We start from the raw sequence: 44615 nt of genomic DNA, 5'->3' as shown, positions 1-44615 counted from the left end.
ATGAACAGGTGAATCAGTGGAATACTATCTTATTTTATTTGCTCGGTGTTAATAGTATAGCTTTTGTGTTGATGGGAATGGATAAGCGTAAAGCAGAACAGAAACAATATCGAATTCCAGAAAGGACGCTATGGATGTTGGCGATTTTAGGAGGTGCGTTGGGAATTTGGTTAGGAATGAAATTATATCGCCACAAAACGAGACATAGGCGATTCGTTTTTGGTATCCCGGTAATATTCTTTGGTCATTGCGTATTTTTGATATACTACTTGTTTAATGGCTTGGTGTAACGTACTATTTCTTCTGGAACCTGTGTTTATTATTTTCTTGTCATAAAGGCTCGTCTCCTGTCATATACATGTACTAGTAAGTACTTTTGTGTCTGTAATAGTTCAACAAGGAGGAGGCTTAAGATGGAAGTATTGGGGAATTATTTACTTGCTTTCATTGAAGGAGGAGGCTTATTCGCCCCTATATTATTTATCAGTTTTCATTTATTAAGGCCTTTGCTCTTTTTACCGGTCATATTTATTTGTATATCAGGAGGTATATTATTTGGAGCTATTGCAGGGACAGTATATTCCCTTATAGGTATTACATTATCAAGTATTATATTTTACTTTTTTGTATATAAGATGCCGAAGTCTATGCAACGATTTCAAAAGGTAAAAGGAAAGATAATTGGTAAGCAAACAGCTTTAACAACATCGCAAATAGCGTTGCTTCGACTGATACCATTTATCCATTTCCACTTACTTTCGTTATGTTTGTTAGAGATATCATCGAGCTTAAAAGATTATACAAAATCATCTTTTTTGACTAACATTCCGATAGCATTTATTTATACATCTATTGGTCAATGGATTTCAAATTTGACACCACTTTACATTGGTTTAAGCTTACTCATACTTTTGCCATTTGTTTATTTGTTGCGCCGAAAAGAAATTTATATTAAATGGCAAGAATTTTTTCATGTTCAAACAAGGGAAAGTACATAGGGGAGGAGATAGGAAACGATGCAGAAAATGAAATGAGAGTGGAGAGGTAGCACATATACGAACAAAAGCATTTATTCATACCTGGAATTATTTTTCATACCCTTAAAAAACTTGGCTAATCCGCAATTCTTAAGGGCAATAAACCAAGTTTTTACATAAGGATGACTTAAAATCTTCTGTCAATAGATCTGTTATCTCCCGCTTCGTATTTTTCAATGCTTTTAAAGGGTTGCTTTATAGTACCTTACATCTATCCTGATTAAGCTTGCACTCTCATCAATGAACCAAACGCGTGCTATAGCACTGCAAATAACAGTAGAGGTTCTCTTAAATACGTTGCTCCACATTAGATTACCATAACATGATGGACAAGCTATAGCAGATGAAAACTTTACTATAAAAGGGATGGTCAGAAAGTGCGTTCAAAAGTAACACATCGATCATTCATCTCTTGTTGAAAGGCCAAAATTTTCTACTAATCGTAGTACCCCATCTCTCGATAATAATTTAATCCAAAGAGCCTATTAGCAATTGATTAATCGGATGTTTCCATTCAATTTTTGAATGGGGATAACGAATGAGGATTTCTTCCTCAAGAAAATATAAGTCGTCCCTTCGCAAACCACTAAGTTCAAGAGGATCTTTGGCTGTAACGTGTATATTAACTACTTCAAAAGAATCTTCTGTAGCTCCAACATATTTTTCACCTTCAAACAAGCATCCTTTATAAACAAATTGAAGATTTTTTTTACTATTTCCAGGTTCGTCTAAAAAATAATATGTTCCTTCTGCTTTAGCTATTTGCAATTTTCGTTGGGGATTACGATAATATTGAATCCAAGTATATATAAGCAATGCCAAAGCCAGCACAATCAGTACGCGAAATAAAATGACTATCATACTATCGTCTCCCTGATCATTATTCCTTTGTAATACGGAATGACATATATAAAGGTTTCACTATTTTTTATTTTTATATGTTACAATCATAGAAAAAGATGTAGTGAGGAAGGTCTTATCATGAATTGGGATAAATTATATCAATTACAGAACGAATTAGATACATATATTGAAACGAACCAAGGTATAAAGAAACAAGATGTATTCGAAAAGAAGTATTTGGCATTACTTGTGGAGTTGGGAGAATTAGCCAATGAGACAAGGTGCTTTAAATTTTGGAGTAATAAGCCGAGAAGTGAAAGAGAGACAATATTAGAAGAATATGTTGATGGCGTTCACTTTTTACTCTCATTAGGAATTACAAAGGGTCATTATTTTAGCGGGAACGTTTCTAGAAATAAAATGGAGGATGAAACAAAGTTATTTCTAAACGTGTACACAGCCTGTCATCAATTTTTTCAACATCCAACGTCGGTTAATTATGATCATTTATGGGAAACATACTTGCATCTAGGTCAAGCTTTAGGATTTTCGGAAGAAGATGTTCATAGAGCTTATCTAGAAAAGAATGAAGTGAATTTCGTACGTCAAGACGAAGGATATTAGAAGAACGTAAAAAAATAGCTTATTGCCAAATTGTTATGGCAAAAAAAGTTGTTTCGCTTATATAAACCCAAAAGTTTTATACATTTCTATACTGAAATAACAATTTTTTTATAAATCATGTGCATGCTTTAAAAAATTTTAAAATTTGATTAAAAGAGGTATAATAGATAATAGTTTAATGAAGAGGTGAATACATATGACGAAGATGGATGAAACATTAACCATGTTTAAAGATTTGACAGATGCAAAAGGGATACCAGGCAATGAAAAAGAAGCCCGTGACGTCATGAACAATTACATTACTCCATATGCAGATGAAGTCATGTATGATAATTTAGGTAGTTTAATCGCTAAAAAAACTGGCGACGAGGATGGTCCTAAAATAATGGTTGCTGGACATTTGGATGAAATTGGTTTTATGGTTACAAGAATTGATGATAAAGGTTTTCTTTACTTTCAAACGGCTGGTGGTTGGTGGAGCCAAGTAATGCTTGCCCAGCGTGTTACGATTATGGGAAGTCATGGAGAGGTAACAGGTGTTATTGGATCGAAACCCCCTCATATTCTTTCTGCTGAAGCAAGGAAAAAGCCAGTAGAAATTAAAAATATGTTCATCGATATTGGTGCTTCTAGCAAAGAAGAAGCGGAAGAATTTGGTGTAAAACCTGGAGATTCCGTTGTTCCATATTTTGAGTTTACACCTTTAAAAAATGAAAAACTATTGTTGGCTAAGGCTTGGGACAACCGTATCGGCTGTGCAATTGCTATTGAGGTTTTAAAACAACTAAAAGGACAAAAGCATCCTAACACCGTTTATGGTGTTGGAACTGTACAAGAAGAAGTCGGACTTCGCGGTGCTAAAACTGCTGCCAACACGATAAAACCAGATATTGGTTTTGGTGTTGATGTAGGAATAGCTGGTGACATGCCAGGAGTTTCAGATCATGAAGCAGATAGCAAAATTGGTAAAGGGCCACAAATCGTGTTATACGATGCCTCTATGATATCTCATAAAGGAGTACGTGACCTTGTTGTTAAAACGGCTGAAGAAAATGACATTCCGTATCAATTTGCGACGATGGCTGGCGGGGGTACCGATTCTGGTTCTATTCATTTAACAGCAAACGGTGTGCCGTCTTTATCTATTACAATTGCCACACGCTATATCCATACGCATGCTGGTATTTTACATCGAGATGATTTTGAGCATGCAGTAAAATTAATTGTGGAGACGATTAAAAAGCTGGATCGTGATACTGTAAATGAACTAATTCTTGCTTAAGAAAGACTTACTTGTATACAAGTTTATTGGTGAAAAAATCCGAACTCATATTTAAAATTCTATTAAGAATTTAAATAAGTTCGGATTTTAGTCTTATTTTTAAAAGAAAACCATGAAGTATGAAGGCTACAAACGGGCGTTCAAGTAAATTTAATTTTTAAGCTAAATATTGATGCATTACTTTTTGTACATAGTTTTGAGTTTCTTTAAATGGTGGAACTCCTTGATGTTTATCTACATTTCCAGGCCCGGCATTATAAGCAGCCAAAGCTAATTCTGTATGACCGTTATATCTGTCCATCATTTGCTTTAAATATTTGACACCGCCTTGAATGTTTTGCTGCGGGTCATATGGATTTGTTACACCTAAGCCTCTTGCGGTGGCAGGCATTAATTGCATTAAACCTTGAGCCCCGGCGCTACTTTTAGCTAGCGGATTAAAATTGGATTCTGTCTGGATAACAGAGCGAATGAGACGCTCGTCTACTTGGTACTTCCTTGCGGCATCCTGAATGAGCGTATCTATCTCTTTAGTAGTTGTATCACTTGTCTGTGTCATCTTTGAATACGTAGTTGCTAACGTATTATTTAATGGATATGTATGGTTCTTAGGTGGTAAAGAATGAGTAGCTTGTAGTGTGTTTGCTTTGTTTAACTGTTCCTGTAACAATTGCTTAAAGGCAAGTTCCATCATTGGTGAATGACTGGAAAACCCATTTGAGCCAGATGTAAGGATAGACATCGCTTCATACTGCATCATTTTTTGCAACTCTCTTATTTCCATACTGTGTTCTCCTTCCTAACGGTCATATACTATTTTACTATAAGTTTATAATTTAGGGAATGAGTTATTAAAGTGAGACAACTTTTTTGCCAGCATGTTGTAATAAATTTTTATAAAAAGGATCTTCACCAATACAAATAACTTTGGAGCATAAAGCTTTGATTTCATCCATATCATGAGAAGTGTAAAGGACCATTTTTCGTTGATTACGCGCTAACTTTTGCAAGTAAGTAGCAATTTCCTTTTTTGATTTTAAATCTATTCCGACTGTCGGTTCGTCTAATAAAATCAGAGCTGGGTCGTGAATAAGGCTAATGGCTAGATTGAGTTTTCGTTTCATGCCACCAGACAGCGTATGAACTTTATCGTGCCAACGATCTAAATTCATATCAAGACATAATTCTTTCAACTCTTTTTCTGATTTGTTTTTCCATGCTAGTTTTTCAAAAAAAACCATATTTTCACGAACGGTAAAATTATCCCATATAGCGATATCTTGCGGTACAAATCCGATATGGCGTCGTACATGCTTACGATGTTTTTGGTAGTACCAGTTGTATAATTGAATGGACCCTGTTGTAGGCATCTGTAAAGTTGCTAATACATGTAATAAAGTCGATTTCCCTGCCCCATTTTCACCGACCAAACCGATAATTTCACCAGGATGTATGGAAAAGGATAAGTCAGTGAAAATAGGCTGTTTATTGTACGTTTTAGATATACGTTCTACGTTAAGCATATGTATCTTCCCTTCTTGCATACCAAATAATAATCAGTAAGCCTACAATATAAAGCCAAATATTATGTAATGCCCCTTCGAGAAATGGAATAAACGGGTGAATTACAGATATAGTTGGCAGGTTATTAACTAGATGATCAATAGGGACAATTGCTCCGCTAGTTAAAGCAAGTAATAATGTAATAATGAAAGATAGGCTATAATACGTAACTAAACGTTTCATTTTAAGAGCGAATAAAAAAGAAAAACCATTCAATATCATTCTTATGGTGACGATGGCAATAATTTGTGAGAAATGGGTTGGTATCTCAAGAATATAGTGAAAAACAAAAATTGTAATAACATCTATGAAAAGTAATAAACATGTATATAATGTAAGATTGAGTAACGCATATTTCTTAAAAGAAAACCGAATAAATACAAATCGTGGTTTAACGGTTGCATTGTTTTCTTTAATCACCCAATCAAAAAGAAAGAAAGTGGCCAAACTTGCAAATAAGATCCATATCCCCCAGGGGTTCCATAATGATACTTGTTTTTCCCTTTTGTTTACTTGGTCTCGATATTGAAATTGAGTTGATAATAAATTCTGATTTGTCTCGATCTCTTTACTTGTAGTAATAATTTCATCTTTTGTCCAATCCTGCCTGTTGGTCAACTGCTTCTCCAATTGTAATACAGTATGAGCGGTTTTAATCCGTCCTGTATTTTTTTGCACAAAAGAGGCTACCATTTCCGAAACAGAAGTATAAGCGAACGATAAATCTGATTGATAACTAGTAATTAGCCGATTTCGACTACCTCTATGCATCTTTTCTTCATACCCATCTTTAATAATAAAAACACTATCCAACTCATGTTTTTTCAATTGTTGAAGCGCTTTGTCTTCATCTAACTCGTAGATACGAAGAAGAGAGGATTGTTTCAATTCTTTTACCAATTCAAAAGCGGTGTTTGTTTGATCTTCTATAACAAGACCCACCGGGACTTTGCTTTCTGTCTGAACGTCTATTAGCAGATAATGAAGAAAAATCACACTAGCAAGAGGGAAAAACAGCCAAAAAACAAAGGAATAGAAATGATGTTTCCAATGCAAGAAGCGGGTTTGGATAATGGATTTCATCGATGTAGGCGCTCCTTTCCAATGGTAATACTAGAAAGAACAAAAAAACCAATGGCAGTCATTAGTAACAATGGAATGTAGTCTACATACAAGCGTTTATGTAGTAATAATTCTTGCAGCCAGTAGAATGCTTCCGAAGAAAAAGTAAAGGGAAGCATTTGCTGAAATAAAAGCGGCAAATAAATCGTTGGAACGATAGAGCCACTTAATAAAAGAATTGCCAAAGTAAGGCTAATTTGTACGACGAGTCGCATCCGATGAGAACGAATGAAAGCTTCTACGATAGAAATGGCTAATAAGAAGCAAAAGCTATATAAAATAGTAACAAGCATAATCCTCACTGCGTCTACGAGTTGAATATCCCAACCTAATAATATATGAAGTACAAATAACAGACCTAAACCAAGTATACAAACGAAGCCCAATGTTACAGCTAGTTTAGCAAATATCGGTTGAATTGGTCGTACATTGTAGAGCATCATTCTTTGTTCCATTTTTGCTGTTACATCACGGTGTAATCCTGTGTATATAAGTAGTAACCATGTTGTGAATATGATAAACCAGCCACCAAGACTATAGTAAGAAGCGGGATTGGCGGTAGCCTGATTAATTAATTGCTCCTCTTGAATAAGCTGCTTTCTTCCTAAAGTGTAAAATACAAACTCCTTAAATTGTTCAAAGACAAACTCATTGCGTTCTTGATCATCTAAGGGGAGTTTTTTGGCGTATTGATTTAACGTGAGCACATTTGCTTGAGACGCCCTTATATGTGTTGTCACACTCTCCATTATTGTATAAACTATTTGGCTTTGAATAGGTTGATTTGGGTTGCCTATCATTGATAAAGTAACTGGATTTCCTTGATATAAATTATACGTGAATTTCTCTGGGAATAGTATGTAGGAGCTGACCTCATCATTCTCCATTTTTTGTTTCGCTACTGTTTCACTCATTTTATGTACATGTATAAAGCTGCCAAGTTCAGATGTTTCATCCAACATATCAATGAATAGCTTCGTTTCCTTTGATTGATCTAAATCAACTAGTCCAACTTGTATAGGATTTTGTTCATCTGGAGTAACAAATGTTATGGTAATATACGCTAGTAAGCCGACGATAAAAATGGGGAGAAGCAAAACAAGAGGAAGTGCATACCACTTCCTCTTTAATTGCAGTGCATTATATCTTATAAACAATAATGTTATTTTCATGAAATGCATAATGGGCACTTCCGTTCGTTCTTGTATTTATCGTTAGAATTCCATGTTTCCGGTAGCTGATAGCATTTCTACCATCCAGCCTTGGAATTTAGGTTTAACTTCCGTTTCGAAATATTCCATAAGCTCTTGTTCATTCATTGTTCCAATTTCTGTAGTTTTATCTTTACTCGGAATTTCTACACTGTCTACTGTTTTTCCTTCAACATTAGCATGAAGTGAGAATAAATTTTGATCAACATTTGGATCAGTAAAAGCAAAGCTGTGTTCCTCGTTCATTTGGTCTTTTTTATAATTAGATGTACCGTTCCAAATGAGTTGTGTGTCACCTGTATATGGATCTTGAAAACTAATCGTACGTTTAAAATCGCGTTTTCCATCTTTTAACGTTTCTTTACCGTCATAAGTAAATGCTTGTTCGTCAAACGCTAGTTTCAGAGAATCCTCCGCCTTTTTATCTTTCCATGACAAATCACCGGAGAGGCTTACTTTACCACCTTCTATAGTGTCATCAACGTTTAAAGCGAGATTAAATTGCTGCCTTTCTTCTTGGAGAAGTTGTGTACCTTTAAACTCGATTGTAGTAAGTCGTTCTTTGTTTTGACCGAGTTGAATATTAAAATCTCGTTGGGCAATTAAATCATCGTGCACCCAAATGGTAGATGTTAAACCTTCTGGAATTTGAAATCCATCTATATTTTCTTTTGCTTTTTCTAAAGAAGTATCATAATCTTCCATTGTTTGGTCCATCTCTTTTTTTATTTCAGGCATGGCTGCCAATCCCATTAATTGTTCTTCTAACAATTGACGGAAAAGCTCTTTCATTTTATCATCTTTTCGTAATTTTTCTATATTTTTACTTAAAATTTCTTTTACTTTTTCTTCACTTAATTGCATCGTAATTTTGTCAGTTTCTAATGATTTATCATGGACTTTAATCGTCTCGCTTTCTGTTTTGAAAGCTTCGTCTGGTAATTGGTCATAAATAAACTTGCCGTATTCTTCTTGGATATACTCTTTATCATCTTCAGATAGTGTTTCTTCAAATAATATATTAAAATCAATCTTTTCTTCGCCTGTAAAAGTAGCTGAATCGATTTCTTGCAATAAATTGCCAACATTTTCACCTTTTAACGAGATGAACTGTTCCAGAAACGGTAAACCTACCATAAATTGTTTGGAATTTAAATGAAAAGTAATGTTATCCACTTTAATTTCTCCAATATTCGCTGATAGATTTCCAGATATTTTTTTATTTTTCATATCAGCAGCATGTGTGTAAGAAATAGTAGAATTATTGATTAGTTGAGCAGGATCTATCCCCATACCACCTTGAATAATAGGAGTATCGGATTCCGCTGACAATTCATAATTTGTTTCCGTCGGCTTTTCTCTAGTAGTTTCTAACCAATCAAATTCTGATTCATATCGTTGTTCAATTTGTTCATTCATAAACTCTATTGATTCTTTTTCTGCTAAAAAGTACTTCTGCTTATCTGATAAATTTGCGAAAATATAAGCCGCAACAGTTCCGCCAATTAGTATTACTGCCCCTATAGTAATACCAATCAATGTTTTGGGTGACAGCTTACGTTTCTTTGTTTCCTCCATTACTTTTCCCCTCTCTGTAAATACTTCCGATTTAATTGTATTACATAATCCTGTAATAATGACAATGAAGTATCTGTTTATGTTTATATCACTTTGTAAATATATAGTCAAATTGTGCCAATTCTTGTCCAAGTAGGGAAAAATTAAAAATAAGGTGTGTGATTGAAAAAACATAGTAAAAAAGGTAATAATACCTCTTCATTTAGAGGGACAAATTGTCTGTTTGCTATACTAATCATACCATTTGGCTCTTGATGTATATGGTTTTAGGTAGATTCGACTAATTTTTAATAGTCATTGTTTTAGTTTTGTTAGAGTATACCGAGATAGTTTGTCCAATGGCACAAGAAGCTCAATTAGAAAAAATTCTAATACAGAGCCGCCATAAGAGCCGTATAAATTTTTTTGGTTTATAGTACAAAACAGACTTGTCAATAAACAAATTTTTCTTATTATCGTGCAAAAGAGCAGCACTTGACTAATTTTTCAAGTGCTACTCTTTAAAGGTTTAGGACTGTGTTGTAGCTTGCTTTACACCTTGTTCTAAAGCTTCTAACATATGGTCTTTATCTTGTTCTTCCGCATTCTCCCAGATTAATTCGAATAATACACCTAGTCCAGGAAGCATTTTTTCTTCTCCACTCTGGACAGCATCAACAATAGTTGCTTCCAATTGGGATTGGTCATTGGAAGCAATATTGCTAAGTATTGCTTCGCGTAAATTTAAATCCAAGACAATTCCTCCTTTGCAAATTTAAAGCCTAAGAAATTACGTTGCACGGCTAAAGTTTTCTGTAGAATAGGGCAGATTATATAATAAAGAATGAAGGACTACAGGATGTGCTAATGGATTTCCTACTATATAGGTGAAATTATCGGCAACATAATTTTAACCTTTGCACGCTAAAATTAGTTTGACCGAATAAGGATAAAATATGTATACTATGTAAGATGAATGAGGGTGATACGTATGGAGTCAATAATTACATCTGTTAAAAATACAAAAGTGAAAAATTGGAAAAAGTTACACACTCGAAAAGAGCGAGAAAACACAAATACGTTTCTCGTTGAAGGTTTTCACATAGTTGAAGAAGCCTTTCTAAGTGGATGGACGATGAAAGAGTTAATTATTCAAGAAGGTATATCTGTACCTACGTGGGTAAAAGACATTCCCGTAACTGTGGTGAAAGAACCTATTTTTTCAACCATATCTCAAACGGATGCACCACAAGGAATTGCAGCTGTAGTGGCTATGAGAGAATTATATGACATAAAGCAAAGTCCTGTACTTATCGTCGATGCAGTGCAAGATCCTGGTAATCTTGGAACAATGATTAGGACGGCAGATGCAGCAGGTTTTTCAGAAGTAATTTTAGGAGAAGGAACGGTAGATGCTTTTAACCATAAAGTCATTCGGGCTACGCAAGGTTCTTTGTTCCATATTCCTATTAGGAAAGCCAGGTTAAAAGAGGAAATTGCTTCGCTTAAAAAAGCAGGTTTTGAAATATGGGTAACGGCTTTAGAGGATGCGTTCAATTATACAGAAGTAAGACCAACGCTGAAGACAGGACTTATTGTAGGAAATGAAGGAAGCGGTGTAAGAACACAAATAATGGAGTTAGCAGATAAATGGGTCACTATCCCAATTTATGGAAAAGCTGAATCACTAAATGTCAGTGTAGCTTCTGGAATATTAATGTACTATTTACGCTCATAATGTTGCAAACCTTGTTGTAATTATCTATAATATATATAACATAATAGCAAAAGCGTTGAAGGAGCGGAGAATTTGCCTCTATTACGTATACAGGGAGAAATGTCATAGACTGAAAACATTTCATCGTAGCAAAGTTCATCCTTTCACTCTGGAGCAGATACTTGGACCTCATTCTTAATGAGTAAAGGTATTCCGGGTTATTCCCGTTATCGGAATGAAGTGGATACTTTGGAAACATTGTATGAACTAGGGTGGTACCGCGAAAATATGCCTCGTCCCTTGCTGGGAGGAGGCTTTTTATATTGCTTTTTAAGCTATGTAAGAATGAATAAAGGAGGAAATAAGAAGATGAAAGAGCAGTTGAAAATGATTGAACAAGAAGCTTTGGAAAAGATCTTACAAGCTAAGACTACGAAAGAACTGCAAGATATTAAAGTAACCTACTTAGGTAAGAAAGGTTCACTTACAAGTGTGTTGCGAGGGATGGGGAAACTTTCTAAAGAAGAGCGCCCGGTTATTGGAGAACTTGCTAACAAAGTGCGTGAACGTTTAACCTTAAGCCTTGAGAAGCAACTGGAGAAATTGGAAGAAATTGCTTTAGAAGAACAATTAGAAAAAGAAACGATTGATGTAACACTTCCTGGCAGACCAGTGAGATTCGGAGGTCCGCATTTATTAACTAAAGTAATTGAAGAAATTGAAGATTTATTTATTGGAATGGGTTTTGAAATCAGAGAAGGACCTGAGGTAGAGACGGATTATTTTAATTTTGAAGCATTAAACTTACCGAAAAATCATCCAGCAAGGGAAATGCAGGACACCTTTTTTATTACGAAAGAGTTATTAATGCGTACACAAACGTCTCCTGTACAGGCACGTACGATGCTTGAATATGGTGGTAACAAGCCAGTAAAAATGATATCTCCTGGAAAAGTTTATCGTCGTGATACAGATGATGCCACTCATTCCCATCAGTTTACACAAATTGAAGGTCTATATGTAGATAAAGATGTGAAAATGAGTGATTTAAAAGGTGTGCTAGATGTCTTTACCAAAAAAATGTATGGCAATGATCGAGAAATTCGTTTTCGCCCAAGTTTTTTCCCGTTTACAGAGCCATCTGTAGAAATTGATATTTCTTGTAAAGCATGTGCAGGAAAAGGTTGCTCTATTTGTAAAGGCTCCGGATGGATTGAAATCTTAGGCGCGGGTATGGTACATCCAAATGTATTATCAATGGCTGGTTATGATCCAAAGGTTTACAGTGGATTTGCCTTCGGTATGGGACCTGAACGAATTGCGATGTTGAAATATGGAATTAAGGATATAAGGCAGTTTTACACGAATGACATTCGGTTTTTAACGCAATACCATAATGCTTAGGGAGGAAAGTTTGCATGTTAGTATCATTAAATTGGTTAAAAAATTACGTAGATATAACAGATATAAGTCCAGAAGAGTTAGCTAGTAAAATTACAAAATCAGGAATCGAAGTCGATGGCATTGAATATGTAGCAGAGAAAAGCGAACATGTCGTCGTAGGCTACGTTGTATCCTGTGAGAAACACCCAAACGCTGATAAGCTTAACTTATGCCAAGTAGATGTTGGGGAGGAAGAACCGTTACAAATTATTTGTGGAGCTCCTAATGTAGCACAAGGGCAAAAAGTGGCTGTTGCCAAACCAGGAGCTGTCCTACCAAATAATTTCAAAATTAAACGGGTTAAGCTACGTGGGATTGAATCAAATGGAATGATTTGTTCTCTACAAGAACTCGGTATAGAAGAAAAATATGTACCAAAAGATGTGGCTGATGGCATCTATGTGTTTCCTGATGATGTGACAATTGGTGAGTCAGTGGAGCCACTATTAAACTTAAATGATGCTGTTTTAGAATTTGATTTAACTCCAAATCGTGCTGACTGCCTATCTATGTTAGGAGTTGCGTATGAAGTAGGGGCTATTTTAAACAGAAAGGTAAAACTGCCGAGTTCAAACCCAAAAGAGGGGGCGGAAGAGGCAAAAGACTATATTGCTGTTGAAGTAGAAGCGAAGGAAGCTAATCCGTATTATGGTGCTTTTGTTATTCGTGATGTAGAGATCCAACAATCACCATTATGGATGCGAAATTATTTAATAGCAGCTGGGATTCGTCCAATTAATAACGTGGTGGATATAACGAATTATGTATTGCTGGAATACGGCCAGCCCCTACATGCGTTTGATTATGATAAATTAGGGGCGAAGAAAATCGTTGTTCGCCACGCTAAAACCAATGAAAAACTCGTTACATTGGATGAGCAAGAACGCGTATTATCACAAGATCATTTAGTTATCACGGATGGGAAAGATCCGATTGCTCTAGCAGGAGTAATGGGAGGTTTATCGACTGAAGTCACAGATACAACGAAAAATGTTTTACTTGAAGCAGCATATTTTGATTCTAGTACGGTAATGAAAGCAGTGAAGGCAACGGGTCTCTATAGTGATTCAAGTACACGATTTACGAAAGGCGTTGATCCAAATCGAGTAAAAGAAGCGGGACTTCGAGCGTGCGAGTTAATGGAAAAATACGCCAATGCGACAATTACAAAAGGAGTAGTAGCGTATGATGCATTAAACCGTGAGCAAAAACAGGTTAAAGTGAATGTAACTGAAATCAACAAGCGTCTGGGTACATTATTACAGCCTGCTGATGTAGAAGATGCTTTGCAACGCTTGCAATTTAAATTTGAAAAAAGAAGTCAAGAATATCTTGTATACATTCCAACGCGTAGAGGGGACATTAGCATTTTTGAAGATATGTTGGAAGAAGTAGCGCGTATTTACGGCTACGATAAATTGCCATACACATTGCCAGTTGGAGCTGGGCAAGCTGGGGGCCTTACAGTAAGACAAATATTAATTCGCAAAATAAAAAGCCTTATGGAAGCATCAGGGTTGATGGAGAGTCGCACATATACTTTAATTAGTGAAAATGCAGCTAATACGTTAATTAGCCCTGAGTTAACAGAAGCAAATTATGTTCCAATTGAATTAACTTTACCGATGAGTGAAGAACATAAATATTTGCGCCTAAGTTTTTTACCTGAGATTTTGCGTATCCTAACTCATAACAGAGCACGTAATGAATTTGATTTAGGTTATTATGAGATTGGCAAAACATTTTTGACAGCAGAAAGCACTTTAACAAAACAACCAGAAGAAAGACTTCGATTAGCTGGCGCTGTAACAGGAAATTGGGTTCATCATCCGTGGCAACAAGAAAATAAACTAGTTGATTTTTATGTTGTAAAAGGAATTTTAGAGAAACTTTTTAATTACTTAAATGTAGCAGTCGTTTTCAAGCCTTGTAAGCATAAAGACATGCACCCTGGAAGAACAGCATCTCTTCATTTGGAAGGCGAGACAATTGGGTTTATCGGTCAACTACACCCACGCCTACAAAAGCAATTTGATCTAAAAGAAACATATGTATTTGATGTCGATGTCGAAGGGTTATTAGAGGCGTATAAAAACGAACCTACTTATGAGGAAATACCTAAATATCCATCTATTGGACGCGATATTGCTTTTGTTCTTGATCATACTGTGCTTGCAGCTGAAGTAAAACAAGTCATTATGGATGTCGGAGCACCGCTTGTGAAACATGTATCTGTATTTGATGTTTATGAAGGAGAGCATTTAGAAGCAGGCAAGAAGTCTGTAGCGTTTCATTTAGTATATCAGCATGCTGAGAAAACATTAACAGATGATGAGGTTCAAGCGTCTTACGAACAAATAATAGAAGCAGTCAAGCAGAAGTTTAACGCATATATTCGATCTTAAGCAATAGGGAAAGCTTATCTGAAAAGTGAGTAAAAATCTTCAGTTGAAATATACTTTTGTTAATAACTTGAATTCCCACTTGTTCAAGCATGAATTGCTAAACAGGTGGGAGCTTTTTTACACTCAAGGCAGCCCTAATAGCTTCAAAAGAGCAAGCAAAATGTATGAAGAAAAAATTTCTTGCAAAGTTATGCAAGATTATGAAACCTTAAGCTTTATCATATAAGATAAGCGGCTAACTCTTAGCATCATGTTGGTAATGCGTTAAGTTTGCTTACAGAGAAAAAGGGGGATGTTCTAATTTAGGTAAGCGTGTGCTTTTTTTGTGTTTGCAAAATGAACCTTTGCGATTTCAGTTAAGCAATGTTCTCCGTACTTTTTCATAATAACAGCTGCAGTTTGATCCACTTTTCGAGAAGCTCCCTTTGGCAATTCAATGCCTGTTTGCTCTGATAATATATCCATCTGTTTTAGAAAACTAGTTCTTGCAAGGATAGAAGCTGCGGCAACGGAGGTAGAGTAACTCTCTGCTTTTGTCATGAAAAAAGTGGATGGTGATAGCACTTCTTTTTCAGAGGCTAAATGTTTTTTATACACAACAGGTTCACAAAATTGGTCAATAAGAATTCCATCTAATGGGCTTTGATCAATTTTTTTGATTAAGCGTTGAATGGCATGATGATGGAGCATCGTCTTCATTTTACCTTGTGTCCACCCTTTTTTCTGTAATTGATTGTATTTTTCATTACGTAAAGCAATCAGGGAATATGGGATGTTTAATTGGATGATATCCCTTGCCAGATGACGGATCTTTAAATCTGTCAATGCTTTGGAGTCTGTTACGCCCATGCTTTTTAATTCACTAATTTGGGCTTTCGTCAAATAGACTGCAGCCACAGTAATAGGGCCGAAATAGTCCCCTGTCCCTGCTTCATCACTACCGATATGATTACTAGAGAACAGTTGGGAACTCGGCGTATAGGAATTTGTTTTCGCTTTGTTGGAATAAGTAGCTTGGGCGGAGGCAGTTTTAGCATCTTTTGTCCACAGACTAGCTGCTTTTTCTGGAGAAGCGCCCTGGAATAATACTTTTCCTGATTTATATGCCGTAATAACGGCTTCGTTTGTTTTTGCTCGAAACAGAGCACCTTGGGGTGGCGTAATTAAAAAACTTGCATAATAAGCTTTCATTTTGTCTATGACTGTGTTAGAAAATTGGTATACTTGTTGTGACATTTGCTTCTCTCCAGTTCATCCTGATTTATTTCGCATATATGATGTTGTAGGCTCTCACTTCAAGGGTTTGGTGTATACAAAATATGCCGAAGTATAAGATAAGTACCTACGATTGTATAGAAGTTTTCTTTTTATACTAAAGGAAAATTTATATTTCCGCAAACCATTGACAAAATCAGTTGTGAAGGAGTGGATCGTTTCCTTAATCACCTACTTCATGTTAAGATAAAATGGACAATTTTCTTTATCAGGGAGGATTTAAACGTGGCCAATGAGGAAAAAACTCGAACAACTGTAGAGATACATAATCGTACCTATACAATTATAGGAACAGAGCCACAAAATCATATTAAATTGGTTGCCAGTTTAGTGGATCAAAAAATGAATGAAATCCAAGAAGCAAATAGGCAGCTTGATACGACAAGATTAGCTGTACTAACTGCTGTAAATACGATGAATGATTATTTGAAATTAAAAGAAGAGTATGCTTCTTTATTAGGTTCGATGAAGAAAAAGGAAGACTAACTAGAAAGAGGAACATGAACATATGGTTACTATTTTATTATTGTTGTTATTAGTGATGGGTTTTTTTATTGGGTTAAAAAGAGGATTCATATTACAGCTATTCCATCTCATTGGGTTTATAGCATCTTTTGTTGTAGCAGCTTTGTATTACGATGAGTTAGGGCCTAAGTTGGAATTATGGATTCCTTATCCTAATTTAGAGGAAGATGGTAAATGGGCGACGTTTTTACAAGACTTGCCTCTTGAAGCGGGTTTTTATAATGCTATTGCATTTTTGGTTATTTTTTTAGCGGTAAAAATCATTCTACAAATTATAGCTTCTATGCTTGATTTTGTTGCTTCTTTACCGATTTTAAATTCTGTAAACAAATTATTAGGAGCCATTCTGGGCTTTGTAGAAACATATTTGTTACTTTTTATTTTCCTATATATTGCAGCTTTAATACCGATTGCTCAAATACAAACATGGATAAACGATTCTTCAGTTGCGTTATTTATTATTGAACGTACTCCTTATTTCTCAGATGAAATTAGAGAGCTTTGGTTCACATATGTAGCCAATAAATAATGATTTTCATTGTGGGGGGAGATTGGTGAATAGTATGAAGATTAATAAAAAAGATGTTATAAAATTAATGGAAACGATAGCGACGTATTTAGAATTACAAGCAGAGAACCCTTTTAAAATTAGTGCCTATCGTAAAGCAGCTCAAGCGTTGGAAAGAGATGATCGATCTTTAGAAGAAATCGATGATTTTTCTAAAATCAAGGGGATTGGCAAAGGAACAAGTGCTGTTATTCAAGCGTACATACAAACAGGACAATCTAAGACCTTGCAAGATTTAGAAGAGCAAGTTCCAAAAGGTTTGCTCTCATTACTACAGCTTCCAGGGCTTGGTGGTAAGAAAATTGCTAAACTTTATCATGAATTAGGTGTTACAGATGCTGAAGGATTAAGGGAAGCATGCGAAGCTGGGCGAGTAGAAAGGTTAGCGGGATTTGGTAAAAAAACAGTTGAAAAAATAGTAGCAGCACTAGAGGAAGCAAATAAACGCCCAGAACGTTTACCAATTGCGATGATGCTACCTTTAGCTGAAAAATTGGAAGACTACTTGAACCAAATAAAAGAAGTTGATCGTTTTTCAAGAGCAGGAAGCTTGCGGCGGATGAGAGAAACTGTCAAAGATATCGACTTTATCATTGCAACAGAACAACCAGCTATCGTAAGAGACCATTTATTAGCAATGGATGGGGTAAAAAACGTAATTGCTAAAGGGGAAACGAAAGTATCTATTGTCATGGAAGATGTATATGATGTAAATGTGGATTTTCGTATGGTTCAGAAGGATGCATTTGCTTCTACGCTACACCATTTTACTGGCTCAAAGGAACATAATGTTGCTATGCGTCAAATAGCAAAGTCTCGTGGTGAAAAGATTAACGAGTATGGTGTAGAAGTTGAAGAAACGGGAGAAAATCTTACCTTTCATTCAGAAAAAGCTTTTTTTAATCATTTTGATCTGCACTATATTCCTCCTGAATTAAGGGAAAATACTGGAGAAACAGAGGTATTTCAATCCCCTTATCCACTTTTAGAGCTGTCGGATATAAATGGGGATTTACACATGCATACGACGTGGAGTGATGGAGCACAATCATTAGAAGAAATGGTCTTACGAGCGATAGAAAAGTCGTATCAATTTATCGCCATTACAGATCACTCCAAATTCTTAAAAGTTGCTAACGGACTAACTGAACAGCGATTACGTAAACAGCATGAAGAAATAGTACGTTTAAATGAAAAATATCCTGATATTCATATTTTTTCAGGTGTAGAAATGGATATACTACCTGATGGAAATCTTGATTTTTCGAATGAATTTCTGCGTGAACTCGACTTTGTTATTGCGTCCATACACTCAAGTTTTAACCAACCCGAAGATAAAATTATGTATCGATTAGAAGCAGCATTAGAAAATCCTTACGTTTCACTTATTGCTCATCCTACAGGTAGATTAATTGGTAAGCGAGATGGTTATCAAGTTAATGTTAGTGCTTTAATTGACAGAGCGAAAGAAACAAATACAGCATTAGAAATGAATGCAAACCCCAACCGTCTAGATTTATCTTACCAGTGGGCTCGAGAAGCTCAAGAGAAAGGCGTTATATTAGCGATCAATACGGATGCTCATAATTATCAAATGTTAGAGCATATGACATACGGAGTTGGCGTCGCTAGAAAAGGATGGATTAAACCAGAAACGGTTATGAACACGTGGTCTACGCAAGAGCTGATTGCCTATTTTAAACGAAATAAATAATGATCCTATAGATATACTCCGATAACTGGTGTATGTTGTACAACACGAAGATCGAAAAAGCAAAATAGGAGGTTATGAAGAAGCTCCTATTTATCTTGAACAATCTGTAAAAGGAGTTATTGACATGAACGAGCGCATGTTACGCGTACTCGAGTTTGATAAGATTATTGAACAAGTAACCAATTATGCAGCAACATCTATTGGGAAACAAGCATTGCAGCAAACGCACCCTTCTACAGATATGGACACAGTGGTTCGCTTGCAAGATGAAACGGATGAGGCAACGCATATAGAGAGGTTAAACAAAACGCTACCTTTGGGAGGGATTTTTGATATACGCCCAAGTTTAAAACGCGTTTCCATTGGAGGAGTGCTATCCGCAGGCGAGTGTATTGAGGTTTCTAGCACTATATATGGCGCAAGGATGGCAAAAGACTTTGTCGATCGATTAGAGGAAGATTTTCCTATTCTTAGTGCAATGGCAAAGGAGATTACTCCGTTAAGACAATTAGAACAAGCAATCAATCGTTGTATTAATGATGACGGTCATATGCTAGATAGCGCTTCTGAAAAGTTACGAGGAATACGCTCTTCCATTCGTACGTTAGAAAGTAGGGTCAGAGAGAAATTAAGCAACTTTACGAAAACACATAGCAACAAATTGTCAGATGTTATCATCACAATACGAAATGATCGCTATGTTCTCCCGGTAAAGCAGGAATATCGCAGTGCTATCGGAGGAATTGTTCACGATCAATCCGCTTCAGGTCAAACGCTATTTATGGAGCCAAAAGCTGTTGTTGATATAAATAATCAATTACAAGAAGCGTTTGTTAATGAAAAGAGAGAAATGGACAGGATATTAGTTTCACTTAGCAACTTGATTGCAGAAGAAGTAAATGCTTTAGAGCATAATGTTCATTTACTTGGAAAAATGGATGTTATATTTGCCCGTGCAAAATACGGTCAGGCAATGAAAGGTACGAAACCAATAATGAATGACCGCGGTTTTATTAAAATGAACCAAGCTAGACATCCATTAATTGATCCACAAGACGTTGTTGCGAATGATATTAAGTTAGGCAAGGATTATACAGCAATTGTAATTACAGGACCGAATACAGGGGGGAAAACGGTCACCTTAAAAATGGTCGGACTCTGTTGTTTAATGGCTCAATCTGGTTTGCAAATTCCGGCATTGGATGGATGCGAGCTTGCTGTGTTCTCTCATGTTTTTGCAGATATTGGTGACGAGCAGTCAATAGAGCAAAATTTAAGTACGTTTTCATCACATATGACTACAATTGTAGACATTTTAAAGTATATTGATGAAAAAACACTTGTATTGTTTGACGAGCTTGGTGCTGGTACTGATCCTCAAGAAGGAGCAGCTTTAGCAATGGCAATCCTCGATGAAGTGATTGAAAGACAAGCTAGAGTAATAGCAACGACTCACTATCCAGAATTAAAAGCTTACGGATTTAATCGACGACAAGTTTTAAATGCTTCTGTAGAATTTGATGTTGAAACGTTACGTCCTACGTATCGTTTGTTATTAGGCATACCTGGACGAAGTAATGCCTTTGATATATCTCGGCGCTTAGGGCTTTCCACAGTAATTATTGATCATGCAAAGTCCTACGTCGGCATGGATTCCAAAAATGTTGAAAATATGATTGCTTCTTTAGAGCAATCGCAATTGAAGGCAGAAAAGGATTACGAGCAAGCTCATGACTTGCTACAACAAGCAGAAAACTTCTATGAAGATGTAAAGAATATTTGGCATGAATGGCAAGAGAAGAAAGAAAAACTGTACCGAAAAGCTGAAGAGAAAGCTGATAAAGCCATTCAAAAAGCACGGGAAGAAGCAGAGCTTATCGTTCAAGAAATTCGCAACATGCGTAGTGAAGCGGAGTGGAAAGAGCATGAATGGATTGAAGCTAAGAAAATGCTTGATGATGCTAAACCGGAGTTATCGGCAAAACAAGACACCTCTACTCCCTCCAAAAAACGAGAAGAAAAAGTACTAGAACCTGGTGATGATATTAAATTACTTACGATTAATCAGAAGGGGACAGTGTTAGAAAGAATAAGCGATTATGAGTATTTGGTTCAAGTTGGCATTATGAAAGTGAAAGTGAATCGAAAAGATTTACACTACATGGGTAAAACAAAAGAGAAATATGAGCAGCCAATTACAACCATTAAAGGAAGCAACTACCATGTGAAAACAGAATTGGATATTCGAGGGGAAAGGTTAGAAGATGCGCTGTTAAAATTAGAAAAGTATGTGGATGATGCGCTACTTGCTGGTTATCCAAGGGTTTCCATTATACATGGAAAGGGAACTGGAGCACTTCGAAAAGGTGTTCAGCAGTTTGTACAACAACATCCGAGAATAGCTAACTTCAGGGCAGGTGAAGCTGGAGAAGGCGGTAGTGGAGTAACGGTCATTAATTTGAAATAAGAGTGAGTATTCGAGGTGAATAGGATGGAAATGGGAGTAGCCTTTTGGGAAAATGTAGTCGTACAAACTGCAGCCAGATACAGTGTGGTGATTTTATGCACGTTAGTGTTCTTAGCAATTTTAGAAATAGTCACGTCATATAAAAATTGGGAAGAAATTAAAAAAGGAAATTTTGCAGTTGCCATGGCAACAGGTGGGAAAATATTTGGTATTGCGATTATTTTTCGTTACTCTATTGAACATAATGATACATTGGTTCAAAGTATTGGGTGGGGTGTATATGGTTTTATCTTGTTATTACTAAGTTATTTTGTATTTGAGTTTTTGACACCAGTACTGAAAGTCGATGAAGAGATAGGGAATGGTAACAAAGCAGTAGGATTTATTTCAATGATTATTTCAGTAGGTTTGGCTTTTGTTATTGGTGCTAGCATAGGGTAAGAGGGGGAGAAACCTATGGTGTTAGATCGTTTAGCAAAGATATTAATTGTTGTAGCTATCTTATTTATTGGTGTAGGGATCGTATGGTTAATGGTCTAACGTTAAGTTGTATGCTATTAGGAGGTATTATTAAACTTGGCAATGATTGCCAAGTTTTTTTATAGGAAAAGGTTTTATCGTATTAGTCAAACTAGGGTTTTCACCATAAAGATTTAGAGGTAATCAAGTTTTTCTGAAAAATAATTAAATAATATTTCAAAAAATAACGATTAATCGGTATAATGTAAATAAGCATAAAGCAAAGGGAGGAAAAAACATGGGAGAAACGAAAAGTTGGTTTCAGCACTATCCACCTGAAATAAAAACATCACTCCACTATGACGAAAAGCCGCTCCATCGATTTTTACTCGAAAGTGCTGAAACATTCCCCAAAAAGAAAGCGCTTCATTTTATGGGGAAGGATTTGACGTATGAAGAACTTTATAATCAAGCAACCCAAATGGCAAACTATTTACAACAACTAGGTATGGAAAAAGGAGATCGAATTGCTATCATGCTGCCAAACTGTCCACAATCTGTTGTCACGTATTACGGGGCTTTAATGGCAGGTGGTATCGTTGTACAAACAAATCCACTGTATAAAGAAAGGGAGTTGGAATACCAGCTGAAGGATTCTGGCGCGACTTTTATTGTATGTCTAGATATTTTACTACCCCGTGTTACAAATGTAAAAAATAATACAGATATCCAACATACTATTGTTGCAAGCATCAAAGATTATTTGCCATTTCCTAAAAACTTAATTTACCCTTATATACAAAAGAAACAGTACAATATGGTTGTAAAAGTAGAACAATCCGACAATATACATGTATGGGATTATATGATGGATGTAGCTCAGTCTGCTTATGAAAAGGTTGCTGTTAATCCAAAAGAAGATTTGGCTTTATTGCAGTATACCGGTGGAACAACTGGAAATCCAAAAGGAGTGATGCTTACCCACCATAATTTAGTTTCTAATGTCCAAATGTGTCAAGCTTGGATTTATAAAACGAATCCTGGTGAGGAAATCGTATTAGGAGTATTACCGTTTTTTCATGTTTATGGAATGACAGCAGTTATGAATAATGCGATTATGATGGGTGCTAAAATGATCTTGTTACCTAAATTTGATGCAACAGAAGTATTGAAAACGATTGATAAGCATAAACCAACGCTTTTCCCAGGAGCACCTACAATTTATGTGGCTTTATTAAATCATCCTAAATTAGAGCAGTATGATTTATCATCGATTAAAGCTTGTATAAGTGGTTCTGCACCATTACCTACAGAGGTTCAAGAACAATTTGAAAAGGTGACAGGAGGTAAACTTGTAGAAGGTTATGGCTTAACAGAAACATCACCTGTTACTCATGCAAATTTTGTTTGGCATGAGCGGAGAAATGGTAGTATTGGGGTGCCGTGGCCAGATACAGATGCTAAAATAATTGATGAAGAAACGATGGAAGAAGCGCCTATCGGAGAGATTGGAGAGATTGCTGTTAAAGGTCCCCAAATCATGAAAGGATATTGGAACAATCCTGAAGAAACAGCCCAAGTACTAAAAGACGGATGGTTATTTACAGGTGATTTAGGATACCAAACAGAAGATGGTTACTTTTATGTCGTAGATCGAAAAAAAGATATGATTATTGCTGGTGGATACAATATATATCCTCGTGAAGTAGAGGAAGTGTTATATGAACATGAAGCGATTCAAGAAGCTGTTGTGGCTGGTATTCCCGATCCGTATCGAGGGGAAACAGTAAAAGCTTATGTAGTTTTAAAGCCAGGTTATGCAATAACAGAAGACGATCTTAATACGTATTGCCGAAAACACTTAGCAGCATTTAAAGTACCTCGCATTTATGAATTTCGTGAAGAACTTCCTAAAACAGCGGTTGGTAAAATTCTAAGGAGACAACTTATTGATGAAGAAAAAGAAAATTTACAAGTAAATTGAGCTTTCCGGCTCTTTTTTATCTAGCATTGTACAAGCAATGGCATTGACAGTTCTCTTAGAAAGAGATACAATAATGAATGAACAATCATTCATTATTGTATGGAATTTAGGAGAGAATCATGAAGAAAAATAAACCGAAATACAATCAAATTATTGAGGCGGCAGTAAAGGTTATCGCAGAGAATGGTTACCATGCCTCTCAAGTATCAAAAATTGCCAAACAGGCAGGAGTAGCAGATGGAACAATTTATCTGTACTTTAAAAACAAAGAAGATATATTAATCTCTGTTTTTGAAGAAAAAATGGGGCAATTCATTACGCATATTACAGATGCCATTCAGAAGAAGGAAAATGCAAATGAAAAGCTTTACGAACTAATTAAACTACATTTTCGCCAGTTAAGTGAAGATCACCATTTAGCTATTGTTACGCAGTTGGAGTTGAGGCAATCGAACCCTTCCTTGCGTTTACAAATCAATAATGTGTTAAAACCTTATTTAAATGTCATCGATACCATCATTACAGAAGGGATGGAAGAAAAAGTTTTTCGGAAAAATTTGAATTTACGACTTGTTCGTCAGATGATTTTTGGTACACTAGATGAAACGGTTACAAATTGGGTGATGAAAGATAGAAAGTACAATCTTGTTGATTTAGCAACGGAAGTTCATACATTATTAACAGAAGGACTTCAATCAAAGTAGTAGAACAATAAAACAAAGGGGGATGAAGTTTGACGAACACACTATTTTTGGAAGCGAATCATTCTATTGCTTATGTAACGATCCAAAGTCCGCCAGCAAACGCTTTATCTAGTATTCTATTAAAAGATTTGGAAGCAGTGTTGAATAAGATAGAGGGAGATTCAAGTATAAAGGCGATTGTTTTAAAAGGAGAAGGGAAATTTTTTTCAGCAGGAGCAGACATAAAAGAATTTACAGCTTTGCAACAAGCATCTGACTATGAATCTATGGCAAAACGAGGGCAAGATTTGTTTGCTCGCATGGAAACGTTCCACATTCCCATTATTGCCGCTATTCATGGTGCTGCTCTTGGCGGAGGACTGGAGCTTGCTATGGCTTGCCATATGAGAATTATAACGAAGGAGGCAAAACTTGGTTTACCTGAAATAACATTAGGTATTATACCAGGTTTTGCTGGTACACAACGTTTGCCGCACTTTGTTGGTTCGGCTAAAGCGTATGAAATGATATTGACTGGAGAGCCAATCAATGGGGAAGAAGCATATTCTTATGGCTTGGCAAATAAAGTAGTGGAAGAAGACGCATTGGAAGAAGAAGTAAAACAGTTAACTGAAAAAATAGTTTCTAAGAGCAAATTAACTATTCAGCAAATCATGCGTTTAATTCCCTATGCAAAGACTAGTTTATTTGCAGAAGGAGTATCAGAAGAAGCAAAAGCATTTGGCGAAATTTTTGGATCTGAGGATGCGAAAGAAGGCGTGCAAGCATTCATTGAAAAACGGAAACCGAACTTCCAGGATAACTAAACAAAAAGGAGGAGCAATAATGGAAATTTATGTGTTACTCAAGAAAACATTTGATACAGAAGAAAAAATTAACGTATCAAACGGGCAAATTGAAGATGAAGGTGCTGAATTTATTATTAATCCATACGACGAGTATGCCGTTGAGGAAGCCATTAAACAACGGGATGAGCATGGAGGTGAAGTCACCGTTGTAACAATTGGAGATGAAGATTCAGAAAAACAATTACGTACTGCTTTAGCAATGGGGGCAGATAAAGCAGTGTTAATAAATACAGAAGATGATGTAGAAGATGGTGATCAATATACAACAGCAAAAATTTTGGAAGCGTTTTTTGAGGATAAAGAACCTGACTTAATCCTTGCTGGAAATGTAGCTATTGATGAAGCAAGTGGGCAAGTAGGTCCGCGACTTGCAGATGCACTAGATATCCCATATGTGACAACGATTACAGACTTAAAGGTTAGTGGAGATACAGCTACCGTGGAAAAAGATGTGGAAGGAGATGTGGAAATAGTAGAAACAACTCTGCCACTATTGGTGACCTGCCAACAAGGGCTAAACGAACCAAGGTATCCTTCACTTCCAGGAATAATGAAAGCAAAAAAGAAGCCATTAGAAGAACTGGAAATAGACGATTTAGACTTAGATGAAGATGACGTAGAAGCGAAAACGAAAACAGTAGATATCTTCTTACCGCTGGAGAAGGAAGCTGGCAAGGTACTAGAAGGTGAACCACAAGAGCAAGTAAAAGAACTTGTTACATTATTGAAAACGGAAGCGAAAGTACTGTAATTTTAAGACAGAGAGGAGTAATGAACTTGAGTGAAAAAATAGTAGTAATTGGAGAAGTGAAAGATGGTGTATTACGAAATGTTTCTTTTGAAGCGATAGCAGCAGCAAAAAAGGTTACCGCTGATGGTGAAGTAGTTGGTGTAGTATGCGGTAATGGTGAAATGTCTTCATTAGGAAAAGAAATGATTCATTATGGAGCAGACCGTGTAATAACAGTAACACATGAAAACTTAAAAAATTACACCTCGGAAGGATATGGTCAAGCGGTAATGGCTGTTGTCGAGGAAGAATCTCCACAAGTAATTGTGATGGGGCATACATCCATAGGAAAAGACCTTACGCCAAAGCTAGCGAGTAAGCTAAATACTGGACTCATTTCAGATGCAGTAGACATTGAAATAGCTGATGATCAAGTTCAATTTGTCCGTCCTATCTATTCTGGAAAAGCATTTGAGAAGAAAGTTATTACGGATGGTTTAACATTTTTCACTATTCGCCCTAATAATATTGCAGCCCTAGATAAAGATACATCCAGATCGGGAGATGTAACTGACAAAGCAGTTGAAATTACTAGTATTCGCACGGTTATTAAAGATGTAATAAGAAAGGCTTCTGAGGGTGTTGATTTATCTGAAGCAAATGTAATTGTAGCTGGTGGTCGCGGTGTGAAAAGTGAAGAAGGATTTAAACCTCTCTATGAATTAGCCGAAGTATTAGGGGGTGCAGTAGGAGCTTCACGAGGTGCTTGTGATGCAGAATACTGTGATTACTCCTTACAAATTGGGCAAACAGGAAAGGTTGTTACGCCAGATTTATACATTGCAGTTGGTATCTCTGGTGCCATTCAACATTTGGCAGGTATGTCAAATTCCAAAGTAATTGTAGCTATTAATAAAGATCCAGAAGCGACCATCTTTAATATAGCAGACTACGGTATTGTTGGAGATTTGTTTGACATCATTCCACTTTTGATTGAGGAAGTGAAGAAAGCAAAAGTAGGAACAGGGGCTTAGAAGAAAAAGGTGCTAACGATACTAAAATAAGGATAGCCAATGCTCCGGAAACTCTCTCTATAGAAGTCAAAGAACTGATCGCTTTCCACATGCTGTGGCAAAGCAAACACATCTTTTCCTGAAAGTATAGAATTTCATTTTCTCTCCATAGAGCCTTGCCGTTAGTTTCATCTTTTTAAGGTGGGGAGATTTCCGGAGCAATATTATTATGCTTACATATAAGGGAAACAAAGGAAACATATGAATTGATTTTTAGGTTTTAGAAATGATATAAACAATGCATAAGCAAATAATTAGGATGCTTATCTAAACGATGATATACTCAACGTAATAAGCGAGAAAGCTTTATCTAAGTCAAGGAGGAATGAAAGAATGGCAATTATCAATGCTACTGATCAGACGTTTGCCAAAGAGACTGCAGAAGGTTTAGTGCTAGCAGATTTTTGGGCGCCATGGTGTGGACCATGTAAAATGATTGCACCAGTATTGGAAGAAATTGATGGTGAAATGTCTGAAAAAGTTCAAATTGTAAAATTAGATGTTGACGAAAACCAAGAAACAGCAGGTAAATTTGGTGTGATGAGTATTCCAACATTGTTGTTATTTAAAGATGGTCAAGTCGTTGACCAAGTAATCGGTTTTCAGCCGAAAGAAGCATTAGTTGATTTAATTAACAAACATGCTTAACAAATGGTATACTATTCTTTAGAATAGAAGATGAAGAATCCCTTGTTGCTAAATAGTGACAAGGGATTTTCTAGAGTCTTACATGGTAGAACATGTCTGTTAAAGGAATGAATGTAGATGAACCAAAGTATAAAAGATAAACTAGCGGTTTTACCAGCAAAGCCAGGCTGTTACTTGATGAAGGATAAATATGAAAGCGTCATTTATGTTGGAAAGTCAAAAGTATTAAAGAATCGGGTGCGTTCTTACTTTACTGGAGCACATGATCGAAAAACGCAACGTTTAGTGCAAGAGATTGAAAGTTTTGAGTATATTGTAACTTCTTCCGAGATAGAAGCACTTATTTTAGAAATGAATTTAATTAAAAAATATGATCCTAAATATAATGTTATGCTCAAAGACGATAAGTCTTACCCTTACTTAAAAATTACTTCTGAACGCCATCCAAGGTTGCTAATTACGAGGAAAATAAAGAAAGATAAAGGCAAATACTTTGGTCCTTATCCAAATGTTATCGCGGCGAGAGAAACAAAAAAATTATTGGATCGACTTTACCCTCTTAGAAAATGCAATAACCTTCCTGGGCGACCTTGCTTGTACTATCATATGGGCCAATGTTACGCCTGTAGTAACAATCCGCCTACAAAAGAAGAATATGCAGCAATTGTCCAAAATGTATCATCTTTTTTACATGGTGGATATAAAGCAATAAAAAAAGACTTAACGAAGAAAATGCAGCAAGCGAGTGAAGCGTTGAATTTTGAAAGAGCGAAGGAATTAAGAGATCAAATTCATCACATTGAGTCTGTCATGGAACAACAGAAGATGACGTTAAACGACCAAGCAGATAGGGATATTTTTGCATATAGTTATGACAAAGGATGGATGTGCATCCAAGTATTTTTTATTCGTCAAGGGAAGTTGATTGAACGAGATATAGCTGTTTTTCCTTTTTTCGATGAAGCTGAAGAAACATTTATTAGTTATGTTGGCCGTTTTTATCTCCATCAAAACCATCCGAAGCCAAAACAAATTCTTGTTCCTCTTGGTACCAATACAGAACTATTGAAAGATTTACTTGAGGTGGATGTGCATACGCCATATCGTGGAAGAAAAAAAGAATTAGTGAAGCTAGCGGAAGAAAATGCACGCATTTCGTTAAATGAGAAATTCTCTATTATTGAGCGAGACGAAGAAAGAACAATTGTAGCTGTAGAGCGCTTAGGAGAAACTCTTAATATTGAAACACCGCATCGAATAGAAGCATTTGATAATTCCAACATTCAAGGGACTGATCCAGTTTCTGCGATGGTTGTTTTTATAGACGGTAAGCCAGCTAAGAATGAGTATCGTAAATACAAAATTCGCAATGTTGATCGACCGGATGATTATGAAACAATGAGAGAAGTTATTAGAAGGCGTTACACGAGAGTTTTAAAAGATAAACTTCCATTACCAGGTTTAATTATTGTAGACGGTGGAAAAGGTCAAATGAGTGCCGCGTTGGATGTGCTAGAAAATGAGTTAGGGCTAGACATTCCTTTATGTGGTCTAGCAAAAGATGATCGTCATAAAACAAGTGAGCTTTTATATGGTTTTCCACCTCAAATTATAGATTTAGATCGCAAATCGAATGAATTTTATCTTGTCCAAAGGGTGCAGGAAGAAGTGCATCGTTTTGCCATTACCTTTCATCGTCAATTACGTGGGAAAAACGTTGTACAATCTGAATTAGATAATATTTTAGGTATTGGTCAAAAAAGAAGAAGACTGTTGCTAACACATTTTAAAACAATTACGGAAATAAAACAAGCTAGTATGGACGACCTGATAAAATTGGGTATTCCACGTGACGTCGCTGAAAATATTATTACCCATTTTCAAGCAGCTAACATAGAAAAGCAGTAGCGCCATGATCTGGCAATCTACTGCTTTTTTACTGGCGGACATTTAAGGTGCGTGTCCAAAGGGTATTAAAAGATCAAGGATCTCGGTCGGATCTTGCTTTTTTGCACCAACGAAATGTTTCTATAACAATGTATAGTAAAAAATTTGTAGTATAGGGGGTTAAGAGCTCTTGTTTCAAGCAGGCTAATGAAAGCTGCTATTTTTGTATTATTTCTATTAATCCACCGAAAACATGGCTTTAAACTCAACTTGATGAATTCTTTTATTAATCGTTTCTACGCACTCGCAATCTCTGTTTTCAATTATATGTAGAGCTTCTGCTAAAAAACCAGCTTCTAGACGAAAATCAGTAGAAAATGAAGCTTGTAATCGTGACGCAACTGCATCAGACATCAATTGAAAGGTCATTGATTTACGTTTATCTTTTACAACTTCTAATCGCCCGAAGCCTAAAAGTGTGAAAATATGTATGACATCATCTACGGTTTGTATATCAAACTTTCTGGCAAGTTTTCTCCCCATGAAATATAACAGGGTTGGAGATTCTTCACCTAGTAATTCTGGTAAACTAACATATCGTAAAATATCAAAGCCGACACCTTCTGTATGTAATGCTTCTAAATCGTGAACGGATATAACCGTTGTTTGTTGGTTTGTCATTCCATGTCATCCTCTCTGAAATACCCGTAAAGTAAGGGTAAATAAACATCTTCCTACAATGAACATTTTTTCTTCATAATGAATACTTTAAAAGTTAAAGCTTGCAGCTCTCTCTTAATAGTAAACGACGAGTGGTTATAGAGCGTACTTTTAGTTTACACTATAGAAAAGTATAAAAAGTTGTAAGGTATATAGAATAAGAAAAACTACAGCTTTCGTCATAAAAATTGGCGACAAGCCAAGTTTTTCTAATACTTTTTCCTTTTGTAGTAGTACTTAATAATTACATCATTCCATGATTTGAAGACCATCATTTACGTTGATTTCACTACCATATGTATGTAGCTTGTTATATTATCTTAAATAATTTTAGTACGTGCAAGTCACAAATCTTTGAGCTTCTACTAGTTTATCATACTTAAGATGCTTCCTAAATGCTAGAAAATATATAAATGGGCAAGGTGTATGCATTAAAATAAATTTTTTGAAAAAGTACAAGTAATGGGAATACTTTTAACGCATGCAAAAATAGAAATAAAGGTACCGTTTTCTTGACGCTTGCAATAGTTAGAAGTACAATAAACATGTCACAATTGTACAACGTCAACTCGCCGTACTTCCTTTAAGAGTTGAACTTTTAAATATGTACAACACTATGAAACTAATTAATGATCAAATTAAAGGGGGGGAACACATTGACAGAGCATCGTGAGTTTCTAACAAGAAGAGTGCACTCGTTATTAGGTGTAATTCCAATAGGTCTTTTTTTGGTTCAACATTTAGTGGTGAATCATTTTGCTGTTTATGGAGAAGAGAATTTTAATAAAGCAGCCGATTTTATGCACAGTCTACCATTTAGACTCGTATTGGAATTCGGGGTTATTTTTATTCCAATTTTGTTTCATGCTATTTTAGGGGTATATATTGTATTTGTAGCACGAAGCAACACGAAAAGATATAATTTTTTCCGTAATTGGATGTTCTTATTACAGCGAATAACGGGTATTATTACGTTTGTCTTTGTTGTTTGGCATGTGTGGGAGACAAGAATACAGTTAGGATCACAAGGAGCCGACTATAGCCTAATGGAAGGGATTCTTTCCAATCCATTTATGTTCTGGTTCTATATGATTGGTGTCCTATCTACTATTTTCCATTTTGCCAATGGATTATGGAGCTTCTGTGTGACTTGGGGTATTACACAAACACCTAAATCACAAAAAGTAGTTACATATGCAACTGTAGTTGTTTTCTTAGCACTAAGTTATGTCGGTGTAAGAACAATTCTTACATTTGCTTACGGTATTTAATTCAAAGGAACAGGGAGTGGGTGACAAGTTATGAGTAAACGGAAAATTGCCATAGTTGGCGGAGGTTTAGCTGGCTTAATGGCAACAATAAAAGCAGCAGAAGCAGGAGTAAGTGTTGATTTATTTTCCATTGTTCCTGTAAAGCGCTCTCACTCTGTATGTGCTCAAGGTGGAATAAATGGTGCAGTTAATACTAAGGGAGAAGGGGATTCTCCTTGGCTTCACTTTGATGATACAGTGTACGGTGGAGATTTCTTAGCAAACCAACCGCAAGTAAAAGCGATGTGTGATGCAGCGCCTGGAATTATTCATATGTTTGATCGGATGGGTGTTATGTTTAACCGCACACCTGAAGGATTGCTAGATTTTCGTCGTTTTGGTGGAACGCAAATGCATAGAACAGCTTATGCTGGAGCAACAACAGGACAACAATTACTTTATGCGGTGGATGAGCAAGTTCGTCGTTATGAGGTAGAAGGTCTTGTGACAAAATATGAAAACTGGGAATTTGCGCGGGCAGTTATTGATGAAGAAGGTGTTGGTAGAGGGATTGTAGCTCAAAATGTGAAAACGCATGAGATAAAAGCATTTCCATCTGATGCAACCATTTTTGCTACTGGTGGTCCTGGAATTATCTTTGGTAAATCTACTAATTCTATGATTAATACTGGATCTGCTGCAAGTAAGTTGTACCAGCAAGGTGCAAAATATGCCAATGGTGAATTTATTCAAATTCATCCTACAGCTATTCCTGGTGATGATAAATTACGATTAATGAGTGAGTCTGCCCGTGGTGAAGGGGGCAGAATTTGGACATATAAAGATGGAGAACCTTGGTATTTCTTAGAGGAAAAATATCCAGCTTATGGTAACCTCGTACCAAGAGATATCGCCACACGTGAAATTTTTGACGTATGTGTGAACCAAAAACTTGGTATAAATGGCGAGAATATGGTGTATTTGGATCTATCACATAAAGATCCAAAAGAGCTTGATATAAAACTAGGCGGAATTATTGAGATATATGAGAAATTTGTTGGCGAAGATCCTCGAAAAGTGCCGATGAAAATCTTCCCTGCTGTCCATTATTCCATGGGCGGACTGTGGGTCGATATTAATCAAATGACTAATATCCCTGGTATTTTTGCTGCAGGAGAATGTGATTATTCGCAGCATGGTGCTAACCGTCTTGGTGCTAATTCATTATTGTCTGCTATTTATGGAGGAGCTGTTGCTGGTCCAAAGGCAATGGAATATATAGAAGGTTTAGAGAAGCATGTCGATGATTTGCCATCTCATTTATTTGAAGAGAATGTAAAAGTGGAACAAGACCACTTTGAAAAATTAATGAACATGGATGGCGAAGAAAATGCTTATCAGCTTCATAAGGAACTTGGTCAGTGGATGACTGATAACGTAACCGTAGTGCGTGATAATAAAAAATTATTGCAAACAGATGAAAAGATTCAAGAACTACTGCAACGTTTTGAAAACATTAATATTAATGATACCTCTCGTTGGAGTAACCAAGGTGTTATGTTTACACGTCAGTTGGAAAACATGCTTCATTTAGCACGTGTTATTACACAAGGCGCTTATAATCGGAATGAGAGCCGTGGTGCTCATTATAAACCTGAATTCCCAGATCGAAATGATGAAGAGTGGTTGAAAACAACGATTGCAGAATTTGACGTGGAAGAAAAAGCACCTAAATTTTCTTATGAGGATGTAGATATTTCATTAATCAAACCTCGTAAGCGTGACTACACGAAAAAAAGTGAAGGGAGTAAGTAAGAATGGCTGATAATAAAACAGTTACTTTTATTATAACTCGACAAGACAGCCCTGATTCTAACTCCTATACAGAAACGTTTAAAATACCTTATAAGCCAAATATGAACGTTATTTCTGCATTGATGGAAATTAGACAAAATCCGGTTAATGCAAATGGAGAGAAAACAACACCAGTTCAGTGGGATATGAACTGTCTTGAGGAAGTATGTGGTGCATGTTCCATGGTGATTAATGGGGTAGCAAGACAGTCTTGTGCAGCACTTGTAGATCAGCTTGAACAGCCGATCCGACTAGAACCAATGTCAACATTTCCAGTTGTTCGCGATCTAATTATCGATCGTAACCGCATGTTCGATGCGTTAAAGCAAGTGAAAGCTTGGATACCACTTGATGGTACACATGATTTAGGAGCAGGTCCACGTATGCCTGAAAAGAAACGGCAATGGGCATATGAATTATCGAAATGTATGACTTGCGGTGTTTGTCTAGAAGCTTGCCCAAATGTCAATGATAAATCCAATTTCATTGGTCCAGCAGCTATTTCGCAGGCTCGTTTGTTTAATGCACATCCAACTGGAGAAATGAATGCAAGTGAACGTTTAAATGGGTTGATGGAAGATGGAGGTATAGATGGTTGTGGAAACTCGCAAAACTGTGTACAAGTTTGCCCTAAAGGCATTCCACTGACGACTTCTATTGCTGCCATGAACCGAGCAACAAATATCCAAGCGTTTAAAAACTTTTTTGGAAGTGACAACGCACATTAATTTAATTAGCTATACTAACGACCCTCTGCCTCTAAGAAGGCTGAGGGCTGTTTTTCACTAATAATTATGAGAAATTTTAGAATGATGATTATATTTACTTTGAATAGAAGTGGGTTAAGAGCTGACTTTAAAAATTAAAATTTGTACTGCAAAAAAAGCAATTTGAAGGTTTTAGTGTAGGAAAAATGACAACGTTCATCGCTACGAATAAATTCTAAGACTACGTGAAGATTCTTTTATAGCTAAATGTTTGTGTGCGTGTTACGTTAAATTTTTTAGCAATCAAACTAGCGGCATGTTGCGGCGGAGGTAGTAGATTAAATGAATTGACTGTGACAAGCTTATATTTGTCCAATCCCATACATTATTTTTTTAAAGAGGTGAAAATGTGCGAATATCTTATATTGACAATTTAAATGAGTGGAGTAAAACTTTTTCCTTTTCTATACCAGTTACGATTCGTTTTTCTGAGACAGACTTATTTGGTCATATGAACAATACTACTGCGTTTATTTATTTTGAGCAGGCAAGAATTGAATTTTTGAAGGCTACAGGTGTTTTTGATGGGAATACGAATACAGAGGGAATACCAGTAGTATCTGATTTACAATGCGATTTTTTAAAGCAACTGTACTTTGATCAAACTATCCAAGTGTATGTGAAAGCACATCATGTTGGTAGATCTTCTGTAGATATACATTATATGGTTTTAGATGATAAACAAGAAATTGCTTTGACTGGAAGAGGAAGACTTGTATACATTCATGCAAAAACAGGCAAGCCAATATCATTAGGAGAATCAATGAGAATAGCTTTGGCGCAAAAGTAAACAGAAATAGTATACGTTATATTAGAGAGAGTCGATTTTACAAGTTGCAGAACGTTGTAATCGATCTCTTTTTTAAATTTAGAGAATAAAGTGGTGGCATTAATCTTGTTAATAAAAAACCCCTCATTTTCTAAATATACAGTTAAATTTGTTTCGGGAAGTAGTGTTCTTCTTCCAGCATGTGAATGGTAGCCTAGATGCTTTTCATTTGTCTTTTCCTTTTCGTCAGTTACTAAAAGTGGCGATTACTTAAGAAACCTCCACTTCAAGCAATCTACAAGGTGGTAAGTAAAGGGATTAGTTCACAAGATTTTTGTGACCCCTCATAAATGTACGCACCGTTTAATTGCTTTTACATAAGCTATTATTGACTAAATAATTTCCCTTCATTTTGCAGCTCTATTGACAGCAAGGAGGGGTTACCATTTGAAGGACAACGAGTATAAACCGAAGCAATTATTAACTAAACGGGAAAAAGAAGTATTTGAACTATTAGTTCAGGATAAAACCACAAAAGAAATTGCCCAGGAATTATTCATATCAGAAAAAACTGTCCGAAACCATATTTCAAATGCTATGCATACCAATTGCAAATGTGATTCCCTGTTTTATTGCTAAATGTTTTACCAAAGTAGGCGTTAAATACTCTCCGCCTATAGGCGCAGGATGTTTGACGCTTTTTAATGGATAGACTTTAATTTTTGATACCGCACTATTTAAAGATATTTTACCGCTTTGCTTCCATTTCTTCTACCGTATTTCCTACTCTATTTTTTTATTTCAAAGTTATATTAAATAGTCTGCTGTGCTACTTCTGTTCCTAAAAAGATTATATAAGAAAAAACAGCTAATATTACGAATATAAAATTAAAATAGTTTGCTTGACTTTTAACTTTAAAGTTAATACAACGCTACTAATATATAAATGAAATATAAGATATCATCGTTAAATCGCTATTAAAGTTCGAACGAAACTATTATATATAAAGTTTTAAAAAAACCGAAAATACTTAAAACAATTGCTTCTTTGCTGATTTGCTTTTTTGACTAAACTTCACTATAATTGATTATGATAATCATTATCAATTATAGTGAATGATGAGGTGAACTTTTTAATTTAAGGGAAATAATATATCAAAATACAGTTTAGGAGAGTCGAATTGTCATGCGATATGATAATCAAAAGCTATGGTTAATGTTGTTTGCGTTGCTTATTACATTAGTCTTAGCAGCTTGTAGTAGTGATAATGTTGCTAAGAATCAAACGGAAAAGGATAAGAGAGAGTTAGTAGTATCAATGGGAGAGCGTATCCCTCACGAATTCGACCCTAAGAAACGCTGGGGAATGTATAACGAGGCTCGTATTATTCATAGTACATTGTTAAAGAAAACACCAGATTTAGAAGTAGAAGGAGATTTTGCCAAGGGTTACACGATTTCTGAAGATGGTAAGCAATGGACGTTTGACTTACATAATAATTTTAAGTTTTCTAATGGCGATCCTGTGACAGCAGAAGATGTGAAGTTTTCATACGAAACGTTAATAGAAGACGGTAAGCATTGGGATTTATCATTTGTCGATAAGATTGAAATCCCTGATAAGAATAAAGTTATATTTTACTTAAGTGAGCCACGTTCAACTTTTTGGGCGCAATTAACAGAAGTTCCTATATTGCCTAGAAAACATTATGACGAAAACTATTCTCAAAATCCAATTGGTTCGGGGCCATATATGGTTACTCAGTATGATAAAGATGAGCAAGCTATATTTGAAGTGAACCCACATTGGCATGGCAAGGAACCATACTTTAAAAAATGGACGTGGGTCACATTAGATGAAAACACTGCTTTAGCTGCTGCAAAATCAGGTGAAGTGGATATGATTTATGCACTTCCAGAATTTGCTGATACTAAAATTCCTGGGTGGAAACTTTTTGAGTATGAGTCTAATGACGTGCGAGGCTTGTCTCTGCCGTATGTGAAGCCAGGAGAAGTTGAGTCTGCTGATGGTTATCCTGTTGGTAATGAAGTAACGAGTGATGCCGCTATTCGCAAAGCGTTGAATATTGGATTGAATCGACAAGAAATTGTGGACACGGTCTTAAATGGTCATGGAGCACCAGCTTATTCGATTGTTGATGGTATGCCATGGTGGCATGAAGAAACTGCAATTGAAGACAATCGAGTCGAAGAAGCAAGTGAGCTATTAGAGAAAGCAGGTTGGAAGCTAAATAAAGATGGAATTCGCGTAAAAGGAGATACCAAAGCGCAATTTGATTTGTATTATCCTACAAATGACAAATTACGGACTAATGTAGCTATTGTTGCAGCAGAACAGGCTAAAGCATTAGGTATTACAATTAATTTAATAGGGAGTAATTGGGATGAAATGGTGACTAAATCACATAGTGACTCTTTAATATATGCTGGTGGACGTCATCACCCTAACCAATTTTATACGTCACATGATTTAAAGTTAGCAGGTCACGGATGGACAAATATTACTTTTTATCATAATCCTGTTGTATTAGATTATATGGATAAAGCAATCAGTTCAACGGACTTAGAAGAAGCTAATAAATATTGGAAGCTAGCACAATGGGATGGCAAAGAAGGTGCAAGTGTATTAGGCGATTTACCAAATGCATGGTTAGTTCGTATTAATCATACGTATTTAGGTGATAAGCGTATTAATGTTGGTAAACAACCGATTCATAGTCATGGTCATGACTGGGCATTATTGCATAATATTGCTGAGTGGACTTGGGATGAAGACGCTAAATAGTAATGGTAGGGGATGTATATACATCCCTTACTTAAAAGTTTAAGGAGTAGTTTATTGTGAATCCTAGAATAAAGCAAGTAGTGCAAGTTGTTTTAAGAGGCATTTCGTTACTTATAGGGCTATCAATACTGACCTTTATTTTAATGAAAAACTCCCCAGTAGATCCTGTTATGGCAAGTGTTGATTATGACACTTCAATAACTCCGGAGCAGTATGCAGCAATTGAACAGCATCTTGGTTTGGATAAGCCTGTGACGATTCAATATTTTATGTGGTTGGAACGCCTACTTTCAGGTGATATGGGAAATTCTTTAATTCATCATGCACCCGTTAGTACAATTATTAAAGATAAAGCGAGAGCTTCAGCTGCATTGATGTTGATATCTTGGTTTCTTTCGGGTGTGCTAGGCATTATTTTAGGTACTATTGCAGCACTATATCGTGGTAGATTAATAGATAAAATGATTCGGTGGTTATCGTACTTACAAGTTTCTGTTCCTACATTTTGGTTAGGGTTAATTATCTTATTAGTGTTTTCTGTAGGGTTAGGTTGGTTCCCCATAGGTATATCAGCACCTATAGGTGTCGTCGCTGAAGATGTTTCGCTTATTGAAAAAATACATCATTTGATATTGCCTGTATTAACACTGAGTATTTTAGGTATCGCTAATGTTGCTTTACACACAAGAGAAAAAATGATACTCGCATTAAACAGTGAGTATGTACTATTTGCGCATGCTAGAGGAGAAAGTAAGTGGCAAATTCTAAAAAATCATGCATTTCGTAATGCCATAGTGCCAGCTATTACGATTCAATTTGCTTCTTTTGGTGAGTTATTCGGAGGCTCGGTGCTTGCAGAGCAGGTATTTTCATATCCTGGTTTAGGATCAGCTTTAACAGAAGCAGGGTTAAAAAGTGATACGCCATTATTATTAGGTATTGTCATTGTTGGTGCATTATTTGTGTTCTTCGGTAACTTGATTGCAGATATTATTAATGCAGCAATTAATCCGCAATTAAAAAGAGGAGGGATATAAATGGAGGCGGCAACAAATTTAAAACAAAAGCTGATTATTAGCGTAGCCTTTTCTAGTGGTATGATTGTATGTATTCTTTTTTTGAGTATGTTATTGGATGGTACCAACTTGCTGACAGATGCCACACAAAAAAGTCAGCCTCCGAGTCTACACCATATATTTGGTACGGATTGGCTAGGAAGAGATATGTTTATTAGAACGATTGAAGGGCTTAGCTTTTCCATGTTAGTGGGTGTTATTGGCTCATTGGTGGGTGTAGTGCTTGCAATTGGACTTGGTGTTTCAGCTGCGATGTTCGGAAAAAAGGTAGATAGTTTTATTTCGTGGTTAATTGATTTATTTATCGGTATGCCACATTTAATTTTTATGATATTAATTTCGTTTGCTGTTGGTAAGGGAGCCTTAGGCGTAATTGTAGCTGTAGGTTTAACTCATTGGCCTACTTTAGCCCGTGTTATACGAAATGAAGTAGATGCAATTAAAAGTGCTGATTATATTAAAATATCCAAAAATATAGGTAAGACAAGCTTTTATATTTTACATAAGCATATTTTGCCAGTTATTTTCCCACAAATCATGATAGGTTTTTTATTGCTTTTCCCACATGCGATTATACATGAAGCATCCATGACATTTTTAGGTTTTGGATTATCTGCACAGGTACCATCTATAGGTTTAATTTTGTCAGAAGCTGTTAAGCATATTTCATTAGGCGACTGGTGGTTAGCTGTATTTCCAGGCGTACTGCTTATATTGCTGGTAAAAAGCTTTGATAATATTGGTGAATCCTTAAAACTTATATGGATGCCTCCAACAACCAAGTTATAGAAAGGTGTAGTTTGAAAGAATGTAAACATCTTTATAAATAAAAAAGCGCATAGCCAAACAAGCCTGTACAAGAGGCTGGAAGTTGGTAACCTTAAGGTTTCTAAATTTGGATTAGCAAGGATATCATGAATAATTTTCATGGAAATTACACCACTGGAAATCATAATGTTGGAAGCGATAAGCGAGTTCTTTTTCTCGCTTAATTTTAAATTGATTAATTTAAATTGATACCACATCACTCACGAATTTGATGAATCTCTAAAGACGGTGTAATACTAACTTGAATTAAACTGTGCTTGTGCAAATTACAAAGCCAAATGGAATCTTTTATATCGTTTTTCTTACTACGGATACCATTAACGTATTTTACGTTAGCGACGACAATATCACAATCGTTTTCCAATACATTAAACACAGGGTGTCAGCTTTTTTCTGTAGATTTTATATAGACATGGGCGCAAGATAGAGATTTTAACGAATTTCGAAGATGAAGTGAATCTCCTGTAAACGTCTTTGGTACTCATTAACCATCCTTTGGTTATGTAGTACCTACCGTTATGACAACAAATTTTTTTGGTCATTAATTCCATAGCAAATTTAATAAACAATCTTTAGCATAAACAAATTCTCACCTAATTTAATAGTGAATAATAAAGACAAGACATTGACTGTTTGCTACGTAATAAACTGGAATTGTTTATAAAAGGATTAATTTACGTGCTCATTGCCATACTTATTTGCACCTAAAAATGGAAAATGGCTAGTATACGGGCGCAAAGTAAAAAACTGTACCACTCAACTCCCTGTGCTCAGTAGTGTAGCTGCCTATCAGTTATATTATAGCAACTTTTTCGGGGGAGGAAGAATTACTTTCATTAATTTTTGTGCCTTAAGTACAGTGAAAGGAATGATACTTAGTATGAACGAACCATTTTTATCGATACGTGATTTACATATTTCATTTTCGCGATATACACCTAAACTAACTATTGAGCAGATTACACCAGTCCGCTCATTGAATATAGAGATTTATAGAGGTGAGATTTTAGCTGTAGTGGGTGCTAGTGGTTCAGGAAAAAGTTTGTTAGCACATGCTATTATGGGGATCTTACCCTCAAATGCTAAGATGTCTGGAGAGATCTATTATGATGGTCAACCACTTACGCCAAAAAAGATTAAACAGTTGCAAGGTGAAAAAATAGCTTTCATTCCACAATCTATTAACTATTTAGATCCCTTAATGAAAGTGAAGAAACAGGTGCAAATTGGTTTGCCTAAGAAGGGTAAGAAAAAAATTCAAGAATCGTTGTTTGAGGCATATGATTTACAAAAGCAAGACGGTGATTTATACCCTTTTCAACTATCAGGGGGTATGCTCCGCCGTGTGCTGTTTGCAACTAGTGTTAGAGATAGCGTAAAGTTAGTAATCGCGGACGAACCTACACCTGGTATCCATGCTGAAGCTTTAGATAAGGTGCTAAAGCAACTACGTGTATTTGCTGATAACGGTATGGCAGTACTACTCATTACACATGATATTCTATCTGCGCTATCTATTAGTGATCGAGTAACTATAATGAAGGATGGTACTGCGCTTGAAACAGCATCTGCTAATAAGTTTGAAGGAAGAGGGGAGCAGTTAAAAACATCCTATGCGAAGGCGTTGTGGCGAGCATTGCCTACTAATGATTTTTTGAATGCGGAGGGCTTAGATAATGTTACAATGTGAAAATATTGGATTTTCATATGATAACCAAAGCTGGCTTTTTGAGGGTGTATATTTAACTGTTAAACCAGGAAAAGTTGTAGGTATCTCTGGGATGAGTGGCTGCGGTAAAACAACGTTAGCTAAAGTGCTTGCAGGCCATTTACCTTATCAAAAAGGAAGAATTTTGATTAACCAAGATATAGTAGACAAAAAAGATTTTAATCCAGTACAGCTTATATTGCAACATTCGGAAAAATCTGTGAACCCATATTGGAAAATGAAAGATATTTTAGCTGAAAGTTATATCCCATCAATGGAGCTGTTAGAGCAATTTGGTATAAAGGAAGAGTGGTTATCGCGTTGGCCGATAGAGCTATCAGGTGGTGAGCTTCAACGATTTTCGATTGTACGAGCGCTACACTTAAAAACTAAATATATTATTGCAGATGAAATCACAACGATGTTTGATAGTATAACGCAAGTGCAGATTTGGAGAGCTCTATTAAATATTTGCCAAAAGAGAAAGCTGGGGTTAATTGTTATTAGTCATGAAATGGATATTTTAACTAAAATTTGTGATGAAATATACACTATGCAGGAGTTGAAGAAAAGTATAATAGATAGATGAGACCCTCTAATCTCGATTTACAAAAAACTTATTGACACATCCTGTTAAACCGACTATGATTCTATCATTAATAGCTTCTTCAATACTAAATAGCGAAGAGTCAATGTTCTTTATATAAAAGATAACTAATAAAAATTAACTGAAAAACAAGTAAAAAATCAAGCCATCTAAAATATAAGATTGGCTTGATTTTATAATTATGGTTGTACCTTAACTAAAATCTTTGCTTGGCTCTTGTCACTATCTAATAGTTTTATACCGTCTTCTACGATTTGATCTAAAGCAATTTTTTTAGTAACAACTTTTTTCACGTCAAGGACACCTGAAGCGATTAAAGCAATTACTTCAGGAAATATATTTCTATAAGCTAATGTAGAAGTAATGTTAGCTTCTTTAAAAGTAAGTTGTAAAATATCTACTTTTACAGGTTCAGGAATTATAGAAAGCACCATTACCTCTCCACCTTTTTTCACTGAAGATAATGCGTTTCCTAGCGTAACTCCAACACCCGCAGATTCATATGCAACCTCAACGCCACCGTTAGATAATTTTAAAATTGTGTCTACAGAGTTCTCCTTAGCAGCATTGATTATATGGGTAGCTCCTACCTCTTGCGCTTTTATTAATCGTTCAGGAGACATATCGATTGCAAAAATGTCAGTTGCACCTGCAGCTTTAGCAGCCATGATTGTTAACAATCCTATTGGCCCTACTCCAAATACAGCGACCTTATCCCCTACCTTTAACTTACTATGCCTCACCGCATGCAGAGCAACAGCAGTCGGTTCAACAAGTGCACCTTCTTCAAGGGACACTTTCTCAGGGAGCTTGTGCAGCATATTCGGTTGTAATACAACGTATTCTGCAAACCCACCATTTGCGTTTAATCCGATAAATCCTACAGAATTACAAAGGTTATAATGATTTTCTTTACAATATTGACATTCTCCACAATAAATAAGCGGTTCAATTGCAACATGGTCACCAACTAAAAAATCAGATACGCCTTTTCCGACTTCTGTAATGACACCTGCAAATTCATGTCCCATTGTAAGAGGTGCCATTTCACCTGAAACAGGATGAGGCTCATTCTCTTGAACACCTGCACCATGGTAAGCATGTAAATCACTACCACAAATGCCTGCCCATTCAACTTTAATTTTTACCTTTCCAGGCTCAACTACAGGTTCATGTGTACTTTCAACACGCACGTCATACTTTCCATACCATACTGCCGCTTTCATGTATAACATCCCCTCATTTGTTTATGTTTACAGTATTATTACACTAGGATAAAATATTGAGTATAATATACCTATATACCTATTATAATAGTCAATTATAGTTTAATAAATTTAATTTTAATTATATCAACATAAGTGTTACTTAATGAAAGAGGGAAACGGATGAATATAGAACAATTAGAGCATATTGTAGAAGTTGCAAAAATGAAATCCATTTCAAAAGCTTCGGAAACTCTTCATATTACTCAATCAGGTATTAGTCAGTCTATATCTGCTTTAGAAAACGAATTAAATATTGAAATATTTAGGAGGTCCCGCATGGGTGCAGTTCCTACTGAAGTTGGGAAGAGAATCATCATCAAGGCTAATGACGTATTAAACAAAGTCAGAGAACTTAGGGAAGAAGCCGAAGACCAAACAAATACACTAACTGGCGAACTACGTTTAGCAGGAATGCCAGGAGTAACATCTACATTAGTTAAGATAGCTGCACAATTAAATAGAAAATACAGTAATCTTACAGTAGACATTAGTGAAAAAGGTTCCTTTGAAATTATGGAAGATTTCTTAGAGAATAATTTAGATGCAGGTTTTGTAGCAATGAGCGAGAAAATGATTCAACAGAGGACAGAACTTACTTTCGAATCTGTTATCGAAGGGAAGATGGTTCTTTGTGCATCACGAGACTCGTATCTTTCTAAAAAGAAATCACTTAGACCGGAAGAACTTAAAAACCAAACTTTTGTTTTATATCAAGATGATTATGTAAATTGCTTTGTACGTGATTTTTCTAATGTTTTTGGTGAGATTGATGTATTATTTTCTACGAATAACGGAGACGCAATTGTTACTGCTCTTACAGAGGGCATGGCAGTGACAATTGGTCACGATTACTCATTTTCTAATCATCCGCTCGTCTTATCGGGCGAGCTTATTATGATAGATATTGATAATTTTTCAGATCATGTTGTATACTTCGGATGGATCACCAAAAAAAACACATCATTATCACCAATTACTAAGGAAGCAATAAATAGATTTAACCAAGAACTCTTTATTAATTATTTATATTAATTTGATTTGTCAAATTAAGCGAGACAACATGCTTTTATCAAAATCCTGACCGACATAATCTATGAAACACTCCATTGGTGTTTTGTATTTCAATGATTTCCTTGGTATGTTATTCCGTCGGAGTGCAACCTCAGAAATATACTCTTGTGACACAGGATTAAAGTCCATTTCTTTTGGTAGCCCATTCTTTCTCAGAAGACCGTTGGAATGCTCATTTAGCCCCCTTTGGGATGGCGTTCCAGGA

At 35.9% G+C, this 44615-nt stretch carries 42 protein-coding genes; 30 read left to right on the top strand and 12 right to left on the bottom strand.

What is annotated here, in order from left to right; translation table 11 throughout:
• Together HLX49_RS08520 and HLX49_RS08515 are read left to right on the top strand one after the other, a co-directional pair.
• Positions 1-290 (top strand): DUF1294 domain-containing protein (locus HLX49_RS08520; protein ID WP_367112738.1); only part of this gene is annotated, 290 nt, incomplete at its 5' end.
• A 123-nt stretch (positions 291-413) separates the two neighbouring features.
• Positions 414-998: a TVP38/TMEM64 family protein gene (locus HLX49_RS08515; RefSeq protein ID WP_101933787.1), complete on the top strand. Its 585-nt coding sequence runs from the start codon at positions 414-416 to the stop codon at positions 996-998.
• A 507-nt stretch (positions 999-1505) separates the two neighbouring features.
• Here the strand turns inward: HLX49_RS08515 and HLX49_RS08510 are convergent.
• The gene (locus tag HLX49_RS08510) at positions 1506-1898 is read right to left on the bottom strand and encodes a sigma-w pathway protein ysdB (RefSeq protein WP_077703313.1); all 393 of its coding nucleotides are present in this window, start codon (positions 1896-1898) and stop codon (positions 1506-1508) included.
• Between the two features lie 120 nt (positions 1899-2018).
• On the opposite strand from HLX49_RS08510, the gene HLX49_RS08505 reads away from it, so the two are divergent.
• The gene (locus tag HLX49_RS08505) at positions 2019-2504 is read left to right on the top strand and encodes a dUTP diphosphatase (protein WP_077703314.1); all 486 of its coding nucleotides are present in this window, start codon (positions 2019-2021) and stop codon (positions 2502-2504) included.
• A 196-nt stretch (positions 2505-2700) separates the two neighbouring features.
• Complete coding sequence (locus HLX49_RS08500) at positions 2701-3786, top strand: M42 family metallopeptidase (RefSeq protein ID WP_296361239.1); 1086 nt, start codon at positions 2701-2703, stop codon at positions 3784-3786.
• A 157-nt stretch (positions 3787-3943) separates the two neighbouring features.
• Here the strand turns inward: HLX49_RS08500 and HLX49_RS08495 are convergent, their stop codons facing one another.
• The 6 genes from HLX49_RS08495 to sspI form a co-directional block, all read right to left on the bottom strand.
• A complete protein-coding gene (locus HLX49_RS08495; protein WP_077703316.1) occupies positions 3944-4570 on the bottom strand; it encodes a lytic transglycosylase domain-containing protein in 627 nt (208 codons plus the stop codon).
• A 67-nt stretch (positions 4571-4637) separates the two neighbouring features.
• Positions 4638-5309 carry an ABC transporter ATP-binding protein gene (locus HLX49_RS08490; protein WP_077703317.1) on the bottom strand — a complete coding sequence of 224 codons (672 nt, stop codon included), beginning with the start codon at positions 5307-5309 and terminating at the stop codon, positions 4638-4640.
• On the bottom strand, positions 5302-6432 hold the full coding sequence (locus HLX49_RS08485; RefSeq protein ID WP_077703318.1) for an ABC transporter permease: 1131 nt from the start codon (positions 6430-6432) through the stop codon (positions 5302-5304). Before HLX49_RS08485 ends, HLX49_RS08490 begins: the two co-directional genes overlap by 8 nt.
• Positions 6429-7643 carry an ABC transporter permease gene (locus HLX49_RS08480; RefSeq protein ID WP_296361234.1) on the bottom strand — a complete coding sequence of 405 codons (1215 nt, stop codon included), beginning with the start codon at positions 7641-7643 and terminating at the stop codon, positions 6429-6431. Before HLX49_RS08480 ends, HLX49_RS08485 begins: the two co-directional genes overlap by 4 nt.
• A 42-nt stretch (positions 7644-7685) precedes the next feature.
• Complete coding sequence (locus HLX49_RS08475) at positions 7686-9260, bottom strand: DUF6583 family protein (RefSeq protein WP_296361232.1); 1575 nt, start codon at positions 9258-9260, stop codon at positions 7686-7688.
• Between the two features lie 508 nt (positions 9261-9768).
• A complete protein-coding gene (gene sspI, locus HLX49_RS08470; RefSeq protein ID WP_073010190.1) occupies positions 9769-9993 on the bottom strand; it encodes a small acid-soluble spore protein SspI in 225 nt (74 codons plus the stop codon).
• Between the two features lie 237 nt (positions 9994-10230).
• Between sspI and HLX49_RS08465 the strand changes: the two genes are divergently transcribed.
• The 3 genes from HLX49_RS08465 to pheT all read left to right on the top strand — a co-directional run bounded on the left by HLX49_RS08465 (position 10231) and on the right by pheT (position 14804).
• On the top strand, positions 10231-10977 hold the full coding sequence (locus HLX49_RS08465) for a TrmH family RNA methyltransferase (protein ID WP_331805154.1): 747 nt from the start codon (positions 10231-10233) through the stop codon (positions 10975-10977).
• Positions 10978-11325: 348 nt separating this feature from the next.
• Positions 11326-12360: a phenylalanine--tRNA ligase subunit alpha gene (gene pheS, locus HLX49_RS08460; protein WP_296361247.1), complete on the top strand. Its 1035-nt coding sequence runs from the start codon at positions 11326-11328 to the stop codon at positions 12358-12360.
• Between the two features lie 14 nt (positions 12361-12374).
• Positions 12375-14804 carry a phenylalanine--tRNA ligase subunit beta gene (gene pheT / locus HLX49_RS08455; protein WP_296361229.1) on the top strand — a complete coding sequence of 810 codons (2430 nt, stop codon included), beginning with the start codon at positions 12375-12377 and terminating at the stop codon, positions 14802-14804.
• Positions 14805-15101: 297 nt separating this feature from the next.
• Here pheT and rnhC read toward each other — a convergent pair whose 3' ends face one another.
• Positions 15102-16040, bottom strand: coding sequence for a ribonuclease HIII (gene rnhC / locus HLX49_RS08450; protein ID WP_296361227.1), 939 nt, complete (start codon positions 16038-16040; stop codon positions 15102-15104).
• Positions 16041-16304: 264 nt separating this feature from the next.
• Between rnhC and zapA the strand changes: the two genes are divergently transcribed.
• From zapA to uvrC, 12 genes are all read left to right on the top strand, one after another.
• Positions 16305-16565 (top strand): cell division protein ZapA, encoded by a 261-nt coding sequence (gene zapA / locus HLX49_RS08445; protein ID WP_073010200.1) that lies wholly within the window; start codon positions 16305-16307, stop codon positions 16563-16565.
• Between the two features lie 22 nt (positions 16566-16587).
• Complete coding sequence (locus tag HLX49_RS08440) at positions 16588-17133, top strand: CvpA family protein (RefSeq protein ID WP_077703323.1); 546 nt, start codon at positions 16588-16590, stop codon at positions 17131-17133.
• A gap of 34 nt (positions 17134-17167) precedes the next feature.
• Positions 17168-18886: a DNA polymerase/3'-5' exonuclease PolX gene (polX, locus tag HLX49_RS08435; RefSeq protein WP_077706874.1), complete on the top strand. Its 1719-nt coding sequence runs from the start codon at positions 17168-17170 to the stop codon at positions 18884-18886.
• Positions 18887-19010: 124 nt separating this feature from the next.
• Entirely contained in the window at positions 19011-21353 is a 2343-nt protein-coding gene (locus HLX49_RS08430) for an endonuclease MutS2 (RefSeq protein WP_296361245.1), read from the top strand.
• Between the two features lie 30 nt (positions 21354-21383).
• Entirely contained in the window at positions 21384-21794 is a 411-nt protein-coding gene (locus HLX49_RS08425; RefSeq protein ID WP_414930266.1) for a DUF350 domain-containing protein, read from the top strand.
• 316 nt (positions 21795-22110) lie between these two features.
• A complete protein-coding gene (locus tag HLX49_RS08420; RefSeq protein ID WP_077703326.1) occupies positions 22111-23796 on the top strand; it encodes a long-chain-fatty-acid--CoA ligase in 1686 nt (561 codons plus the stop codon).
• A gap of 119 nt (positions 23797-23915) precedes the next feature.
• On the top strand, positions 23916-24500 hold the full coding sequence (locus HLX49_RS08415; protein WP_077703327.1) for a fatty acid metabolism transcriptional regulator FadR: 585 nt from the start codon (positions 23916-23918) through the stop codon (positions 24498-24500).
• A gap of 29 nt (positions 24501-24529) precedes the next feature.
• Positions 24530-25306 (top strand): enoyl-CoA hydratase, encoded by a 777-nt coding sequence (locus HLX49_RS08410; protein WP_296361222.1) that lies wholly within the window; start codon positions 24530-24532, stop codon positions 25304-25306.
• A 19-nt stretch (positions 25307-25325) separates the two neighbouring features.
• Complete coding sequence (locus HLX49_RS08405; RefSeq protein WP_296361220.1) at positions 25326-26099, top strand: electron transfer flavoprotein subunit beta/FixA family protein; 774 nt, start codon at positions 25326-25328, stop codon at positions 26097-26099.
• Positions 26100-26125: 26 nt separating this feature from the next.
• Complete coding sequence (locus HLX49_RS08400) at positions 26126-27112, top strand: electron transfer flavoprotein subunit alpha/FixB family protein (RefSeq protein WP_101933799.1); 987 nt, start codon at positions 26126-26128, stop codon at positions 27110-27112.
• Between the two features lie 330 nt (positions 27113-27442).
• The gene (trxA, locus tag HLX49_RS08395) at positions 27443-27799 is read left to right on the top strand and encodes a thioredoxin (protein WP_331805180.1); all 357 of its coding nucleotides are present in this window, start codon (positions 27443-27445) and stop codon (positions 27797-27799) included.
• Between the two features lie 117 nt (positions 27800-27916).
• Positions 27917-29707 carry an excinuclease ABC subunit UvrC gene (gene uvrC / locus HLX49_RS08390; protein WP_296361216.1) on the top strand — a complete coding sequence of 597 codons (1791 nt, stop codon included), beginning with the start codon at positions 27917-27919 and terminating at the stop codon, positions 29705-29707.
• Between the two features lie 216 nt (positions 29708-29923).
• Here uvrC and HLX49_RS08385 read toward each other — a convergent pair whose 3' ends face one another.
• Positions 29924-30367: a YslB family protein gene (locus HLX49_RS08385; RefSeq protein WP_073010228.1), complete on the bottom strand. Its 444-nt coding sequence runs from the start codon at positions 30365-30367 to the stop codon at positions 29924-29926.
• Between the two features lie 695 nt (positions 30368-31062).
• Between HLX49_RS08385 and HLX49_RS08380 the strand changes: the two genes are divergently transcribed.
• The 8 genes from HLX49_RS08380 to HLX49_RS08345 all read left to right on the top strand — a co-directional run bounded on the left by HLX49_RS08380 (position 31063) and on the right by HLX49_RS08345 (position 39717).
• Positions 31063-31677 (top strand): succinate dehydrogenase cytochrome b558 subunit, encoded by a 615-nt coding sequence (locus HLX49_RS08380; RefSeq protein ID WP_101933801.1) that lies wholly within the window; start codon positions 31063-31065, stop codon positions 31675-31677.
• 30 nt (positions 31678-31707) lie between these two features.
• Positions 31708-33471 (top strand): succinate dehydrogenase flavoprotein subunit, encoded by a 1764-nt coding sequence (gene sdhA, locus HLX49_RS08375; RefSeq protein WP_101933802.1) that lies wholly within the window; start codon positions 31708-31710, stop codon positions 33469-33471.
• A 2-nt stretch (positions 33472-33473) separates the two neighbouring features.
• Entirely contained in the window at positions 33474-34238 is a 765-nt protein-coding gene (gene sdhB / locus HLX49_RS08370; protein WP_077703333.1) for a succinate dehydrogenase iron-sulfur subunit, read from the top strand.
• Positions 34239-34626: 388 nt separating this feature from the next.
• Entirely contained in the window at positions 34627-35067 is a 441-nt protein-coding gene (locus HLX49_RS08365; RefSeq protein ID WP_077703334.1) for an acyl-CoA thioesterase, read from the top strand.
• Between the two features lie 426 nt (positions 35068-35493).
• Positions 35494-35685: a helix-turn-helix domain-containing protein gene (locus tag HLX49_RS08360; protein WP_296361209.1), complete on the top strand. Its 192-nt coding sequence runs from the start codon at positions 35494-35496 to the stop codon at positions 35683-35685.
• A 547-nt stretch (positions 35686-36232) separates the two neighbouring features.
• The gene (locus HLX49_RS08355) at positions 36233-37852 is read left to right on the top strand and encodes an ABC transporter substrate-binding protein (RefSeq protein WP_296361208.1); all 1620 of its coding nucleotides are present in this window, start codon (positions 36233-36235) and stop codon (positions 37850-37852) included.
• Positions 37853-37908: 56 nt separating this feature from the next.
• On the top strand, positions 37909-38889 hold the full coding sequence (locus tag HLX49_RS08350; RefSeq protein ID WP_254843958.1) for an ABC transporter permease: 981 nt from the start codon (positions 37909-37911) through the stop codon (positions 38887-38889).
• Positions 38890-39717, top strand: a complete 828-nt coding sequence (locus HLX49_RS08345) for an ABC transporter permease (protein ID WP_296361203.1) — start codon at positions 38890-38892, stop codon at positions 39715-39717.
• Positions 39718-39952: 235 nt separating this feature from the next.
• Here the strand turns inward: HLX49_RS08345 and HLX49_RS08340 are convergent, their stop codons facing one another.
• Entirely contained in the window at positions 39953-40132 is a 180-nt protein-coding gene (locus tag HLX49_RS08340) for a hypothetical protein (RefSeq protein ID WP_296361201.1), read from the bottom strand.
• A 492-nt stretch (positions 40133-40624) separates the two neighbouring features.
• Here HLX49_RS08340 and HLX49_RS08335 point away from each other — a divergent pair, with 492 nt between their 5' ends.
• Both HLX49_RS08335 and HLX49_RS08330 read left to right on the top strand, forming a co-directional pair.
• Positions 40625-41446, top strand: a complete 822-nt coding sequence (locus HLX49_RS08335) for an ATP-binding cassette domain-containing protein (protein WP_296361200.1) — start codon at positions 40625-40627, stop codon at positions 41444-41446.
• The gene (locus tag HLX49_RS08330; protein WP_217697382.1) at positions 41433-42053 is read left to right on the top strand and encodes an ABC transporter ATP-binding protein; all 621 of its coding nucleotides are present in this window, start codon (positions 41433-41435) and stop codon (positions 42051-42053) included. The genes HLX49_RS08335 and HLX49_RS08330 overlap by 14 nt, the downstream gene beginning before the upstream one ends.
• Before the next feature lie 197 nt (positions 42054-42250).
• Here HLX49_RS08330 and HLX49_RS08325 read toward each other — a convergent pair whose 3' ends face one another.
• A complete protein-coding gene (locus tag HLX49_RS08325; RefSeq protein WP_296361196.1) occupies positions 42251-43297 on the bottom strand; it encodes a 2,3-butanediol dehydrogenase in 1047 nt (348 codons plus the stop codon).
• Positions 43298-43459: 162 nt separating this feature from the next.
• Between HLX49_RS08325 and HLX49_RS08320 the strand changes: the two genes are divergently transcribed.
• Positions 43460-44371 (top strand): LysR family transcriptional regulator, encoded by a 912-nt coding sequence (locus HLX49_RS08320; protein WP_296361195.1) that lies wholly within the window; start codon positions 43460-43462, stop codon positions 44369-44371.
• A 9-nt stretch (positions 44372-44380) separates the two neighbouring features.
• Here the strand turns inward: HLX49_RS08320 and HLX49_RS08315 are convergent.
• Positions 44381-44615, bottom strand: a 235-nt coding sequence (locus tag HLX49_RS08315; RefSeq protein WP_367112737.1) for a transposase, incomplete at its 5' end; no start/stop codon positions are given.

The organism is Virgibacillus sp., from assembly GCF_013393565.1.
Classification (GTDB): Bacteria; Bacillota; Bacilli; order Bacillales; family Amphibacillaceae; genus Virgibacillus; species Virgibacillus dokdonensis.
This window is presented reverse-complemented; position numbering and strand designations above follow the sequence as displayed.

What these genes read in the sequence shown, in the direction of transcription:
- HLX49_RS08515 (WP_101933787.1), top strand. Translation starts at nt 414, where the DNA reads ATGGAAGTATTGGGGAATTATTTACTTGCTTTCATTGAAGGAGGAGGC.
- HLX49_RS08510 (WP_077703313.1), bottom strand. Translation starts at nt 1,898, where the DNA reads ATGATAGTCATTTTATTTCGCGTACTGATTGTGCTGGCTTTGGCATTG.
- HLX49_RS08505 (WP_077703314.1), top strand. Translation starts at nt 2,019, where the DNA reads ATGAATTGGGATAAATTATATCAATTACAGAACGAATTAGATACATAT.
- HLX49_RS08500 (WP_296361239.1), top strand. Translation starts at nt 2,701, where the DNA reads ATGACGAAGATGGATGAAACATTAACCATGTTTAAAGATTTGACAGAT.
- HLX49_RS08495 (WP_077703316.1), bottom strand. Translation starts at nt 4,570, where the DNA reads ATGGAAATAAGAGAGTTGCAAAAAATGATGCAGTATGAAGCGATGTCT.
- HLX49_RS08490 (WP_077703317.1), bottom strand. Translation starts at nt 5,309, where the DNA reads ATGCTTAACGTAGAACGTATATCTAAAACGTACAATAAACAGCCTATT.
- HLX49_RS08485 (WP_077703318.1), bottom strand. Translation starts at nt 6,432, where the DNA reads ATGAAATCCATTATCCAAACCCGCTTCTTGCATTGGAAACATCATTTC.
- HLX49_RS08480 (WP_296361234.1), bottom strand. Translation starts at nt 7,643, where the DNA reads ATGAAAATAACATTATTGTTTATAAGATATAATGCACTGCAATTAAAG.
- HLX49_RS08475 (WP_296361232.1), bottom strand. Translation starts at nt 9,260, where the DNA reads ATGGAGGAAACAAAGAAACGTAAGCTGTCACCCAAAACATTGATTGGT.
- HLX49_RS08465 (WP_331805154.1), top strand. Translation starts at nt 10,231, where the DNA reads ATGGAGTCAATAATTACATCTGTTAAAAATACAAAAGTGAAAAATTGG.
- pheS (WP_296361247.1), top strand. Translation starts at nt 11,326, where the DNA reads ATGAAAGAGCAGTTGAAAATGATTGAACAAGAAGCTTTGGAAAAGATC.
- pheT (WP_296361229.1), top strand. Translation starts at nt 12,375, where the DNA reads ATGTTAGTATCATTAAATTGGTTAAAAAATTACGTAGATATAACAGAT.
- rnhC (WP_296361227.1), bottom strand. Translation starts at nt 16,040, where the DNA reads ATGTCACAACAAGTATACCAATTTTCTAACACAGTCATAGACAAAATG.
- HLX49_RS08440 (WP_077703323.1), top strand. Translation starts at nt 16,588, where the DNA reads ATGGTTACTATTTTATTATTGTTGTTATTAGTGATGGGTTTTTTTATT.
- polX (WP_077706874.1), top strand. Translation starts at nt 17,168, where the DNA reads ATGAAGATTAATAAAAAAGATGTTATAAAATTAATGGAAACGATAGCG.
- HLX49_RS08430 (WP_296361245.1), top strand. Translation starts at nt 19,011, where the DNA reads ATGAACGAGCGCATGTTACGCGTACTCGAGTTTGATAAGATTATTGAA.
- HLX49_RS08425 (WP_414930266.1), top strand. Translation starts at nt 21,384, where the DNA reads ATGGGAGTAGCCTTTTGGGAAAATGTAGTCGTACAAACTGCAGCCAGA.
- HLX49_RS08420 (WP_077703326.1), top strand. Translation starts at nt 22,111, where the DNA reads ATGGGAGAAACGAAAAGTTGGTTTCAGCACTATCCACCTGAAATAAAA.
- HLX49_RS08415 (WP_077703327.1), top strand. Translation starts at nt 23,916, where the DNA reads ATGAAGAAAAATAAACCGAAATACAATCAAATTATTGAGGCGGCAGTA.
- HLX49_RS08405 (WP_296361220.1), top strand. Translation starts at nt 25,326, where the DNA reads ATGGAAATTTATGTGTTACTCAAGAAAACATTTGATACAGAAGAAAAA.
- uvrC (WP_296361216.1), top strand. Translation starts at nt 27,917, where the DNA reads ATGAACCAAAGTATAAAAGATAAACTAGCGGTTTTACCAGCAAAGCCA.
- HLX49_RS08385 (WP_073010228.1), bottom strand. Translation starts at nt 30,367, where the DNA reads ATGACAAACCAACAAACAACGGTTATATCCGTTCACGATTTAGAAGCA.
- sdhA (WP_101933802.1), top strand. Translation starts at nt 31,708, where the DNA reads ATGAGTAAACGGAAAATTGCCATAGTTGGCGGAGGTTTAGCTGGCTTA.
- sdhB (WP_077703333.1), top strand. Translation starts at nt 33,474, where the DNA reads ATGGCTGATAATAAAACAGTTACTTTTATTATAACTCGACAAGACAGC.
- HLX49_RS08355 (WP_296361208.1), top strand. Translation starts at nt 36,233, where the DNA reads ATGCGATATGATAATCAAAAGCTATGGTTAATGTTGTTTGCGTTGCTT.
- HLX49_RS08345 (WP_296361203.1), top strand. Translation starts at nt 38,890, where the DNA reads ATGGAGGCGGCAACAAATTTAAAACAAAAGCTGATTATTAGCGTAGCC.
- HLX49_RS08335 (WP_296361200.1), top strand. Translation starts at nt 40,625, where the DNA reads ATGATACTTAGTATGAACGAACCATTTTTATCGATACGTGATTTACAT.
- HLX49_RS08330 (WP_217697382.1), top strand. Translation starts at nt 41,433, where the DNA reads ATGTTACAATGTGAAAATATTGGATTTTCATATGATAACCAAAGCTGG.
- HLX49_RS08325 (WP_296361196.1), bottom strand. Translation starts at nt 43,297, where the DNA reads ATGAAAGCGGCAGTATGGTATGGAAAGTATGACGTGCGTGTTGAAAGT.
- HLX49_RS08320 (WP_296361195.1), top strand. Translation starts at nt 43,460, where the DNA reads ATGAATATAGAACAATTAGAGCATATTGTAGAAGTTGCAAAAATGAAA.